General features: G+C 66.0%; 56 protein-coding genes and 2 pseudogenes (1 of these 58 running past the window's edge). 33 read left to right on the plus strand and 25 right to left on the minus strand.

Going from position 1 to position 57,671, the window contains the following annotated elements; translation table 11 throughout:
• Positions 1-110 precede the first annotated feature (110 nt).
• Positions 111-1,544: a DEAD/DEAH box helicase gene (locus V9E98_07930; GenBank protein MEI2716912.1), complete on the plus strand. Its 1,434-nt coding sequence runs from the start codon at positions 111-113 to the stop codon at positions 1,542-1,544.
• Positions 1,545-1,829: 285 nt separating this feature from the next.
• A complete protein-coding gene (locus V9E98_07935; GenBank protein MEI2716913.1) occupies positions 1,830-2,822 on the plus strand; it encodes an alpha/beta hydrolase in 993 nt (330 codons plus the stop codon).
• Positions 2,823-2,826: 4 nt separating this feature from the next.
• On the opposite strand, the gene V9E98_07940 is transcribed toward V9E98_07935, so the two are convergent.
• The 7 genes from V9E98_07940 to V9E98_07970 form a co-directional block, all read right to left on the minus strand.
• Entirely contained in the window at positions 2,827-3,084 is a 258-nt protein-coding gene (locus V9E98_07940; protein ID MEI2716914.1) for a hypothetical protein, read from the minus strand.
• Between the two features lie 13 nt (positions 3,085-3,097).
• Positions 3,098-4,138 (minus strand): NAD(P)-dependent oxidoreductase, encoded by a 1,041-nt coding sequence (locus V9E98_07945; protein MEI2716915.1) that lies wholly within the window; start codon positions 4,136-4,138, stop codon positions 3,098-3,100.
• Positions 4,135-6,807 carry a penicillin acylase family protein gene (locus V9E98_07950; protein ID MEI2716916.1) on the minus strand — a complete coding sequence of 891 codons (2,673 nt, stop codon included), beginning with the start codon at positions 6,805-6,807 and terminating at the stop codon, positions 4,135-4,137. The genes V9E98_07945 and V9E98_07950 overlap by 4 nt, the downstream gene beginning before the upstream one ends.
• Positions 6,808-6,821: 14 nt before the next feature.
• Complete coding sequence (locus tag V9E98_07955; protein MEI2716917.1) at positions 6,822-8,051, minus strand: phage tail tip lysozyme; 1,230 nt, start codon at positions 8,049-8,051, stop codon at positions 6,822-6,824.
• A gap of 69 nt (positions 8,052-8,120) precedes the next feature.
• The gene (locus V9E98_07960) at positions 8,121-9,497 is read right to left on the minus strand and encodes a tryptophanase (GenBank protein ID MEI2716918.1); all 1,377 of its coding nucleotides are present in this window, start codon (positions 9,495-9,497) and stop codon (positions 8,121-8,123) included.
• A gap of 17 nt (positions 9,498-9,514) precedes the next feature.
• Positions 9,515-10,882 carry a flavin monoamine oxidase family protein gene (locus V9E98_07965; GenBank protein MEI2716919.1) on the minus strand — a complete coding sequence of 456 codons (1,368 nt, stop codon included), beginning with the start codon at positions 10,880-10,882 and terminating at the stop codon, positions 9,515-9,517.
• Entirely contained in the window at positions 10,879-11,163 is a 285-nt protein-coding gene (locus V9E98_07970) for a hypothetical protein (GenBank protein MEI2716920.1), read from the minus strand. The genes V9E98_07965 and V9E98_07970 overlap by 4 nt, the downstream gene beginning before the upstream one ends.
• Positions 11,164-11,323: 160 nt before the next feature.
• On the opposite strand from V9E98_07970, the gene V9E98_07975 reads away from it, so the two are divergent.
• From V9E98_07975 to V9E98_07985, 3 genes are read left to right on the plus strand one after another with little or no spacing between them, the layout of a single operon-like run.
• Positions 11,324-12,019 (plus strand): uracil-DNA glycosylase, encoded by a 696-nt coding sequence (locus V9E98_07975; protein ID MEI2716921.1) that lies wholly within the window; start codon positions 11,324-11,326, stop codon positions 12,017-12,019.
• A complete protein-coding gene (locus tag V9E98_07980) occupies positions 12,016-12,465 on the plus strand; it encodes a cytochrome P450 (GenBank protein ID MEI2716922.1) in 450 nt (149 codons plus the stop codon). The genes V9E98_07975 and V9E98_07980 overlap by 4 nt, the downstream gene beginning before the upstream one ends.
• Positions 12,402-13,307 carry a cytochrome P450 gene (locus V9E98_07985; GenBank protein ID MEI2716923.1) on the plus strand — a complete coding sequence of 302 codons (906 nt, stop codon included), beginning with the start codon at positions 12,402-12,404 and terminating at the stop codon, positions 13,305-13,307. Before V9E98_07980 ends, V9E98_07985 begins: the two co-directional genes overlap by 64 nt.
• A 2-nt stretch (positions 13,308-13,309) precedes the next feature.
• Here V9E98_07985 and V9E98_07990 read toward each other — a convergent pair whose 3' ends face one another.
• Genes V9E98_07990 through V9E98_08010 form a run of 5 tightly spaced genes read right to left on the minus strand, consistent with a single transcriptional unit; the run spans position 13,310 to position 18,633 of the window.
• The gene (locus tag V9E98_07990; GenBank protein ID MEI2716924.1) at positions 13,310-13,747 is read right to left on the minus strand and encodes a CBS domain-containing protein; all 438 of its coding nucleotides are present in this window, start codon (positions 13,745-13,747) and stop codon (positions 13,310-13,312) included.
• A 33-nt stretch (positions 13,748-13,780) separates the two neighbouring features.
• Positions 13,781-14,578, minus strand: coding sequence for a histidinol-phosphatase (gene hisN / locus V9E98_07995; GenBank protein MEI2716925.1), 798 nt, complete (start codon positions 14,576-14,578; stop codon positions 13,781-13,783).
• Positions 14,575-16,104 (minus strand): M20/M25/M40 family metallo-hydrolase, encoded by a 1,530-nt coding sequence (locus V9E98_08000; protein MEI2716926.1) that lies wholly within the window; start codon positions 16,102-16,104, stop codon positions 14,575-14,577. The genes hisN and V9E98_08000 overlap by 4 nt, the downstream gene beginning before the upstream one ends.
• Before the next feature lie 49 nt (positions 16,105-16,153).
• The gene (aroA, locus tag V9E98_08005) at positions 16,154-18,445 is read right to left on the minus strand and encodes a 3-phosphoshikimate 1-carboxyvinyltransferase (protein ID MEI2716927.1); all 2,292 of its coding nucleotides are present in this window, start codon (positions 18,443-18,445) and stop codon (positions 16,154-16,156) included.
• A complete protein-coding gene (locus tag V9E98_08010) occupies positions 18,442-18,633 on the minus strand; it encodes a hypothetical protein (GenBank protein ID MEI2716928.1) in 192 nt (63 codons plus the stop codon). The genes aroA and V9E98_08010 overlap by 4 nt, the downstream gene beginning before the upstream one ends.
• A 212-nt stretch (positions 18,634-18,845) precedes the next feature.
• On the opposite strand from V9E98_08010, the gene V9E98_08015 reads away from it, so the two are divergent.
• The 8 genes and pseudogenes from V9E98_08015 (at position 18,846) to V9E98_08050 (ending at position 22,523) form a co-directional block, all read left to right on the plus strand.
• A complete protein-coding gene (locus tag V9E98_08015) occupies positions 18,846-19,118 on the plus strand; it encodes a hypothetical protein (protein MEI2716929.1) in 273 nt (90 codons plus the stop codon).
• A gap of 43 nt (positions 19,119-19,161) precedes the next feature.
• On the plus strand, positions 19,162-19,350 hold the full coding sequence (locus tag V9E98_08020) for a hypothetical protein (GenBank protein MEI2716930.1): 189 nt from the start codon (positions 19,162-19,164) through the stop codon (positions 19,348-19,350).
• Positions 19,298-19,645, plus strand: a pseudogene (locus V9E98_08025) (hypothetical protein). Before V9E98_08020 ends, V9E98_08025 begins: the two are co-directional and overlap by 53 nt.
• Complete coding sequence (locus V9E98_08030) at positions 19,642-19,773, plus strand: phosphoenolpyruvate carboxykinase domain-containing protein (GenBank protein ID MEI2716931.1); 132 nt, start codon at positions 19,642-19,644, stop codon at positions 19,771-19,773. The pseudogene V9E98_08025 and the gene V9E98_08030 overlap by 4 nt, the downstream one beginning before the upstream one ends.
• Complete coding sequence (locus tag V9E98_08035) at positions 19,712-19,870, plus strand: phosphoenolpyruvate carboxykinase domain-containing protein (protein ID MEI2716932.1); 159 nt, start codon at positions 19,712-19,714, stop codon at positions 19,868-19,870. The genes V9E98_08030 and V9E98_08035 overlap by 62 nt, the downstream gene beginning before the upstream one ends.
• Positions 19,871-20,327: 457 nt before the next feature.
• Positions 20,328-20,693, plus strand: a complete 366-nt coding sequence (locus V9E98_08040; GenBank protein MEI2716933.1) for a phosphoenolpyruvate carboxykinase domain-containing protein — start codon at positions 20,328-20,330, stop codon at positions 20,691-20,693.
• 3 nt (positions 20,694-20,696) lie between these two features.
• Positions 20,697-22,001 carry a hypothetical protein gene (locus V9E98_08045; protein MEI2716934.1) on the plus strand — a complete coding sequence of 435 codons (1,305 nt, stop codon included), beginning with the start codon at positions 20,697-20,699 and terminating at the stop codon, positions 21,999-22,001.
• A gap of 210 nt (positions 22,002-22,211) precedes the next feature.
• Positions 22,212-22,523: a DUF2516 family protein gene (locus V9E98_08050; protein ID MEI2716935.1), complete on the plus strand. Its 312-nt coding sequence runs from the start codon at positions 22,212-22,214 to the stop codon at positions 22,521-22,523.
• Positions 22,524-22,572: 49 nt separating this feature from the next.
• Here V9E98_08050 and V9E98_08055 read toward each other — a convergent pair whose 3' ends face one another.
• The 6 genes from V9E98_08055 to V9E98_08080 form a co-directional block, all read right to left on the minus strand.
• Positions 22,573-24,195, minus strand: a complete 1,623-nt coding sequence (locus V9E98_08055) for an amidohydrolase (GenBank protein MEI2716936.1) — start codon at positions 24,193-24,195, stop codon at positions 22,573-22,575.
• 28 nt (positions 24,196-24,223) lie between these two features.
• Positions 24,224-24,598 (minus strand): hypothetical protein, encoded by a 375-nt coding sequence (locus V9E98_08060; GenBank protein ID MEI2716937.1) that lies wholly within the window; start codon positions 24,596-24,598, stop codon positions 24,224-24,226.
• Positions 24,599-24,661: 63 nt separating this feature from the next.
• Positions 24,662-24,949 carry an SHOCT domain-containing protein gene (locus V9E98_08065; GenBank protein MEI2716938.1) on the minus strand — a complete coding sequence of 96 codons (288 nt, stop codon included), beginning with the start codon at positions 24,947-24,949 and terminating at the stop codon, positions 24,662-24,664.
• Positions 24,950-25,280: 331 nt separating this feature from the next.
• The gene (locus V9E98_08070; protein MEI2716939.1) at positions 25,281-27,056 is read right to left on the minus strand and encodes an ABC transporter ATP-binding protein; all 1,776 of its coding nucleotides are present in this window, start codon (positions 27,054-27,056) and stop codon (positions 25,281-25,283) included.
• Positions 27,057-27,203: 147 nt separating this feature from the next.
• Positions 27,204-28,211 carry an ornithine carbamoyltransferase gene (gene argF, locus V9E98_08075; GenBank protein MEI2716940.1) on the minus strand — a complete coding sequence of 336 codons (1,008 nt, stop codon included), beginning with the start codon at positions 28,209-28,211 and terminating at the stop codon, positions 27,204-27,206.
• Between the two features lie 181 nt (positions 28,212-28,392).
• Complete coding sequence (locus V9E98_08080) at positions 28,393-29,625, minus strand: arginine deiminase (protein MEI2716941.1); 1,233 nt, start codon at positions 29,623-29,625, stop codon at positions 28,393-28,395.
• A 228-nt stretch (positions 29,626-29,853) separates the two neighbouring features.
• Here V9E98_08080 and V9E98_08085 point away from each other — a divergent pair, with 228 nt between their 5' ends.
• Together V9E98_08085 and V9E98_08090 are read left to right on the plus strand one after the other, a co-directional pair.
• Positions 29,854-31,602, plus strand: coding sequence for a hypothetical protein (locus tag V9E98_08085; protein ID MEI2716942.1), 1,749 nt, complete (start codon positions 29,854-29,856; stop codon positions 31,600-31,602).
• A gap of 249 nt (positions 31,603-31,851) precedes the next feature.
• Positions 31,852-32,223 carry a WhiB family transcriptional regulator gene (locus tag V9E98_08090; GenBank protein ID MEI2716943.1) on the plus strand — a complete coding sequence of 124 codons (372 nt, stop codon included), beginning with the start codon at positions 31,852-31,854 and terminating at the stop codon, positions 32,221-32,223.
• Between the two features lie 95 nt (positions 32,224-32,318).
• Here the strand turns inward: V9E98_08090 and trxA are convergent, their stop codons facing one another.
• Entirely contained in the window at positions 32,319-32,690 is a 372-nt protein-coding gene (gene trxA, locus V9E98_08095) for a thioredoxin (protein MEI2716944.1), read from the minus strand.
• Positions 32,691-32,922: 232 nt separating this feature from the next.
• Here trxA and V9E98_08100 point away from each other — a divergent pair, with 232 nt between their 5' ends.
• The 3 genes from V9E98_08100 (at position 32,923) to V9E98_08110 (ending at position 34,591) form a co-directional block, all read left to right on the plus strand.
• Positions 32,923-33,432, plus strand: a complete 510-nt coding sequence (locus tag V9E98_08100; GenBank protein ID MEI2716945.1) for a YqgE/AlgH family protein — start codon at positions 32,923-32,925, stop codon at positions 33,430-33,432.
• 33 nt (positions 33,433-33,465) lie between these two features.
• On the plus strand, positions 33,466-33,738 hold the full coding sequence (locus V9E98_08105) for a DUF3039 domain-containing protein (protein ID MEI2716946.1): 273 nt from the start codon (positions 33,466-33,468) through the stop codon (positions 33,736-33,738).
• A gap of 208 nt (positions 33,739-33,946) precedes the next feature.
• A complete protein-coding gene (locus V9E98_08110) occupies positions 33,947-34,591 on the plus strand; it encodes a helix-turn-helix domain-containing protein (protein ID MEI2716947.1) in 645 nt (214 codons plus the stop codon).
• A 64-nt stretch (positions 34,592-34,655) separates the two neighbouring features.
• Here V9E98_08110 and dacB read toward each other — a convergent pair whose 3' ends face one another.
• Positions 34,656-35,999, minus strand: a complete 1,344-nt coding sequence (gene dacB, locus V9E98_08115) for a D-alanyl-D-alanine carboxypeptidase/D-alanyl-D-alanine-endopeptidase (protein ID MEI2716948.1) — start codon at positions 35,997-35,999, stop codon at positions 34,656-34,658.
• Positions 36,000-36,369: 370 nt separating this feature from the next.
• Between dacB and V9E98_08120 the strand changes: the two genes are divergently transcribed.
• The 10 genes and pseudogenes from V9E98_08120 (at position 36,370) to V9E98_08165 (ending at position 44,478) form a co-directional block, all read left to right on the plus strand.
• Complete coding sequence (locus V9E98_08120; protein ID MEI2716949.1) at positions 36,370-37,638, plus strand: glycosyl hydrolase family 18 protein; 1,269 nt, start codon at positions 36,370-36,372, stop codon at positions 37,636-37,638.
• 75 nt (positions 37,639-37,713) lie between these two features.
• The gene (gene clpS, locus V9E98_08125) at positions 37,714-37,998 is read left to right on the plus strand and encodes an ATP-dependent Clp protease adapter ClpS (protein ID MEI2716950.1); all 285 of its coding nucleotides are present in this window, start codon (positions 37,714-37,716) and stop codon (positions 37,996-37,998) included.
• A gap of 238 nt (positions 37,999-38,236) precedes the next feature.
• On the plus strand, positions 38,237-38,653 hold the full coding sequence (locus V9E98_08130; GenBank protein ID MEI2716951.1) for a DUF2017 domain-containing protein: 417 nt from the start codon (positions 38,237-38,239) through the stop codon (positions 38,651-38,653).
• A pseudogene (locus tag V9E98_08135) lies at positions 38,653-38,916 on the plus strand (M67 family metallopeptidase). The gene V9E98_08130 and the pseudogene V9E98_08135 overlap by 1 nt, the downstream one beginning before the upstream one ends.
• A gap of 241 nt (positions 38,917-39,157) precedes the next feature.
• Positions 39,158-40,105 (plus strand): cysteine synthase, encoded by a 948-nt coding sequence (locus tag V9E98_08140; protein ID MEI2716952.1) that lies wholly within the window; start codon positions 39,158-39,160, stop codon positions 40,103-40,105.
• 2 nt (positions 40,106-40,107) lie between these two features.
• The gene (gene murI / locus V9E98_08145) at positions 40,108-40,932 is read left to right on the plus strand and encodes a glutamate racemase (protein MEI2716953.1); all 825 of its coding nucleotides are present in this window, start codon (positions 40,108-40,110) and stop codon (positions 40,930-40,932) included.
• Between the two features lie 4 nt (positions 40,933-40,936).
• On the plus strand, positions 40,937-41,677 hold the full coding sequence (locus tag V9E98_08150; protein MEI2716954.1) for an MBL fold metallo-hydrolase: 741 nt from the start codon (positions 40,937-40,939) through the stop codon (positions 41,675-41,677).
• Between the two features lie 30 nt (positions 41,678-41,707).
• The gene (rph, locus tag V9E98_08155; protein MEI2716955.1) at positions 41,708-42,436 is read left to right on the plus strand and encodes a ribonuclease PH; all 729 of its coding nucleotides are present in this window, start codon (positions 41,708-41,710) and stop codon (positions 42,434-42,436) included.
• On the plus strand, positions 42,429-43,067 hold the full coding sequence (gene rdgB / locus V9E98_08160; GenBank protein ID MEI2716956.1) for an RdgB/HAM1 family non-canonical purine NTP pyrophosphatase: 639 nt from the start codon (positions 42,429-42,431) through the stop codon (positions 43,065-43,067). Before rph ends, rdgB begins: the two co-directional genes overlap by 8 nt.
• Before the next feature lie 10 nt (positions 43,068-43,077).
• On the plus strand, positions 43,078-44,478 hold the full coding sequence (locus V9E98_08165; protein MEI2716957.1) for a peptidoglycan-binding domain-containing protein: 1,401 nt from the start codon (positions 43,078-43,080) through the stop codon (positions 44,476-44,478).
• Between the two features lie 176 nt (positions 44,479-44,654).
• On the opposite strand, the gene V9E98_08170 is transcribed toward V9E98_08165, so the two are convergent.
• Entirely contained in the window at positions 44,655-45,458 is an 804-nt protein-coding gene (locus tag V9E98_08170; GenBank protein MEI2716958.1) for a universal stress protein, read from the minus strand.
• A 94-nt stretch (positions 45,459-45,552) separates the two neighbouring features.
• Positions 45,553-47,226: an alpha/beta hydrolase gene (locus V9E98_08175; protein ID MEI2716959.1), complete on the minus strand. Its 1,674-nt coding sequence runs from the start codon at positions 47,224-47,226 to the stop codon at positions 45,553-45,555.
• 144 nt (positions 47,227-47,370) lie between these two features.
• Between V9E98_08175 and V9E98_08180 the strand changes: the two genes are divergently transcribed.
• The 5 genes from V9E98_08180 (at position 47,371) to V9E98_08200 (ending at position 52,952) form a co-directional block, all read left to right on the plus strand.
• Positions 47,371-49,278, plus strand: a complete 1,908-nt coding sequence (locus tag V9E98_08180; GenBank protein MEI2716960.1) for a DUF222 domain-containing protein — start codon at positions 47,371-47,373, stop codon at positions 49,276-49,278.
• Positions 49,279-49,432: 154 nt separating this feature from the next.
• Positions 49,433-50,287, plus strand: a complete 855-nt coding sequence (locus V9E98_08185) for a hypothetical protein (protein ID MEI2716961.1) — start codon at positions 49,433-49,435, stop codon at positions 50,285-50,287.
• A 40-nt stretch (positions 50,288-50,327) separates the two neighbouring features.
• The gene (locus V9E98_08190; GenBank protein ID MEI2716962.1) at positions 50,328-50,726 is read left to right on the plus strand and encodes a VOC family protein; all 399 of its coding nucleotides are present in this window, start codon (positions 50,328-50,330) and stop codon (positions 50,724-50,726) included.
• Between the two features lie 234 nt (positions 50,727-50,960).
• Complete coding sequence (locus V9E98_08195; protein MEI2716963.1) at positions 50,961-52,259, plus strand: potassium transporter TrkG; 1,299 nt, start codon at positions 50,961-50,963, stop codon at positions 52,257-52,259.
• 24 nt (positions 52,260-52,283) lie between these two features.
• The gene (locus V9E98_08200) at positions 52,284-52,952 is read left to right on the plus strand and encodes a TrkA family potassium uptake protein (protein MEI2716964.1); all 669 of its coding nucleotides are present in this window, start codon (positions 52,284-52,286) and stop codon (positions 52,950-52,952) included.
• A gap of 242 nt (positions 52,953-53,194) precedes the next feature.
• Here the strand turns inward: V9E98_08200 and V9E98_08205 are convergent, their stop codons facing one another.
• From V9E98_08205 to V9E98_08215, 3 genes are all read right to left on the minus strand, one after another.
• Complete coding sequence (locus V9E98_08205; GenBank protein ID MEI2716965.1) at positions 53,195-54,205, minus strand: linear amide C-N hydrolase; 1,011 nt, start codon at positions 54,203-54,205, stop codon at positions 53,195-53,197.
• Positions 54,206-54,411: 206 nt separating this feature from the next.
• Entirely contained in the window at positions 54,412-55,653 is a 1,242-nt protein-coding gene (locus V9E98_08210; GenBank protein ID MEI2716966.1) for a hypothetical protein, read from the minus strand.
• A gap of 317 nt (positions 55,654-55,970) precedes the next feature.
• Positions 55,971-57,671 carry the 3' portion of an amino acid permease gene (locus V9E98_08215; GenBank protein ID MEI2716967.1) on the minus strand. The gene runs 174 nt beyond the window's last position, so only the last 1,701 of its 1,875 coding nucleotides appear in the window; its start codon lies beyond the right edge, outside the window; the stop codon is at positions 55,971-55,973.

A 57,671-nucleotide genomic window follows, 5' to 3' on the forward strand; every position in this document is an offset into this window, starting at 1 on the left:
CTTCACGTTCTGGTGCGCCGTCGCGCGCCCGCAATTCCCGTCCGACCCGCCGTCGCGGTCGAACCAGCTCCGCCGTTGCGAGGCGCGCTCCCTCGCCCTTGGAGACCGCCTTGGACGAATCGTCGCGCAGCAACTTCAGCGCCGTGGGCTTCGCCGACCTCGGCGTCCCCGCCCCGATGGTCTCCAGGTTGGCCGGGCAGGGGATCACGCAGCCCACAGAGGTCCAGTGCCGCACGTTGCCGGATGCTCTGGCAGGCCGCGACCTCCTGGGTCGTGCCCAGACAGGTTCCGGCAAGACCCTGGCTTTCGGTCTCCCCATCGTCGCCGAGTTGGCTCGCGACGACCGCCGGGCCGCGCCGGGTCATCCGCAAGCCCTGGTCCTGGCTCCGACTCGGGAGCTAGCGCAGCAGGTGGCCGACTCCATCGAAGGGATCGCGCGCGCTTACCGAATGTCGGTGCTTCCGATCTACGGAGGTGCATCCATGGACCGACAACTGAAGGCACTGCGACGAGGCGCCGACATCGTCGTCGCGACGCCTGGCCGCCTCGAGGATCACATGAAGCGGGGCACCTGTTCGCTGTCCAAGGTGCGTGTCTTCACCATCGATGAGGCCGACCACATGGCGGACCTCGGATTCTTGCCCGCAGTCACGCGCATCCTTCGGGCCATCCCGCACTCGGCCCAACGTCTTCTGTTCTCGGCCACCCTGGACCGAGGCATCGAGCAGTTGGCGACCCAATACCTGCGCGACCCTGCAGTGCACGCAGCTGCGATCGACACGGATGCTGCCGGCACGATGGAACACCGCGCCTTCACCGTGGCCAAGGAAGACAAGATCGACGTCGCCGCCACAGTTGCCCGGCGCCACGGCCGCACCCTGTTCTTCGTCCGCACCAAGCACGGCGCCGATCGCCTCGCCAAGCAACTGCACCAACGTGGCATCGAGTCGGGGTCGATCCACGGCAACCGCAGCCAGTCCCAGCGCCGGCGTGCCCTCGATGACTTCGCCAGCGGGCGTCGACCGGTCTTGGTGGCGACTGACGTTGCCGCTCGCGGCATCCATGTCGACGGAGTCGATCTGGTTGTCCACTTCGACCCACCAGGCGATCACAAGGACTATCTGCATCGCAGTGGCCGCACGGCCAGAGCTGGACGGGACGGACTCGTGTTGTCGCTCGTGCTGCCCCACGAACAGGCAGACCACGCTCGGATGCACCGCCAGACGATGTCGGACCACGAAGTGGTGCCGGTCGACCCCACCCATCCTCATGTGAGAGAACTCGCCACGGGCGGGACACCTGTGAAGTCGAAAAGTGCTCTCGTGCCTGACGGTCCAGCCCTTGAAGCCCACGCCCAAGGAGCCCGGGCCCAAGAAGCCCGGGCCTATGAGGCGAAGGCCCCAGTGGCTGGTGGCGGTGCCCGTCGCCCCAGAAGAGGTGGCCGCACCAGGGGGCGGAACCCATCGAACGCTCGTCCGAGCAGCACATCGTCGAGACCGGCACGGCACGGCAATAGCTCTCCCCGCCCGGCTCCTCGCTCCTGACACCGCGGCACCAGTGCCCCAGAAGGCGCGACGAGGTGCTCGCGGCGACACTACGATGAGGGCGGCCAGCCCACCCGACGAGGGAGCCGGTGAACTGCGCATGACCGACCTGTCCTATGGGGAGGAGTCCTCCCATCGTGAGGCGTCCTCCCCCGTCGACGCGTCCTCGCATCTCGACCCCTCGTGGTATCGCGCCGCTGCTGTTCGTGGCGGGGCCGTCCATCAGCGCGGGGGACACTCACCCACGTTCCAGGTAGCAGAGGCCACGTGTGTGGGGTGCCAGTCGTGATCGGCGCGCGCACCATTGCACTGGTCGCGACTGCGGTGCTCATCGCTGGATGCTCGTCAGGAGTCCCCGCGGCCCAGCGGGAATCCGGGCAGACAGTAGCCACTCTGGATCCTGCGGCATTGCGACTGGATGTCCAGCGCACCGACATCGGGACCGGCACCATGGCTTGGGCCGAAGTCGGCAGCGGTGAGCCCCTGATCCTGCTCAACGGCACGGCATCCCCAATGGCGGAATGGGACCCGGCGTTCCTGGCGGCACTCGCGGCCCGACACCGCGTGCTCGTGCTGGACTATCCCGGCCTGGGCGGATCCACGAGATTGCCCGGACGTTTGACCTTCGACAAGCTGGCGGACGCGATGGTGCGGTGGATGGCGGCCATCGACCTCGACCGGGCGACAGTCTTGGGGTGGTCCATGGGGACATTCGTCGCGCAGCGCATGGCGGTGCGATATCCCGAAGCAGTTGCTCGCCTGATCCTCGTGGGCGGGAACCCCGGCGGTGATCGCACAGTACTGGGACCTCCGTGGGTGCAGCGAGCCGACAGCGACCCCAACTACACGATCGAGACCTATCTGCGCACCAACTACCCGCACACCCGCTGCGCTCAGCGCGCCGGCAAGGCGTTCCTCGCCCGCCAGGAGGCCGCGGTCGAGTCGGGCCGCTACCCCCCGGACCGGGTCCCGACCCGCACCTATGACGCGATGGTGGCAGCGGAGGACCCGTGGTTGCGGTCGAACCGGAACCTGCGGCAACTGTCGCAACTCGATGTTCCGTCGCTCGTGATGGTCGGTGCGGGGGACGTCATCACGCCGCCGGCCAATAGCCGTGTCCTTGCAGGGGCACTCGAAGGGTCGGTCGACCGTGACATCACCGGCGCCGGCCACTCCGTCCTGTTCCAAGAACCGGAACTCAGCGCATCACTGATCGGTGGATTCATGGTCGGCGGGTTGGACCCCGGCCGCACCCGCGTCTCAGGGAAGTGCGGCTGATCGTTCAGGCGAGTCGACGCGAGCGGCGCCTGCGTACGACCACGACAGTCACGACGACGGCAGCTGTCACCGCGAGTCCGATTCCGATCGCGGGGGCGAACCGGCGCGCCGCCGCGTCGGCCTTCTCAGCGGCGAGCAGCAGATTGTCGGTGCCCGCGAGGAGCGAGTCCGCCTTGTCGAGCCCGGCGCGGGCGCTGGCCAGATCGGCCCTCAGTTGTTCGACCTCTTCGCGGCCGATCTGCAGTTCCTGCGTCAACTTCATGTGCGTCCTCCGGTCACAGATCTGCTGCGGCGAGTTCCGCCGCCACAAACCCATGATCGCGTACCGGCCGCAGAATCCGATCCTCGAGGAGCGGATCCGGCGCGTTGAGCCCAGCCGCCAAGCGGCCCGAGCGGACCTCGACGATCCCCGCGATCGCCAATGCCAGCGACGGGTCGATGTAGCGCAGTCGTGTGGGTTCGGGAAGAGCGAAGTTCAAAGGCTTCTTCGCGTTCAGAACGCGGCCTTCGGCAACCCTCTCACCAAACTCATCGGCAACGCCCATGTTGGCGAGCAAGGCATCGCCTTCGTTCAGCTCGGTGGCGTACTCGGACATCACCCCCGGTACACCGGTGGCAGTGACCACGCACCATGCGGCGGCGAGACTTGCTCGGACTGCCGAGCGATCCTCCCGGTCGATCCAGCCGAACGTGGAGTCACTGCCTGACACGCTGTCGACGATGGTCGCGATGGCGCCGCTCTGGTGCACGCGGTGGGCGATCCCGCGACCCACCTTGCCGCCTCCGATGATCACGATGCTGCGATCACGCAGGTCCGCGAAGCCGGCCGCGGCCATGGCGCGCACGAATCCGTCACCGGTGCCCAGGGAGTTCTCGATCAGCTTGATCCGACCGGCATCGACCAGGAACACGGGTTGGGGACATCGCCGGTACGGCTCGACACCGGACTGGGTGAGTTCCACGTAGCCGTAGGTGCTCGAGACATCGGCGTGGATGCCCGCGCAGTCGAGAACGACGTCGAAGGGACGCCCCTGGGGATCGGGCTTGACGACAGGGACCCCGAGCTCGGGCAGCTCGGCGACGACTTCCGGGTCGTGGGGGACGCGCGGGTCCGGGCTCACGACCAAGTCCGCGCCGGCACTCTGCATGGCCCACATCTGGGGCAGAACGTTGGTCCACACCGGAAAGCCGCTCAGCACCCGCACGCCGGTCAGTGGTCGGTCGCGCTCACCTGCCTCGATGAGCGCCCACAGAGCCGGGAACTCTCGCGGGTCGTAGGACGCCAGCACCGCGCGGCCCAGGGGGCCGGGCCTCATTTGCTCAGGTCCCGCTCCACACTGACGACTTGCTGGAACGTCGGACGGTTCTGGAACGGGAACGCACCGGGACGACTGATCGCGCTGGTCACCCGCGGCCGGTTCTTGTCGAAGCAGGACGGCTGCGGATCACTCGTGCAGGCACCCACTGCATACATCTCCTGTGGCGTGACGGTGAGCGCCGTACGCAGTGAATCGCGCAGATCCTGGCGGCACGCGGAACGGTCGCCGTCGCCGCAGAACACCTTGGGCCACGTGCCGGTCACACTGCCCGAGTCGGTCAACTTGCGCAGGTCATTCGAGACAAAGCCCCACCAGCCATCGGAGAAGCCGGGGGCGGCTGGTCGCTCGCGCGGGACAGCGCCCAGACCGATCACGGATTGGATCGCCTCGTAGGCCTCGGTTCCCAACTCGGTCTCGAAGATGCTCTGGACAAGTCGGGGCCACCAGGCATCCATGATCTCGATCGCCCGGTTGTGTTCGTAGCTGCCGTCCTGGTCCAGGTCACGGCGATGTCCGCCCGCGTCGCGCCACTGACGCAGCTGTGTGATGGCGTCCTGCAGCGCCGGGTCACCGGGGGAGCCGATCCGCTCCAGCAACAGGGGGAGCAAGGCGATGGCCCGGATGTCCTCGGTGGCTGGTTCGGACATGGACTGCACCAGGTCGGCCTTGGTCATCTTGCCTTTGTCGAGGTCCGCGTTGATCCGGCGTGAGATCAACTGCGAGCGGTAGATCGGCCCGTAGCCCCACTGCTCATCGGCCGCGGACCACCCGGGTGCCGGCTTGTTGTTCCACGACACCAGGACATCTGGGTTGATCGCCTTCGGATGCCGATCGAACTCCAAGGGGGTGAACGCCCCGGTCTTGGGGTCGAATCCCTTCCAGTCGTACTGACCGGTCCCGAGAACCGGGAAGTCCGGCGAGGTGCCGTTGGCTCGCTTCGGATAGGCCCCGGACAGGAAGTAGGCCGTGTCATCGGTGTCGGTGTATGCCCAGTTGAAAGTGAACTGGACGCCGGAAGCGGCGCGCTGGAAGCTCTTCGCGTCCTTGACCTTGTTCGGGTTGTTGAGATCGGAGAACCCGACGACCGAGTCGACCTCGCGGCCGTAGGTGCTTCGCGCGAGAACGAATGCCACTCGTTTGGTCTTGCCGTTGACCTTCACTTTGCCGTAGGCATCCACGATGCCGTGCACCGTGCGCCAGGAGGTCAGTTCCGCAGACCCCGCCGGAGTCTTGTCGATGACATTCGGGGTCCAGGAGTTGCGCCGGACCAACTTCTCCATGGGGCGACATTCGCCCTTGTACTTGTAGTGGTGCTTGTCGCCACCGCACAGGACTTCGGCGAAGGTGTCGACGTTGTCGGACCCCGCGGAGGTGGCGCTCCAGGCGTAGTCCCGACCGTGGCCCATCTGGACGAACAGGTTGACCCCGGCGAACGCGACGCCGCGGGCGTCGATACCCGGTCCGTGCAGTTCTTGTTCGACGAGGATCTGGGGCAGCCAGTACCCCACCTGTGGACCCATGACCGCCAGTGGATTACCCGTGCGGGAGTTCTTCGCCGACACCAACTCCCAGTTGGACATGTGGGGACGGGCACCGTTGTCGCCGCTGTCGAAGAGTGTCGGTTCGGCTCCGAGGTCCTGCATCTGGGCCGAGACCTCGGTCGAGACGATCTCGGCGTCCTCGACTGAGCCGGCGATCGGCAGCGCCAATCCCTTCTTCGCGAAGGAGTCCTCGGTCATGTAGGGGAACCGCTTCTTGATGGTCGTGGGTGCCCCGGGATCGTTCTTGGTGCGGAACCCTTTCCAGAGTTTCCGGCCCTGATCTTTGCCGAACCGCTTCTCCAGCGCACGCAACACGAGTGAGGAGTCCAGCGACCCGCCGCCCCCGCGGCCGAAGATGCCCCCGACAAGCGATGTTGTCGCGACGACATCTGTGGCGTCCCAATCGCGGAGCTCCTGTCCGATGAGGCTGTACTCGACCGGCATCAGGTCGGGGTTCTGGCGGGCTTCGGCGATGTAGGCGTTGATGCCGGCGACGAAGCTGTCGAGTTCCTTCATCGCGGACTTACCGAGGTCCTTCTTGGCTTGCTTGAGCTGGTTGTTCAGGTCCGTCTGTGAGTACGGGGCGAAACGCCATTGCTCGATGTCGGAGTTCAGGTTGCCGCCGCCGAGAAACGATGACAGGTCAGCGCGTCCGGTGTGCCGCAGGACATCCATCAAGAACAGGCGATCGGCGGCCCCCGCGTATCCAGCGCCGAACATGGTGTCGCGCCGGGTGGAGCCGTAGATGCGGGGCACCGCGTACTCGCGGTCGCGAACGATCGTGACGCCGTCGCGCGGGGTGATGGTGCTCAGCCGGTCGTCCGGACGAACGCCGAAGGTGGCGTCCTTGAAGAAGTCCGGGATCTGGCTGTCGGTCAGGGTGGGGGAGGCGTAGAGGAGGTTCTCGTACAGCGACTGCTGGTTGGCCCAGTACGGGGGAAGGGTGCCGTCCGTCAGGTACTGCTGGAACTCGGCCGCGGTGTCGACTCCGTCCGAACCGGGAGGCAGGACATTACGGAATCCGCCGGCGTCGTTTCGGCCGTAGCCCTCGGGGTCCGCTGCCAGGGCGGTTCCGGGTAGGGCCACCAGGGCGGCCGTGACAAGGGCGATGAGTCGTCGGTGCACGGCGATCCTTTCGGTCAGCTGAGCCGCTGGTACCACTGCAGGGCAAAGGAGCCCCGGACTTGACGAACGAAGTCAGCGCTGTCGGCAGAGCCTTCGTAGATGTCATGGAAGTACACGGTGGCCGCCAGGATATCGGTCATGTCCTTGTACATCTCGATATCGAACGTCGTGAGTACGGTCTCCATCTCGAAGACCATGAATTCGACCTGCGTCCGTGCGTCCCACGGGTCGAGACCACGAGCCGATGCGAAAGCAATCAGGCTGTTGCCCCCGTTGTCCCAGCGTCCTCCCTGGGACCACTGCGCCAGCCCGCGACCCGGGCCTCCGGACTGGACGGCAGTGGGGTCGACGCCGGACTCCTGTTGCAGGTTCCCGAGGATGCCGGCGATCGACTCCTCCGAGAACCCGTCCGCCTTGAGCATCTTCCAGACCACGTCCGCCGCGGGGCCGGTCGAGATCGGGGGACCTCCCGCGAGCGAGTCGGCCAAGGCGACCTTGTAGACGTCCTGGGCCTCGTCGTAGTCATCGTCGAGACGAACCAGTGCGGCCTCACCGATCCTCACGTCCCGCCGGGCGGCGGTCATGAAGTCCTCCGCTTCGGCGACGGACCGGCGAGCAGCCACCAGATCGTCGTGGGCGGCTTCGTACTCGGTCTGGGCGGCGTCGTACCCGGCGCGGGCTTCGTCGGCCACTCCGGTGGCGTCCTGTGCGAGGCGGACGGTGCGTTGGGCGTCGACGATTCCGGCATCGCTGAGGTTGTCGTACGTCATGTCGCGGCGGGCCATCTCGTGCAGGGCGGCAGGGCCGTCGGCGGCGAAGGTGGCGAATAGTTCGAGGTCGGTGTCCGACAACGCGTTGATGTAGGCGTTGCGGGCCATGCGGCGTAGTGCGCTTTCCGCAGCGAGAGCCGATTCGCGAGCCTTCGTCTCGGCCGCGGTGGCCGTGTGCGCGTCATCGGCGGCCTCCTCCGCGCGCTTCTTCGTCGCCCGGTCCACGGCCAGCGCGGCAGTGACCGCATTCTGTGCGTCGGTGAGTTGCCGAGTGGCGTCGCCGACGCGGGCCTCGGCGGCTGCGATCTCGGCTTCAGCAGCGCGATGCTGGGCTCGGATGTCGGCCAGTTGCTGCGCTGCGATGGACATCGGAACAGGGTCGGGGTCACTGCCGGCTGCCTGCGGAACTCCGGAGCCCAGAGTCAGACTCACCACGACTGCCCCCGCGGCGGCGCAGCGTGACAGTAGGCCCATGTTCCCATCATCGGCACACTTGAGGGCCCGCGACAGCCGAGTTGCGAATACCGGGTGGCAATTCCCGGATCAACCGGACATCTGAGCGAATGTCGCAGTGAAGTGCCGCAGGACCGGGGGCTCTTCGACGATGCGGTAGCCCGGCAGGTCGTGGGCCCTTGCCGCCACCTGCTCGCAGACCTCGATGACGTAGTCGATGTGGCTTTGGGTGTAGGTCCGCCGCGGAATTGCGAGCCGCACCAGGTCCAGTGCGGCGGGTTGTTCGCTGCCGTCGGGCCGGCGACCGAACATGACGGTGCCGATCTCGCAGCCGCGGACACCGCCGGCCTCGTAGAGTGCCACCGCGAGTGCTTGTCCGGGGTATTGCAGCGGGTCCAGGTGCGGCAGGAGTTCGCGAGCGTCGAGGTAGACCGCGTGCCCCCCGATGGGTTGGACGACCGGGATGCCTCGTTGCGCCAGCGCGTCACCGAGGTAGGCGGTGGATCGGATCCGGTAGCGCAGATAGTCGTGGTCGACAGCTTCGCGCAGGCCGACGGCGAGCGCTTCGAGGTCGCGTCCTGCCAGACCGCCGTACGTCGGGAATCCCTCCGTGAGGATGAGTAGGGCGCGACACTGCTGGGCCAGGGCGTCGTCGTTGACGGCCAGCCATCCGCCGATATTCCCCATCGGGTCCTTCTTGGCGCTCATGGTCATCCCGTCGGCGAGTCCGGCGATCTCGCGGACGATGTCGGACACCTCCCGATCACTTTGGCCCGGTTCCCGCTCCCGGATGAACCACGCATTCTCGGCGAAGCGGCATGCATCGAGGAACAGCGGCTTTCCGTGCCGGTGCGCCACCTCGCTCGTTTCCCGGATGTTCGCCAGGCTGACGGGCTGTCCGCCGCCTGAGTTGTTCGTGATGGTCAGCATCACGCACGGCACCGAGTCGCCCTGTTCGGACAGCAGCGCATCCAGTGCACTGACATCCATGTTGCCCTTGAAGGGATGGCGGGAGGCTGGGTCACGGCCCTGGGGAATGACCAGATCGACCGCGGCGGCTCCCGTGTACTCGACGTTTGCCCGCGTGGTGTCGAAGTGGGTGTTGTTCGGGATGATCCGACCGGGACCACCGAGCACGCCGAACAGGATCTTCTCGGCGGCCCGACCTTGATGGGTGGGGATGACGTGCTCGAAGGGGAACAGTTCTCGCACCCCGTCGCGGAACAACTCGAATGACGGCGACCCCGCGTACGACTCGTCGCCGTGCTGGATCGCCGCCCATTGGTCCCGGCTCATCGCTCCCGTCCCAGAGTCGGTCAGCAGGTCGATGATGACGTCTCGCGCGGGCAGATTGAACAGGTTGTAGCCCGCGGCCCGGATGGCCTCGGCGCGCTGCTCGGGCGTGGTCAGATGCAGCGGTTCGACCGAATGGATGCGGAAGGGTTCGATGATGGTTCGGAACTCCATGTCCGGACCGTACTGGTTCAGTGCCGCAGTTGCCCCCGGACCTCGGCTGCGGCGCGCAGACCCGACAGGATCGCTCCCTCGATGTAGCCGACCCAGCGGTCCGCTGTCTCCGTGCCGGCCCAGTGAATGGCCCCGACGGGCGTGCGCAGTGCTGGGCCGAACTGGGTCCACGCGCCGGGTGGCAGATGTGCGCCGTAGCAGCCCCGCGTGTGCGGTTCCGCGTTCCAGTCCCTGTCGACGTAGTCGAGCATGTCTGCCGCCCGGGGGCCGAAGTACCGCTGCAGTTCCGCCGTCACCAGCTCCCGGCGCACCGACACGTCGAATCGTGAGGCGGTGACGGCCTCGCTGCCCTCGAAGAAGCCCACGATCATCCCCGGGTACCCGGTGGGCGGCGTGTTGTCGAACACCACCTTGACGGGGCCCTGGTCGCTGGCTGCCTCCCCGGACAATCCATCGGCGCGCCAGAACGGCTGTTCGTAGATGGCGTGGAACTTGATGACCGACCCATGCGGCATGCGCTGCAGGAGTTGGGCTCGGTCAGCTGGAAGGACGGGGTCGTAGGTGATGCTGCCGGCGGTGGCTGGGGCCACCGTGACGATCACCGCGCTCGCGTCGATCGTGCGGGAGTCTGTCTCGACGAGTACCCCATGGTCGCGACGCTGGATGCTGCGGGCGGGATCGGAGAGCAGGACGCGGTCGCCCAGCCCTGCGGCAAGCCCGTCTGCCAACTGCATCATCCCGCCCACGACGCGATCCTGCTGGGCGCCGCCCCCGCTTGAGATCAGGGTCTCCAGGTTGGTGCCGGCGCGCGCGTAGAACAGCGCATGCAGTAACGAGATATTGGCCGCTTCGGTGGCGAAGACCGCTTCGGCTGCGACTCGGAAGAAGTCCCGACCCGCAGCGGTGCGAGCCGTGCGCACGATCCAGGTCTCGAAGGTCTGGCCGTCGAGTTCACTCGCCCGCGGGGTTCGCCACGGGTGGGTCGGATCGACCCGGGCTGCCAGTCGGTCGAACCGCCACTGCGCCTGCCCAACATCCGCCAGGGCGACGGCCGGCAGGCGTGGGACCCGACCGGCGTAGCGGGCGGATCGACCGCGGAACAGTAGCAACTTGTCCCCGACCACGTTCGTGGGCATCGTCGTGAGTCCCAGGCGATCGAGCAGGGCGTATGCCAGGTCCTGACCGGGGCCCAGCCACTGCCCACCGTGGTCGACCCAGGCGTCCGGGTAGCCGGAGAGCGGCTCGGTCTGCACGCGGCCACCCACACGATCTCGGGCTTCCACCACCAAGCACTCGATCCCCTCTGCCCGCAGCGCGTCAGCCGCGGTCAGACCCGAGATTCCCGCGCCGACCACCACCACCCCGGTGTCGAGATGTCGTGTCATGACGGGGGTCGCTCGGGCTGCTCCTGGGCGGCGACGGTGTCGCGCAACTCCTTGCGCTTGTGCACGAACCGGGACCGCAGACCGACGACCATGAACGGCAAGTAGGCGCCGATGAAGATCATGACCAGACCGAAGATGGTCCAGAAGTTGGTGAAGTCGGTGCCCGGTTCGTAGCGGTCGATCGCCACATTGAGCATCGACAACCACCATCCGCCGATGATGAGCACCGCACCGGCGAGGAAACCTCCGGCGCCGTACAGGAATGAGCCGAACTTCTCCATGGACTCACAGTAGGGGACTCAGACTAGGCGGAAAGGTGTCTGCAACCTCGCGGCATCGAACACCTACGCTGTCAGTCATGGCTCCCATCAAGGCCCCCGGCGAGGCCCTCCTGAAGGCCCTGGTCAAGGTCCCCGGCAAGGCTTCGGACGACTCCCGTCGATGACGCGTCCAACACAGGAAGCACCGCGACCGCTGTCCGATCTGGTGCACCCGGGTTGGCTGCCCATCCTCGATCCGGTCGCCGAACGCATCGCCGCCATGGGCGACTTCCTGCGGGCCGAACTGGCCGCGGGACGCGGCTACCTGCCGGCGGGAGCCAATGTTCTGCGCGCATTCACCCGGGACCCGGCGGAGGTCTCGGTCCTGCTGATCGGTCAGGACCCGTACCCGACTCCGGGACACGCGGTCGGGTTGTCGTTCTCGGTCGCCGCCGAGGTACGCCCACTGCCGCGCAGTCTGGTCAACATCTTCCGCGAGTACTGCTCTGATCTCGACGTCCCCTCTCCTACCACCGGGGATCTGAGCCCGTGGTTCGAGCGAGGGGTGCTGTTGCTCAACAGGGTGCTGACCGTTCGGCCGGGAGCACCTGGGTCACACCGTGGCAAGGGATGGGAGGACGTCACGGCGGCGGCCATCAGCGGCCTGGCTGCCCGGGACACGCCACTCGTTGCGATCCTCTGGGGGCGTGATGCGCAAAGCGCCCAACGTTTCCTCGGTGAGGTTCCGGTCATCGCCTCCGCGCACCCGAGCCCCTTGTCCGCCGATCGTGGCTTCTTCGGGTCTCGTCCGTTCAGTCGGGCCAACGATCTACTGGTGACTGCAGGCGGCTCGGCTGTCGACTGGCGTCTGCCATGACCCGTAGTTTCCTCGGAACACCGGCAACCGCTCCCGGTCCGCTGGGGCCCCAGATGCTGCGGTCCACCATGATGATCCGACGGGACCCGCTGGCGTTCCTTGCGCAGATGCGTGACGACTACGGCGATGTGGTGCAGTTCCCCATCCCGCGTCCGGCGACGTACCTGGTGGCGTCTGCGTCTGCGACCCAGCAGGTGCTCGTGGGGCGCCCTGGCGGATACGACAAGGACACCATCCAGTACCGCTCGTTATCGCTCGTCACGGGCGATGGGCTGCTCACCGCGACCAATGACCACTGGCGCGGCCAGCGGCCCGTGGTGCAGCCCGCGTTCCATCATTCCTTCCTCCCGGCGGTCGGCGAGGTCGTCGCGCAGGAGACCGGATGGCTCATCGACCGTTGGGGGGACTACCGGCCGGCGCTGTCGTCGATGTCGAGCTGGCCATGATGGATCTGGCGCTTCGGGTCGTCGGCCGGTGCCTGTTCGCCGACGATCTCCGCGGCTCGACTGCGGCGTTGGCTCACGCGACGCTGGAGGCGCTCGACGTCGTGATCAAGCGCTCCCGGGTGCCGATCGCCATCCCGGCTGCGTGGCCGACTCCGGCCAACCGACGGCTGGACCGCAGCATGCGGGCTCTCGAATCGGCCGTCGAACGCCTGATGACGCAACGGAACCCCGAGCCAGGGAGCACGCTGCTCCTCGACTTGATCCTCAGTCAACCGGACTGGAGCAGACGGCAGATGCGCGACCAGATCGTCACGTTCCTGGTTGCCGGCCACGAGACCGCCGCCAGCGCAATGACCTGGGCCCTGTGGCTCCTCGCCCGTGACCCCGACCGACAGGTTCCTCCGTCAGGAGTGTCAGCGGCGAACTACGCCCGCGCATGTGCCGAGGAGGCCCTGCGACTGTTCCCACCGGCATGGGTCATCAGTCGCAACGCCGTGTTGGCCGATGAGATCGAGGGGATCGAGATCCCGGCCGGGGCGCTGGTGATCACCAGCCCCTTCCTGCTGCACCGGGACAGTCGTTACTGGCCGGATCCGGATCGGTTCGACCCCGGTCGGTTCGCCGACCGACTGGCAGCAGCCCAGCGGGCGGCCTACCTGCCCTTCGGCGCGGGGCCGAGACTATGCATCGGACGCGACTTCGCCCGCTGGGAAATGACCCAGGTCATCGAGCAGTTGCTGGCTGCGTTCGAGTGGTCCGTGGTGACGCCGCAGCCGCCGATGTTGCCGTCTGTCACCTTGCGTCCAGTCGGTGGACTGCAGCTGGCGATCAGTCGTCGGTGAACTCACCGTCCGACGTTGACGTACTCGACCAGAGCGTTGCGCTCCTCTTCGAGTTCGCCGAGTCGGCTCTTGACGACGTCGCCGATGCTCACGATCCCGATGATGTGTTCGTCGCTGTCCAGCACTGGGACGTGGCGTACCCGTGAGGTGGTCATGAGTCCCATGAGATCGGCGGTCGTGGCCGATGGGGGCGCGCAGGTGACGGTCGGCGTCATGATGCTGGAAACCGGCTGTTCGAGGATCGCAGCCCCACCCGTCGCGAGGTGGCGTACGACATCGCGTTCGGAGACGATGCCGACGACCGTCTGGCCGTCGTCGGACACCACCAGGGCGCCGATGTTGAACTGAGCGAGTTTCGCCAACAGTTCCGTGACGGTGGCGCTGGGTCGGACAGTCTCCACGGCATTGCCCTTTGACTGCAGGACATGTTCGAGTTTCATGGGTCCGGCCTTTCGTGGGTCGATGGGCGCAGGTTACTCAGTGGGGACGTCGGTGCGCAGCACCCGGAGGACTTCTTCATGCAAATGTCCGTTGGTCGTAACAGCGCAGCCCCCGGTGATGGCGTCGCCACCGTCGTAGGCGGTCATGCGGCCACCGCTCTCGGTCACGATCGGCACGAGTGCGGCCATGTCCCACGGAGCCAGAAACGGTTCCGCCGCGATGTCGACAGCCCCCTCGGCCACGAGGGCATGCGACAGGAAGTCGCCGTAGCCCCGGGTGCGCCAACACGTGTCGATCAGGGCCCGCAGACCCGGCCAGGAACCGCGCTCCCGCCAGCCCAGCTCGTCCGAATAGGAGAACGAGGCATCGCTCAACTGACTCACCGCGCTGCACGTCAGGGAGCGCACAGTGTCATCGACATCGCGGGTGTGCGCACCTGATCCGGCGGCGGCCCACCACCGTCGGCCGAGCGCCGGCGCCGAAGCGACACCGACAACAGGTTCGCCTGCCTCGACGAGCGCCAGCAGCGTGCACCAGACAGGCACTCCGCGCAGGTAGTTCTTGGTGCCGTCGATCGGGTCGATGATCCACTGCCGCGATGTGTCGCCGGCGGATCCGAACTCCTCGCCGAGGATGCTGTCATCCGGCCGGTGGGTGCTCAGCATGGTCCGAATGGTCTGCTCGGCGCGTTGGTCGGCTTCGGTCACCGGCGACATGTCCGGCTTGGTCTCCACGTGCAGGTCGCCAGCGAGATAGCGCGACATCGTCACCTCGTCGGCAGCGTCCGCGATCCGCAGCGCGAGTGTGAGGTCGTCGTCCCATCGGTTCACGATGTGGATCCGTTCTCGTGGGTGGGGGATCCGTGCTCGTGGGTGGGGGATCCGTGCTCGTGGGTGGGGGATCCGTGCTCGTGGGTGGGGGATCCGTGCTCGTGGGTGGGGGATCCGTGCTCGTGGGTGGGGGATCCGTGCTCGTGGGTGAGGGATCCGTGCTCGTGGGTGAGGGATCCGTATTCGGCGAGGAAGAGCGCCTGGGCGCGGATCGAGCGTTCGAGTTCGGTCAGGTCGACACTCTCGTTCGGGGCGTGGATCCGGGCCAGGGGGTCCTGGGCGCCGGTCCCGACGACTTCGAGGTCGGGGAACTCGTCGATCAGGTTGGCGAGGAACGGGACCGCACCGCCGACGCCCTGCTCGGTCGGTTCGGTGCCGTAGGCGGCTCGCATGGCGCGGGCATAGGCCTGGTAGGCGCGACCGCCCGTCGCGACGAGTGTCCCGGGCGCGGGGGCGTCGTGCTCGAACTGGATGGCCAGGCCCCACGGGGCGTGGCTGCGCAGATGCTGCTCGAGCGCTGCCATCGCGTCGTTGGGATCCACCCCGGCGGGAATCCGGACACTCACCTTCGCCCGGGCCATCGGGACCAGGGCGTTGGGGGCGGTGTCGACAGGGGGAGCGTCCAACCCGACCACGTTGACGGAGGGTCGGGAGAACAGCCGGGAGGCGATCGAACCGGAGCCGATGAGCGGGACGTCGGGCAGGACTCCGGCCACCGCCCGGTAGGCCTGCTCCGGATAGTCGGCGCCGGGCCAGTCACTGCCCGGAATACCGTCGATCGCGCAATCACCGTTGTCGTCCACGAGTGTGCTGAGCAGTGTGATGAGCGCCATGAGCGCGTCGGGCGCCGGGCCGCCGCACATGCCGCTATGCCGGGGCTCGGCGAGAGTTCGCACGGTGACCACGCCGTCGACGATGCCGCGCAGGGCGGTCGTGAACGTGGGGAGTCCCAACTCGACAGGTCCCATGTCGTTGATCACGGCGGCGTCGATACCCGCGAACTGGTCGGGGTGCGTGCGTGGCCATTCCTCGAAAGCGCCCCCGAACTCCTCGGCCCCTTCGAGCAGGATCCGCAGTGTCACCGGTGGGGTCGCGCCGAATGCCCGCACGCAGGCGATGTGCGTCACGACACCGGACTTGTCGTCAGCGGCGCCGCGCCCGTAGAGGCGGCCGGCCCGCTCGGTGGGATCGAACGGTGGGGAGTCCCACTTGGTGTCGTCCCCCCCGGGTTGAACGTCGTAGTGGGAGTAGAGCAGAACGGTGGGGGCTCCGGGGGGGCCGGGCAGGTCGGCGCGAACCGTGGGAGCGTCCTCGGGGCCGCCGATCACTTCGACATCGGCCCCAGCTGCGCGCAGGAGTTCCGCGCACGCGTCGGCGCACTCGCGGACCGGGGCGGGATCGTAGCCCGGGCCGTTGATCGAGGGGATGCGCACGAGTCGTTCCAGGTCCGCTCGAACCTGGGGCATCAGCGAAGAGATGCGGTCGAACAACTCATGGGAATCTGTGCTGGAAGAGTTTGAGGCCATGGTCGCCACGCTAATGAGCGGTCCGTCGGGTCGCCAGTGAGCCGGCCGGTCAAGTTGCCAGGGAGCGCAGCATCCGCCGCACCGAGTCGAGTCGGGCGACGCCGTCCGGGCCCGCGTTGCCCCCTGCCACCCAGGCATCGAGACCGCAGTGCGGCGGTTCGTGGTCGCAGCCGCGCGGGCAGTCGATCTCGCCGGCGGCGAGTTCGCCGAACGCTGCGACCACGTCCTCCGGATCCACATGGCCCAGCCCGAAGCTGCGCAGACCCGGGGTGTCGATGATCCAACCGCCACCCGGCAGCCGCAGTCCCACCGCGGACGTCGACGTATGTCGTCCGCGACCGGTGACCGCGTTGACCGATCCGATGTCCCGGTCGGCGTCGGGGACCAGACGGTTCACGAGGGTGGACTTGCCGACCCCCGATTGTCCGATGAGCACCGTGACGTGTCCGGCGAGCCGCTGCGCCAACTCGTCAGCAGGCTGTGCGCGGGTTGTCGCGATTGCCGCGAGGCCGAGTGGAGCATAGGCATCGGCCAGAGCGGAGGCCGGACTCAGGTCTGTTTTCGTGACGATCAGCAGCGGGGTGAGCCCGGCCGTGTAGGCGGCCACCAGGCAGCGGTCGATGAAGCCTTCGCGCGGCTCCGGCTCGGCGGCGGCGACGACGATTCCCAGGGTGTCCGCGTTGGCCACGACGACACGTTCGACCGGGTCAGTGTCGTCAGGTGTGCGCCGCAGGGCGGTGCGTCGGGGTTCCAGCCGAACGATGCGGGCGAGGGTCCCCGGTTCCCCTGTCAGGTCGCCCACGAGTGCCACGCGGTCACCCACCACGACCGACCTCCGGCCGAGTTCACGTGCGCGCACCGCCGTGACCACTGCCGATCCGGCTCCCAGGTCGACGGTGAGTCGACCCCGATCGACTGCGACGACGAGTCCGACCGTGGCGTCGTCATGAGCTGGTCGTTCCTTGGAACGGGGTCGGGAGCTGCGCCCAGGACGGACCCGGACGTCGTCTTCGCTGTACTCGTGAGACGCGTTGCGGGACCGGGACACTAGTTGCCGGGCTCCGGTTACGGCGTGTGCCCACGCAGTGGAGAATCCTGGGAACGTCTTGGCGGTGGTCGCAACGTCTTCGATCAGGACCCCCGGTACGCGAGCTCCGAGGATCGCGCCGCACGTGGCCATCCGGTGGTCGCTGTAGGTCGACCAGAGGCCCCCGTGCAGGCGCGCGGGACGGATGGTCAGTCCGTCGCTGTCGGCATGCACGTCGCCTCCGAGGGCGTTGAGTTGACCGGCGATCGCCCGGAGCCGATCGGTCTCGTGCCCCGCGATGTGACCGATCCCGGACAACCGTGACGGGGAGTCGGCGAGCGCGGCCACCGCGGCGATCGTGGGGACGAGTTCGCCCAGGTCGCGTAGGTCGGCGTCGACTCCGCTGATCGCTCCCGTCCCGGTGATCGACATACCGTCGGGACCGGAGTCGAAGCGAGCACCCATGTCGATGAACACCTCCCGCAACTGCCGGTCAGGTTGCAGGCTGTCGCTCGGCCAGTCGGGGACCTCGATGCGTCCATGGGTGATCAGGGCGAGTGCCGCGAACGGCGCGGCATTGGACAGATCGGGTTCGACGGTCCGATCGAGGGCGCGGATCGGACCCGCCGTCACCGACCAGTCTGCGTTCGTGCGGTCCGATGCGTGCGCGTCGGTGGCCACCCCGTGCTGATTGAGCATGCGCATCGTCATGGCGATGTGGGGCAGCGAGGGAATCGGCGCGCCCCGATGGCGCACAGTCACGCCCCGATCGAACCTCGCGCCGGACAGGAGCAGCGCGCTGACCACCTGGCTGGTGGTCGAGGCATCGACATCGACGACGCCACCGGGCACATGACCGATGCCGTGCACCGTGAAGGGAAGCCGGGTGGCATCGGCAGCGATGCGGATGCCCAGGCTCCGAAGCGCTGCCAGAAGCGCTGCCATCGGGCGCTCCCGGGCCCGGGGATCGCCGTCGAAGTGGACATCCGCACTCGTCAGGGCTGCCACGGGGGGGACGAAACGCATGACGGTCCCGGCCAGTCCACACTCCACCGACACCGCGCTCGTCGCAGTGCCGGGCGTTACGGTGACCGAGGTCTCGGGGGATCCCGCCACCTCGGCCCCGAGGGCTCGCAGCGCTGTGAGCATCAGGTCGAGATCGCGGGACCCGGCGGGAAGCCCCGCGACGGATGATGTCCCGTCGGACAGCGCCGCCAGCAGCAACGCCCGGTTGGCAACGGACTTCGAACCGGGCACCGTGACCCGCGCGTCCACCGGCCCGTTGGCCGTGGGAGCGGGCCAAGGATCTGTCACCACTTGCCTAACTCCGCGGAGACGTTGCCTAACTCCGCGGAGACGTTGCCTAACTCCGCGGAGACGTTGCCTAACTCCGCGGAGACGGTGCCAAGCTCCGGGGTGAGAGTGCCGGATTCCGGAGTGATGGCGGCGGGCTTGATCACGGCACCGAACAGCGTCATCCGCAGGCGTTCGTCCTCCACCACGGGGGTGAGCCTATCCGGGCCGAACCCCATCGCGAGGGTGCTCGCGAAGGCCGGAATCGGCTGGTGAGGTTAACCTTTGTTGAACCCCCGACCCCGGAGCGGCTTCCGGCCCGGTGATCGGGCAGGATAGAAGCACGGCGTTTGCGATCACGGATCGATGCCGCTACGGGTGCACGCCGCGCCTGCATGCATCGTGTGGAGACGGAGTAGAAATGACCATTCCCGGTTTGGAGAACCCGCCGACCAAGAACAAGAAGTTGCTCGAGTGGGTCGAAGAGGCCGCCGAACTCACGCAGCCGGACCGCGTCGTGTGGTGCGACGGCTCGCGATGCCGAGTGGAACCGACTGACCGCAGGAGATGGTCGAGTCGGGCACCTTCATCCGTCTCAACCCCGAGAAGCGCCCCAACTCGTTCCTCGCGCGTTCGCAACCCGTCCGACGTCGCCCGCGTCGAGGACCGCACCTTCATCTGCTCGCTGCGATGAAGAGGATGCCGGCCCGACCAACAACTGGATGGATCCCGCCGAGATGCGGGCGACCCTCAAGCGGCTGTTCGCCGGCTGCATGCGCGGGCGCACGATGTACGTGATCCCCTTCTCGATGGGTCCGCTTGGGGTCGCGCATCTCCCAGCTGGGCGTCGAGATCACGGACTCGCCCTACGTCGTGGTCAACATGCGGATCATGACTCGCATGGGCCAGGCCGGCCCTCGACGTGATCGGCGAGGACGGCGACTTCGTGCCGGCGCTGCACTCGTGTCGGCTACCCGCTGATCGATGCCGAGGGCAACCGCCGCGACGACGTCGCTTGGCCGTGCAACGACGACCAAGTACATCGTCCACTTCCCGGAGACCCGCGAGATCTGGTCTTACGGCTCCGGTTACGGCGGCAACGCCCTGCTGGGCAAGAAGTGCTTCGCGCTGCGTATCGCATCGGCCATGGCCCGCGACGAGGGCTGGATGGCCGAGCACATGCTCGATCCTCAAGCTCACCGCGCCCGGACGGCGACGTGAAGTACCTGACGGCGGCCTTCCCGTCGGCTTGCGGCAAGACCAACCTGGCCATGCTCGAGCCGACGTGTGCCGGGCTGGAAGGTCGAGACCGTCGGCGACGACATCGCCTGGATGCGGTACGGCGATGATGGTCGGCTGTACGCCATCAACCCCGAAGCCGGCTTCTTCGGCGTCGCGCCGGGCACGGGCATGCATACGAACGCCAACGCGATCCGCTCCCTGTGAGGGCAACTGCATCTTCACCAACGTCGCGCTGACCGACGACGGCGACGTGTGGTGGGAGGGCATGACGGAGGACGCACCGAGCGCACCTCATCGACTGGAAGGGCAACGACTGGACACCGGAGTCCGATGCCCCCTCCAGCCACCCGAACGCCCGGTTCACCGCGCCGGCCTGCGCAGTGCCCGTCCATCGCGCCCAACTGGGAGGATCCCGCCGGGTGTCCCGATCTCGGCGATCCTGTTCGGGGGCCGACGCGCTACCAACGTGCCGCTGGTCACCGAGGCGCTGCGACTGGGATCACGGCGTGTTCCTGGGTGCGACGATCGCCTCGGAGCAGACCGCGGCGGCGGAGGGCACAGTCGGCGGCCCTGCGTCGCGACCCCTTCGCCATGCTGCCGTTCTGCGGCTACAACATGGCCGACTACTGGGGTCACTGGCTGAAGATCGGCGAGATGACCGATGCCGACAAGCTGCCCAAGGTCTACCAGGTCAACTGGTTCCGCAAGGACGACGACGGCAAGTTCCTGTGGCCGGGCTTCGGCGACAACTCACGCGTGCTCGTCGTGGATCATCGAGCGGGTCGAGGGCGGCACCGAAGCCGAGCAGACGGCGATCGGTGGCCGACCGAAGGATGGCGACCTCTACCTCGAGGGTCTCGACCTCACCGATGAGCAGGTTGCCGAGCTGTTCGCGGTCGATCCGAAGTCCTGGCTGGCCGAAGCCGACCTCACCGAGGAGTACTTCGCGAAGTTCGGCGACAAGGTTCCGGCGAAGTTGCAGGAGGAACTCACCGCCCTGCGGGAGCGCCTCCGCGCCTCTGAGTGACCTGTGCCCCGGCTGATCGCCCTGGGTGGCTCCGTCACCGTCGCGGCGCTGCTCTTGACGACTGCCGGAGCCCAGGCGGGCGGGTCGTGGGGTCGGGCCAAGGTGCTCGACCGCGAACGGGTCGGTCCTCCCTCTGTCGCCACCGCCGAGAAGAAGGGCGCCGCCAGCGCGAGCTGGATCGATGACAGGGGCCAGGCTTTCGTCGTCAGATTCCGCAACAGCAAGTGGGAGGCCCCGGAACGGTTCGGCGAGCGTGGCAAGGTGGCCGACTTGAACGTCCTCGAGTCCGACGACGGGTCCCGCGCGTTGGCGGTCTGGGCCCGGGTGCGCCCCAACGGAAAACTGCGTGCTGTCATGGCGGCCGGGCGCACCGGAACCCGGTGGGGTCGTGCCGAAGTAGTGATGTCGGGCGCGAACTACCGCGGTATCGACGTATCCCTCTCCAGCGATGGTGAGCGGGCGGTCGCGGTGGTGGAGGCCGGCGTCGCCGGTGACCCGCGGCAGTCGGCGTTGTACTCGGCGACCATGCGCGGGTCTCAGTGGGCGAAGCCTCACCTGATCACCCAGCAGGGCGAGATCTCCGATGTTCACCTCGTGATGGACCCGTCAGCGGCCCGCAGTGTCTTGGCGTATCAGGTGGCTCCACCACAAGGTGGTGGTGAGCGGATCGTCGTCCGGGACGGTTCTCCGGCCAAGTGGTCTGCGGAGCAGACCGTGGCGACGGGCAGTCGCGAGTACGACAGTCTTTTCCTCGCGGACGCTGCGCTGGGCGGTGACACCGTCATGGTGGGCTGGGGGAGGACTGACGACGAGGCCGACCGCCAAGCGAGCGTGTCCGTTCGCACAGCCGGTAACTGGAGTGTTCAGTCGCTGAGCCCGCAACCGGTCAACCAGATCTCCGTCGGGGTCGCGAACAACGGCACCTCTGGACTCGCGGTGTTCCAGGAACGGGACCCGCTCGGAACCATGGCTGCCCGAGCGCAGAGTTGGACATCGGGTACCTGGGGCGCGCCGGTCACAATCGGGTCCGATACCGCCGGACTCGGGGTCTCGGACACCCGGCTGGTGATGAGCCGTTCCGGAGCCCACGCGACCGCCACATGGCTGGCCGTGGACGAATGCTGTGGCCGGGTGCTTCACTCCGCCGACTACCGGGTGGGCAGTGGCTGGACCGGCGACCAGAGGGTCTCCCAGAGGTCGGTGCGCTCCTACGCCGTGGCGTCCGCGCGCCAAGGTCGGCGGGTGGTGGCGGTCTTCGATCACCCCGCCGACAAGCCGACTATCGAAGCGGTCGTCAAGGCAGGCTGATCCGCGCTGATCCGCGGCGGTCGGCGACCGCTCGGCCAACCCCGAATCCACCGATCCTTCGGCTACTGCGCGCCACCATCGGGGCGCCCTGGCGGCGTTGCAGCCGCTCACCAGTGGCCCACACTGCCGTCGCGAGTGCGCCTTGCCATCGCACCCCGCTGGTGACCCTCGCTACTCCGAGAATCGGTAGATCCGGGCTAGCCTAACGTCGTGGGTACCTTTACCACCGCTCTTCAGGTGGTCCTGGCATACGGTTCTCTGATCGTCTTGATCTGGGCATTCGTCGATGCCCTGCGTTTCTCGAAGACCGACTACAAGATTGCCGACCGCATGCCCCGGATGGCCTGGCTGATCATCCTCGGATTCTGCTTCGCGATGCTGCTGTGGCTGGGGGGATGGCGCCCCGATGAACCGTTCGGGCCGCGCAGCATCATGTGGTTCGCGAGCATGTTGGTCGTCGCTGTGTACTTCTACGACATGCGCCCCAAACTCATGAACGCTCGCATCGAGCGCAACCGCTGATCTGATCCGGGCTGAACCCGGATTCACCGACCTGGCCGTCCGAGCACCTTCAGCTGCCGAACACCGCCCGCCCCGCCACGAAAGTCATCTCGACAGTCGCGTCGGAGGGATGGGTCGGGTCGAGCGTGATGTCGTGGTCGAGCACTGCGAGATCAGCTCGCTTACCGACGTCGAGGGTGCCGGACCGGCTCTCGTCCCCGTTGACGAAGGCAGAACCCGACGTGAACGCAGCCACTGCAGTGGACAACGGAACCCGCTCCTCCGGAAGGAATGGTGCGCTGTCGCGGTCATCGGGATTGACGCGGGTCACCATTACCTCTATCTCCTCAAGGGGATCGGGGGTGGTCACCGGCCAGTCGCTCCCGCCGGCGAGCACAGTGCCAAGTGCCGCGAGTCGGGCGAAGGGGTACTGCAGGTCGGAGCGCTCCCGGCCGATGAACGGAATCGTCAGTTCCTCCATCTGCGGTTCGGTCTGGGCCCAGAACGGCTGGCAGTTGGCTGCGACCCCCAACTCGGCGAAGCGAGGGAGATCCTCGGGCTGAATGATTTGGACGTGGGCGATGTGGTGACGTTGCCCAGCACCGTTGGCGGCGCGTGCCGCCGCCACGGCATCCAGGCTGTGCCGCACGGCGCGATCCCCGATCGCGTGCATGTGCACCTGGAATCCGGCCGCGTCCAACTGCGTGACAGCGGCTGCCAGCAGTTCGCGGTCGACGTAGTCGAGGCCGTGGTTGTCGGTATGGCCGCCGCACCCGTCGCAGTACGGCTCGAGTAGGGAGCCGGTGCGATTCTCGAGGATGCCGTCGGTCATGATCTTCACGGTCGTTGCCTGGTAGGCACCAGAGCCGCCGGCTTCGCGCAGCGTCAAGAACTCGTCGATCTGGTCCAGACCCCGATGACGGTCCCACCACAGAGCACCGACCACGCGTGCGTCCAGTTCGCCTTGAGCCGCCAGCCGAGCGTAGGCGGCGTGAGTCGCCGGGGTCACCCAGGCGTCCTGCCAGGCTGTGATTCCCAGGGAGTGCAGGTACCCCTGTGCGTGCTGGATGGCGGCCATCCAACCTTCGGTGTCGGGTTGCGGGACAACGCGCGTGTGGAACGAGTAGGCGGCGCCTTCGTGCAGCATGCCGGTGGGCTCCCCGGTGTGGGGGTCACGCTCGATCATGCCGTCAGCGGGGTCCGGAGTTGCGGCCGTCACGTCGCCCACTTCGAGTGCGTGCGAGTTGACCCAGGCGCCGTGCAGGTCCCGGTTGAACAGGAACACGGGGCGGTCCGGGACGATCGCGTCGAGGTCCTCACGGCGAGGACCTCCAGCGGGGAAGAACTCCAGCGCCCAACCGCTTCCTGTGATCCACCGGTCGTTCGGGTGGGCGACAGCGTATTCGGCGATGGCGGTGAGGTAATCCCGCCTGCCGTGTCGGTCGTTGAGATACACGTGCCGCATGCTGTTGCCGCCCACCGGAGCGTGGATGTGCGCATCCTGGAACCCAGGCAGGATCAGCCGTCCTGGAAGCGAGACCACTTCGGTGCCCGGGCCTTGATGCGCGCGCAACTCGTCATGGTCGGCTGTGATGGCGGCGATGTCGCCGTTGGCGATCGCAAGGTGTTGAGACCGCGCCACACCGTCGCGATACAACAGCGCATCGGTGATGATCGTGTCGGCGTGTCTCATCGATGAGATCCGAGCAAGTGAGATCGGGTCAGGGGATGAACGACAGGATCGGGGAGCCCTTCATGAACCGAACCTGTCGTTCGGCGCTGCCACCGGTCGGGTAGTTGCCCTGCCATTTGATGCGGGCGCGATAGATGTCGTACTTACCCGTCGGCTCCAATGCCCTGGAGCGGCAGGTCCAGGAGCCACCCGTCTTGCGCACGCAGAACTTGACAGTGCCGAAGTCGACGAATGACGACAGGTCGAATCGCACGAGTTGTCCCTTGCGCTGAATGCCATAGGCGACGTCGCCTGTGGGACTGGCGTACGAGTCCACGGTCTGCCACCCACCGGCGAGGGCCGGGGCGGGGGCCAGCGGGATCAGCAGGGATGCTGCCGCCAAGACGGCTGTTCGAGTTCTCATGGTGACCTCCGGTTCGACTCTACGCCCGCGCGCCGAATGGCCGCAGTACAAGATTCGACGCGGTCAGGGCTCCAGCAGTTTCGCCTTGGCGGCTGCGAACTCGGCATCACTGAGCGCCCCGGATACGTGCAGCCGAGTGAGACGTTCCAAAGCGTCAACCGTGTCGTTGTGCGTGTCGTTGTGATCGACCGACTCGGAGGAGCGGCTGTCGGGGTCAAGCGGATGTGGGATGCCAAAGGCGCGGAACACGGGAATCTGATCCGTCGCCGCTCCGTCGGGCATGCCCACGACAAATGTGCTGGGATCTGCGGCCAGGTACCAGGCCGGCCACACATCCCCCACGCGAGGCATCTGTGTCTGTGGGATGAGGATTCTTTTTCGACCCTTGGAACGGTTCGGCGCCCGACAGTGGCTCCAACTGGAACGTGAGGTTGCACTGGATGTTGATGTTGTTGACGACCATGCCGGTCGGGTCGATGCGCAGGAGTCGCGCGCGGGCCTTCTGCCCGTACTGAATGACTTGTTGCGCCTGCTCCCGCTTCGCAGCTGACATGCCGAACATCCCGCTACGACGGAGCGCGAACAAGACGCCCACGATGATCACGATGGTGATCGCAAGGGACAACAGGAGCGGTGACGTCATGGAGTCATGCTGTCACCGTGATCGCGGCCAGGCTGCTCGTCAACTGAGGAATCCCCCGGACTGGTGCGACCACAGCACCGAATAGGGCCCACCCGCACTTCGCAGTGACTCGTGACTTCCGTCTTCGACGATGTGGCCCGAGTCCAAGACCACGATTCGATCCATCAACTGAACGGTGGACAGTCGATGGGCGATGACGATCGTCGTCCGCCCGCTCATCGCTTCGGCGAGCGCTGCCTGGATGTGGACTTCGCTCTCGCTGTCCAATGCGCTGGTGGCCTCGTCCAACAACAGGATGGGAGCATCCTTCAATATGGTCCTCGCGATCGCGATGCGTTGCCGCTGACCACCCGACAGTTTTACGCCGCGCTCACCTACCTGGGTGGCCAGGCCATCCGGCAAGGCATCGATGAAATCCAGCGCGTACGCCTTGGCGGCGGCTTCCCGCACCTGCGTCTCAGTGGCATCGGGTCTTCCGTAGGCGATGTTCTCGAACAGCGACCGATGGAACAGCAGAGGTTCCTGAGGAACGTAGGAGATCGCTCGTCTCAAGCTGACTTGGGTCACGCTCGCGATGTCCTGGCCGTCGATCAGGATTCTCCCGGACTGGACATCGGCGAACCTGAGCAGCAGCCGGATCAGGGTGGACTTGCCACTGCCGGAATGGCCCACCAATCCCACCCGCTGACCGGCCGGAACGGACAGCGAGAAGTCGGTGAACAGGGGATCTTCGTGTTCGTCCAGGTGTCCGAAGGTGATCGACTCGATGTCGATGCGACCTGGACCTGGATGCAGCGAATGGTCGGTGCGATCGGCCACTCCGGTCGGCATGTTGAGGATCTGAACCATCTCGCGGGTGTCACCCATGACGCGGTTGTAGTCCCGCATGACCTGATTGATCTCCCACAGCTGAGTCGTCACCGTCATCGTGTATGTGACAGCGAGGTAGACAGCGGGAATAGACACCGAGTCCGTGGTGGAAGCCGCCACTGCGGCCACCACGGCGGAGACGTTGATGAGCGTCATGACGGCCGCGTATCCGGTGCTGTAACGCAGGAAGGGATACATGACCCCGAAGGACGTGTGGCGCCACTTCTCGGCCACGACCGCCGCTGACCTCTGTTCGCGATCTTCCGCCCCGTAGGCTTTGACGGCGCCGATGTTCGTCGTCACATCGGCCAGGAACCCCGTCATCGCGTTGCTGGCCGCGGCTTCGGACACGTTGAGGGGTTCCATCTTCCGTGCGGTTGCGACGACCAACCACACGAAGATCACACACAGCACAGCCAGCACGACCGCGTACTGCCAGATCACGAAAGACAAGATCGCCACCGCGGCGACGATCGTCGTGGTGATGGGCAGCACGATCCACACCACGTCATCCCAGAACATCTCGAACGCAGCAGTCAGTTTGCTCGTCGCGGACACCAGGGAACCGCTGAAACGGTCCGCGTGGAACGCCGTGCTCTGGGCCGTCAGGCTCGCGAAGACGCGCTCGAACAGGCTCTGGATCCCGGGGACCTCAAACGACCACATGGCCCACAGCACCAGGCGCCAGCCGACGATCTCGCCCGCCACCTGAGTGAGTGCGTAGGCGGCGATCAGGGGCCAGGCCGATTGCCAGGTGACCGAGTCCGACTGAATCTGCTCCAGCAGCAAGGAGATGACGAACGGTCCCGCGAAACTGCCGATCAGAACCGTTGCGACCGGCGCGATCAGGGACGTTGTCAGCAATGCGGGGTGCTGCGCTGCGGTCGTCCAGAACAGCCGCAACGTGTCGCGCGCCCCAACCGGGGGAGTCAGTTCTGATGTCACCGTGCCGCCTTGCCGCGACGAGTCAAGCAGACAGGGACTCGTCCCTCAACCCACGATGGCCCCCCGTCCAGGACGGCGAACCATCGATTGTTCAGTTGTCCTCATGGCGACGCGAGGATGGCGGCGTCGGTCGCCGCTTCGCTCCGCTCAGTCGCCGATCGTCGCCACCATGATGGCTTTGATCGTGTGCAACCGGTTCTCCGCCTGATCGAACGCAATGTTCGTCGTCGACTCGAAGACGTCGTTGGTGACTTCGAGGCCGTTCTTCATGCCCGTCGACTCCGCGACGTCCTGGCCCACTTTGGTATTGGTGTCGTGGAACGCGGGTAGGCAGTGCATGAACTTGACGTTGGGGTTGCCGGTCTTCTTCAGGGCCGCCGCGTTCACCTGGTACTTCTTCAGCTGCTTCACGCGCTGGGCCCAGACCTCCTTGGGTTCACCCATCGAGACCCACACATCCGTGTGGACGAAGTCCGCCCCCGGCAGCGCCTTGGCCGGGTCATCAGTCAGCAGGATGCGGGCGCCGCTCTCCTTGGCCCGCTCTTTCGCCAGCGCCTGGACCTCCTTGGACGGCCAGAGAGCCTTCGGGGAACAGATACGGACATCGGCACCCATGATCGCGCCCATGATGAGAAGCGAGTTGCCCATGTTGGAGCGAGCATCGCCCATGTAGGTGTACGTGATGTCGGAGATCGGCTTGCCGCGGCTGTGTTCACTCATGGTCAGGAAGTCGGCGAGCATCTGCGTCGGATGCCACTCGTCGGTCAGTCCATTCCACACGGGGACGTCGCTGTACTTCGCCAGATCCTCGACGTTCTGCTGCCCTGACCCGCGGTACTCGATTCCGTCGTAGAAGCGTGACAGCACCCGAGCGGTGTCGGCGATCGATTCCTTGTGGCCGATCTGCGAACCCGAGGGATCCAGGTAGGTCACGCCGGCGCCCTGATCGTAGGCGCCGACCTCGAATGCGCACCGGGTCCGCGTCGATGTCTTCTCGAAGATGAGAGCGACGTTCTTGCCCTTCATTCGCTGGCGTTCGTTTCCGGTGTACTTGGCGCGTTTGAGGTCGCGGGCCAGATCCAGCAGGAACTGCAGTTCTTGGCGCGTGAAGTCGATTTCCTTGAGGAAGTCACGGTTACGGAGATTGAACGGCATGGTGCCTTTCCTGTTCTTCTTGGTGGTGGGTCAGTTCGATTGGTGAGGTCGGTGAGGTTGGTGAGGTTGGTGAGGTTGGTGAGTCGGTCTTACGTGTCGATGGCCGGTGGGCCGCAGAGGTGACCAAATGGGTGGCAGGGGTCGACAACCCCCGCCACTCATTTGGTCACTCATCGCTCTGTCATTCGTCAGCAGAGCCACGCTCCATCGGGCAGGACATGCACCGCGGGCCACCTCGGCCCCGGCCCAGTTCGTTGCCCACGATTCCGACGATCTCGATTCCGTGCTTGCGCAGGAACGTGTTCGTCGTCTCGTTGCGGTCGTAGCCGAAGATGACTCCGGGAGCCACGGTGAGGAAGTTGTTGCCGTCGTTCCATTGCTCTCGGGCGGCGCCCAACTCGTCGATCGGGGTGAACAGCGGAATCATCTTCTCGACACCGACGGCGTCGGCGAGCACCGGCCACAACTCGTCGTTCTCCTCGATGTGGTAGGCACCGCTGTCGTCGGCCTTGGTCAACGTGAACGTGCGCAGATCCTCGGGCAACTCCGAGTACACCGAGAACTTGTCCTTGTCGATCATCGTCATCGCCGTATCGAGGTGCATCAGGCTTCGTGTCTTGGGCAACTCCACGACGATCACTTTGGTGATCTGCTGGTCAGGGGCACTGAAGTAGGCCTGGGCCAGCATTCCGATTCCCTGTGGGGTCGTGCGCTCACCCATGCCGATCATAACGGCGCCGTTACCCACGACCAGAACGTCGCCACCTTCGACCGTGGCGGGCTGGTGGTGCTCGTCGTCATTGCCGTAGTAGAAGTGCGGGATCTCGTCCTTGAAATCCGGATGGAAGTTCCAGATGATCCGGCTGTGGATCGTCTCGCGCTGGCGCGCGGGCTTGGCCATGGGGTGCACGGACACGCCCGCGTAAGCGAATGCCGAGTTGTCCCGCTGGAACAGATGGTTCGGCAGGGGGGTCAGCACGAAGTCGTAGTCCTCGAGGTAGGTCCACAGGAGGTTCGCGTACTTGGGCAACTGCAGATCCTTCTTCAGGATTCCGCCGATCATGAAGGTCGCCAGATCCGAGCCGCTGATGCCCTCGGCCAGTTCGCGCAGGGGCTCCACCAACTGCGGTCCGACCGACTCGGGGCGGGCCACCCGTTCGAGCAGGAAGTCGCGCGCCTCAGGAATCTCGAGGGCCTCTCCCAATTTGTCGCGGAACAAGTGGACCTTGACCCCGCGCTGCTCCAAACCGTCGGCGAACGCGCGGTGCTCCTCCCGTGCCTTGCGGGCCCACATGACGTCGTCGAACAGCAACTCATCACAGTTCTGCGGGGTCAACCGGTCCAGCTCGAGGCCCGGTTCATGAAGCATGACCTGCTTGAGCTGGCCGACTTCTGAGTCGACATGAAGGGTCATCGATGGTCCTTTCTCAGCACTTCGACGGGTGAACCTCCGTCTGGCACGATCCTTGCCGCCGCGGTGACTTGTTGCCACTCGGAGGCGTTAACGGCAGGTGAATGCCCGGGAAGGACACGGGTTCCGCCGGTTGGTCAGCGGACGAATGGCGCTTTCGAGTCACATCGTCGGTGGGAATCCGCTATGAACCGAAGTAGGTGTCAGTTCTCGCGTTCGAACGGAGTCGACATGGCCACGGACACTCCCGCTCCTGAGGCGCCGCCTGCCGAGGAGAAGAAGGGCTTCAAGTTCCCCACAGCGTTCACTGTGTTGTTCTTCGTCCTGTTGCTGGTGTGGGCGTTGAGCTTCGTGATCAAGCCTGGGGCGTACGACTACATCGCGTGCGGCGATGGCAACCCCAAGCCCATTCCGGCGTCTTACCACGAGACCGAAGTGGACGCCACGTTCAAGGACAAGCTCTACGACCTGTGGTTGTCACCCGTCAATGGCTTGTATGGCATCCAGCCCGACCAGGAAGTCGTCGACTCGCCCGAGGTCGCCGGCGCCTTCGATTCGCTGAAGGCGTGCGGATTCCTGCCCTCTGATATTCCGGAGGACGCCACCGCCGATTCGTTGACGCCCGAGCAGGTCAAGGAGTTGGAGGCTGACCTGCAGAAGCGTGTCGAGCTCCCGCCCACTGCCGACGGCGAGGTCGATCCTGACAGCGTCGCGCTCCTCGGACCCAAGCAGCCGATCGGGCCTTACGAGAACGGCAGCCTCTTCGGCGCAGTTCAGGTGTTCTTCTTCGTGCTCGCCATCGGTGCCTTCATCACCGTCACCATGGCGACAGGCGCACTGGACGCCGGTATCGGACGATTGACCCACCGATATCGGAATCAGGGGACAGTTCTCATCGTCATCCTGATGGCCGTGTTCTCGCTCGGTGGCACGACGTACGGAATGGCGGAGGAGACGCTGGGCTTCTACGCCCTGATTGTGCCCATCTTCGTCGCCCTCGGGTACGACCGAATAGTCGGCGCGGTGGTGATCATGCTGGGCGCCGGCATCGGAACATTGGCATCGACGGTGAACCCGTTCGCCACTGGCGTGGCCTCAGCCGGCGCCGACATCGAACTCGGCAACGGCATCGTGCTGCGCGCGATCATGTATGTGGTCCTGACCGTGGTCACGATTTTGTACGTGCTGCGCTACGCGAACAAGGTGAAGAAGGACCCGAGCAAGTCGCTGGCAGCTCCCGTTCCCGAGGACGAGCAGCTGCAGGCCGACGAGGCCGAACCCCCGCCCATGGACGGTCGGCAGAAGTTGGTCATCTGGATCTTCATGCTGACGTTCGCCCTGATGATCTTCTCGGTCATCCCCTGGGCTGACTTCAACGAGAACTGGGACACGTTCACGCTCGGGTGGTACTTCCCCGAACTGGCGGCGTTGTTCCTGGTCGCGGCGATCATCATCGGGCTCATCGGACGGCTCGGCGAAGAAGGCATGGTCAATGCGATCGTGTCCGGCATGGGGGACTTCATGGGCGCCGCGCTGATCATCGCTGTCGCGCGTGGCGTGACGGTGATCATGAACAACGCGGGCATCACCGACACCGTGCTGCACTCGCTCGAAGGTGTGGCCACCAGTGTGTCCGGTCCGTTGTTCGGCGTCGTGATGTTTATCGTGAACATCCCTCTGGCCTTCCTCGTGCCGTCGTCGTCGGGTCACGCGACTCTGGCGATGCCGATCATGGCTCCTCTGGCCGACTTCGCGGGTGTGTCGCGCGCGATCGTCGTCACGGCGTACCAGTCCGCGAGTGGCTGGGTGAATCTGTTCACCCCAACCTCAGCGATCGTCATGGGTGGTTTGACCCTGGCCAAGGTCGGCTACGACCGCTACCTGCGGTTCGTCTGGCCCTTGCTCGTCATCCTTTTCGTGATCGTGTGCGCGTTCCTGGCGTTCGGCTCTGTGTCGAGTTTGGGTGGTTCCCTGTCGTAGGGCGAGCGCCGGTACCCCCTTCAGTGGGTGCCGACTTCTCGTGGTGGCTGTGCGAGGACCGTGGGAGATACCGGGCGAATGTGACCGGGACCTTCGTCCTCTTACCACCTATGTCGGGCGAATCGGACACCGAATTTTGGGCCCTTAGGGTGAAACGGCACCAGGGGTCACGCGGACGTCACACAATGTGGTGAAAGTCTCAACACGGGTTTTCAACCCAACAGACAGCAGCCGCACGGGAGGTCGCAAATGCCCCAGCAGCCCTTGGCCCAGGTCCCCAAAGACGCCACCTGGCAGTGGCAGGACCATGGGGCTTGCCGGGAGGTGGACGACTCCTTGTTCTTCCACCCCCCGAATGAGCGAGGGCTGGCTCGGATCCGGCGGGACCGCGCGGCGAAGGCCGTGTGCGCGCGCTGTCCGGTGCGGGTCGAATGCGCTGACTACTCGATCAGATCCCGTGAGCCGTACGGCGTGTGGGGCGGTCTGACGGAAGAGGATCGTGAACGCATCTACGCGCGCATCGCCATCGCGGACTACCCCCGAGCACGGGGCGAGGGCGCGGTCATGTGCGCCGACGAGATCGCCTCGGCCGTTTCGGCGATCAGTCTCGGGATCGCCTGATCAGTCTCAGGATCAGGCGGGCTCCAGCGTGAGTCGCACGTCGGCGATGATCACCAGCCAGCGCAACAGTCACATGTGACAGTCGCCAGCGCCCATTAGGACGGTTTTGCTTGTTCCTCGGCGATCTTCGCGTGGACCTCGGTCATGTCGATGTCCTGGACCGCCGAGACAAGTTTGCGTAGTTCCGGCTCGGGCAGGGCTCCCGCCTGATTGAACAGCACCACCCCGTCGCGAATGACCATGAGCGTGGGGATGGACGAGATGTTGAAGGCTTGCCCCAGCCCTTGCTGGGCCTCGGTGTCGACCTTGGCGAAAACGATCTCGGGGAAGTCCTCGCTGACCTTCTCGTAGACCGGCCCGAACATGCGGCACGGACCGCACCATTCCGCCCAGAAGTCGATCAGGACCATGTCGTTGTTCTGGACGGTGTCGGCGAATGTCGCTTCGTCGAGGGCCACGGTGCTCACAGTGCACTCCTTCGTCTGTTGTCTCGTGCGTCTGTCATCCTGGTGGTGCTGTACCCCAGGGGGTATGAGGGCAAACGCACTGGGCTGCGTCATTGTTCCCCGAGCCCCGCATCGACGCACCACGGCTCTGCGTTCTGCAGCCTGCGGTGGGGGCGCATTATCGTGAGGTATGGACTGGTTGCCGGAACTCCACCGGCCCCCCCGGAGATCGCCTCAGCCCGGTGACCTATTGGTGTCGAGTCCCGCGCTGAGCGACCCCCGCTTCCGCCGCACCATTGTCTACCTGCTGCAGCATGACGACGAAGGGTCGGCGGGCGTCGTCATCAACCGCCGCTTCGAACGCTCCTTGGCTGGCCTCGACCTCCCCGCATGGGTGATCGACTCCGCCGCCGTGCGCGAAGGTGGCCCGGTATCCGACGATTCCCTGCTCGCCCTCGCGAGCACCGAGACCGCACCCAGCCATCTGCGTCGAGCGGTGGGGCCCCAGGTGTGTGTCGTCGACTTGGACGAGATCACCGACGAGGAGCAGTTCCAACCGCTTCAGCTTTTCGTGGGGTACGCGGGCTGGTCCGGGGGTCAGCTCGCAGGGGAGATCAGTCGTGACGACTGGCTGGTCGTGTCGGCGGATCCCTACGACGTGTTGACCACCGACCCCGACCGCGTCTGGGATCGGGTCCTGCGCCGGCAGAAGGGGAATATCCGGCTGTGGGCGACACTGCCGGAGTCGGTGTCCGCCAACTGAGTCAGGACGCGATCGGGCACTACAGTGGGCGCCATGAGTATCGGACCCACCGACACCCCAGGCCTGGGCGACACGCTGCTCGCCGAGCCCGAGACCCGCACGACTGACGGCGGCGACCATGACCGCTTCGCCCACTACGTGCCCAAGGACAAGATCGTCGAGAGCGCGGTCACCGGCGAGCCAGTGCGGGCACTGTGCGGCAAGATCTGGACCCCAGGACGCGATCCCTCGAAGTACCCGGTTTGCCCCGACTGCCAGCGCATCTACGAAGGGCTGCCTCCCGGCGGTGACGACTCGGACTCATAGGTCGCGGGACTCATAGGTCAGGACTCATCGGCGCGACTCCGGATGCGGTCATGTTGAGCCGTCTCGTCGGGCGATTCATCAGTGTTGTGTCGCATTCCTCCTCCGATTCCGAACCAATCGCCGAATCGGCGTGCCAGGTGCTTTCCTGAGGCCCCCCGATCTGTGCAAGGTGGGACAGGGAAGTCCGCGATCGTGAAGGGTGGTATCGATGCCTGCCGAGACCAGCCAGACGCTGGACCGCGGCCTGCGCGTCCTCGAGGTGCTATCCGACAATCCGGCCGGCATGACAGTGACGGAGTTGGCGAACGCCTTGGGCGTGTCGCGCACGATCGTCTACCGGCTCGTCGTCACGCTCGAGTTGCACGGGTTCCTGCGTCGCGCCCATGACGGACGTTGTCGGCTGGGCGTTGCGGCGCTGTCGCTCGCGCGTCAGATCCAACCGATGGTCCGCGATGCCGCCGTGCCATCGCTGCGGCGACTGGCCGAGCAGGTCAACGCCACCGCTCACCTCACCCTGGTCGACGGCTCCGAGGCGCTGGCCGTTGCAGTCGTCGAGCCAGCTCGTTCGGATTTGCACGGCACTTTCCGGGTCGGCGCGCGCACTCCACTCGACCGAGGTGTCGCTGGTCGTGCCGCGATCGCCACGCGTGCCTCAGGGCGCCCGCTGGAACCCGGCTGGGTGATTTCGGGTGGCGATCCCGCGCACGGTGGCTACGCGGTGGCTGCCCCCTTGATCGGCGTGGTCGGCTTCGAGGCCTCGGTCGGAGTCGTGTCCATGACGGAACTCGACACCGCGGTCGTCGGTCCGAAGGTGGTCGCAGCGTCCAACGACATCGCCCGCGCCTTGCGCTGATCCCTGGGTTGACCCCGTGGGGCGTCCGCGAGCTGCAGGAGCATCTCGAAGTCCCGATGGGCTGTCAGCGGCAACCTGTGATGGCAGTGGCGATCCGGTCCACGCCGGCCCTGGTGGCATCGATCGACGCCCATGAGGGCTTGTTGTTCACCACGATGGCGAAGGCCCTCAGTTTGCCGTCAGTGGAACTGGTGATCCCGGACAGTGCCACCACGTCGCTCAGGGTTCCGGTCTTGGCCATGATCCGACCTGCCGCACATGACGTTGCGCGGTCTCGGAACCGGCTTCCCAGCGTGCCGGTCTTGCCGGCGATCGGATATGACGAAGTGCGAAATCCCGTGGCGAGCCGTGGATCTCTCGGGTCGACCGCGGCGCGGGTGATGCTCACCAGCGTCTTGGTGGTCACTCGATCGGCTCGTGACAGCCCGCTGCCGTCAGCGGGCGAGAAGGAACGCATGGCGATGTCCAGCTCCGCGAGTTCGTCCCGGACGGCCTGGGCCGCCGCTCCCGCAGTGGTGGCGGAACCCCGCGCCAATGCCACATGACGGATGACGTTCTCGGCGATCGAGTTGTCGGAGTAGGTGAGCATGGGGGAGAGAACTTCGGCCATCGTGTGTCCGGCGAAGCGGGCGATCTCCGTGGACCCTTGTCCGGCCGAACCACGTGAGGCGCCGGGGTCGACCGGGACGCCTTTGCTCTTGAGTCGTTTGCGGAAGAACTTGGCGGCGTCGGCCGAGGGATCCGCCACCGGTGCCAGGTCGCGCGTGAGCGCCGTGGGGCGCGAGGCGTAGGCCGTGTAGTAACTGGGCATCCACCCGCGAGGAGACTGCGGGGCAGCGAACAACGAATCGTCGTAAGTGACGTCGTACTTCTGGTCCCGGTCGCCCGACAATCGCTCGGCGACCCTTTGGGCGAGTTCGTCGAGATTCGCCGAACTCAACAGTGCGTCGCCGCCCCCGACCACAGTGATGGTGCCTTCGTCCTCGTTGAGGCGCACGACCGTCGGCATCAAATGGTCAGGTCCGACCGCGGAAAGCGCTGCCAACGCGGTCGCTGTCTTCTGTGTCGAAGCGGGGATCATCCCGACGTTGGAACGGTGTGCGAACTCCACCGTTCCGGACGCCAGGTCTTCCACGCGGACCGAGACATTCGAACCCAATGCGTCCAGCCCGAGTCGGCGGTTGAGCCGCTTGCGCATGGTCGCCAGGTAGTCCTCGCTGGTGGTCGTGGCCGGCGCCTGAATGGAGGTCGGGATCGCGCCCGTGACCCCAGTGGGCCACGGTGGGACTCGCGTCGAGGTGGCGTTCGCTCCGGGCGTCGGCAGGGTCAGGACGAGGCCCACGGCCAGTGCCGTGACAGCCCCTTTCAGCGTTCGAGTGGTCGTCATCTTCTGCGGGTGTGAGATCACGGTGGGAACCTACCCCTGGGTCGCCGGGCGTCTGGGCCAGAGTTGCATACGTTTCGTTAATCGGAGGAATTGGCTCGGTATCCGGAGGCCTTGGCTCGGTATCCGGAGGCCTTGGCTCGGTATCCGGAGGCCTTGGCTCGGTATCCGGAGGCCTTGGCTCGGTATCCGGAGGGATCCGGCACCGTGTGCGGAACGTCTGACAGGCAGGTGAACGGCGAACTGGGGGAGAGAAGGCGGCCGGAAGGCGCCGGAAGGCGCCGGAAGGCGGCGAGATGGTGGGAAATGGTGCCATTTGTCCTGGTAACGGACATTTTGGATGTGCTGCGAGCCGATGAGACACGCGGCCACGCAGGTGAGTGAGGATAGACGGATGCAGCGAACTAAGAGTCGACGGCGCCACGTCGCCGCCCTGGTCCTGGCCACTGCTGTCGCCTTGGTCACGGGCATGACCGGGTCCGTCGCCGGCGCCGCAGAGAAGTCCCGCGCCGTCAGCGGCTGGTTCGGCTACTGGACTTCGCCTCAGGACATGATCGAGATCGCCCAGGGCAGCAACGGTGTGCTCGGCGAGGTCAACATCTTCTGGTGGAGCTACCACGGCAGCGACAACCCCGTGTGCACCACAACACTCTCCTGCCCGTCCCCGTCCGCGACACCGTGGGCCTCTCAGGCGCTGCTCAAGTCGGCTCGTGGTCTGCAGGCCCAAGGCATCGAGGTCTACGCCACCCACACCGATCTCGACGGCGCGCGCGCGGGCAGTCTGTCGGGTTACCTGGCCAAGAAGGCCAACCGGCGCGCCATCGCGGACAAGCTCACGGATTGGGCGGTCAAGTCCGGCGTCGACGGCGTCGACCTCGACTGGGAGAACTTCGCGTTCAACGACGGCAGCAGCTCCTGGGCCACGACGCGACCTCGGCTGACCAACGCCGTGAAAATCCTCGGCAAGCGCCTGCATGCGCAGGGCTTGAAACTCTCCGTCACCGTGCCCGGTGGCTACAAACCGTTCCTCAGCGACGGCAGTCCCAACCCGGGCGGCGGTTACACCGTGTACGACTGGGCTGCCCTGGCCCCTCACGTCGACCGATTGCGGCTGATGACCTACGACTACTCGTGGGATCGCCCTGGCCCCATCGGTCCGCACGGTTGGACTCGCGATGTGGCTCGGAGCGCCGTTGCCCAGGTCGGCCAGGAGAACGCCGCCAAGATCTACATCGGACTGCACCAGTACGGCAAGGCCTGGTACGACCGCGACGACAGTGACGACTACATCACCATTGGCCAGTGTGACCCCCGGTGGCAGCCGGATGGGCAGGATGGGGTCTCGCTGACTCCCGACGAAGCGATCGAGTTGGCGCAGGACAAGGGCGTCACCCGGCGCTTCGACAAGCCGTCGAAGGAATGGACCTTCACGTACACGAAGACCGAGGCCGGTCATTGGACCAACGACAAGGGCAAGCGGCGCACCGCTGAGTGTGAGGTCCAAAAGGTCGTCTGGTACGGCGGCACGCGCACCGGAGTCGGCCGGATGAAGATCGTGCGGCAGACCAAGATCGGTGGCATCGCGATCTGGAATCTCGCCAGCCTCGACGCTGGATTCTTCCCGGCGCTGAAACCCTTCGTGTCGGCGCAGAACAAGCGCTAGCCCTCAGGGGGCCCAGTCAACCCCCCCGGCATCCAGTCAGCGTCGCGTTGCGAACGCTCATGGCACCATTGGGCCGTGACCGCTGTCCCGGAAGTTGTCGAGCAGGCCGACACCGAAGTCGTGCCCGACCGACCGTGGGTGACAGTCGTGTGGAACGACCCCGTCAACCTCATGGAATACGTCACTCACGTGTTCATGTCCTACTTCGGCTATGACCGGGACAAGGCAACCGCGCTGATGCTCGATGTCCACAACGAGGGCCGGGCCGCGGTGAGCAATGGTTCGCGCGAAGAGATGGAGCGAGACGTCGAGGCCATGCATGGGTACGGACTGTGGGCCACCCTGGTCAAAGACGACTAGGGGCGTCAGCGAGCTCGGCGCACGAACGATGCGAGACGCGACAAACGACACGCGACAAAGAGACAGGCGCGAAAGGAAGACATGGTGTTCGGCACCCGGCGGGGATTCGTGTCCGGAAGACGCGGTCTGCAACTGAGACTGGAGGGAAACGAGGCAGCAGTGCTGGCTGAGTTGCTGACCCAGTTGGAGGCGATGGTCGAACCGGTCGAGCCCGACGGATCCCACCCCCTAGAGGAGCTTGCTGCGCACTTCGGAACCACAGCGACCGGACGACCCAGCCCTGCTCAGGCTGTTCCCCGACGGCTACCTGGACGACCCGGAGGCAGCCGGTGAGTTTCGACGCTTCACCGAGCGGGGCCTGCGAGAGCAAAAGCACGGACGGCTCACGACTGCCACTGAACTGTTGAGCACCATCCCCAGCGGTGACCAAGTGCACGATGTTGCGGTCTCCCCCGACCAGGCGGAGGCATTCCTGGGGGTCCTCAACGATCTACGACTGGTGTTGGGGGTACGGCTCGGGATCGTGTCCGACGACCAGGATGTGACCGAAGACTGGGCTGACGACGATCCCCGGGTCGCGACCTTCGCGGCGTACCAGTGGCTTACCTGGCTGCAGGCCAGTTTGCTCGATGTCATGGCCACAGGCAGGCGCTGATGCTTCGTATCGATCAGGAGATCGCCGACCGGATCATCGCCCACGCCCGAGCCGACCATCCGGACGAGGCGTGCGGAGTGGTGGCCGGCCCGGTGGGAAGTGACCGACCCGAGCGTTTCGTTCCCATGCTCAACGCCGCCCGGTCACCCACGTTCTACGAGTTCGACTCGATGGACTTGCTGCGTCTTTACCGGGACATGGACGACCGCGGTGAGGAACCAGTGGTCATCTACCACTCGCATACGGCCACCGAAGCCTTTCCGTCACGCACCGACATCTCCTACGCCTCGGAACCCCATGCACACTACGTCCTGGTCTCGACCCGTGAGACGGGATCGGAGGCCGGGTCCGGCGGAGTTCCGTTCGTTTCGGATCATCGACGGGAACGTCACGGAGGAGCCTGTCGAGTTCATCTGACCGAAGGCCAGGGAATCCGTCGGACCGACCCACTGTTGGAGCCGACGACAAGGAAGCGAGACGTACATGCGGTTGGCGGGCTGAGCATTGCGCTACGACTCTCTGCTCGACTCTGTGGGGCACACCCCCTTGGTCGGGTTACCGAGGCTGTCTCCGAGTGCCGATGTGCGCTTGTGGGCCAAGCTCGAGGACCGCAATCCGACGGGGTCGGTCAAGGATCGGCCGGCCCTGGCGATGATCGAGGACGCCGAGGCGCGCGGTGTCCTGAGCCCCGGTGCCACGATCCTGGAACCCACCAGCGGAAATACCGGCATCTCCTTGGCCATGGCGGCGCGCACGAAGGGCTACCGGCTCATCGTGGTCATGCCCCGCAACACGTCACGTGAGCGAACCGAGTTACTCAAAATGTGGGGCGCCGAGATCATCTACTCCGACCCCGTCGGAGGATCGAACGAGGCAGTCCGGGTCGCGAAGGAACTGGCCGCACAGCGCCCTGACCACGTCATGCTGTACCAGTACGGCAACGAGGCAAACGCAGCGGCGCACTACCGCACGACCGGTCCCGAACTCCTCGCCGACCTTCCCGAGATCACCCACTTCGTCGCCGGGCTGGGTACCTCGGGGACGTTGATGGGCGTCGGCCGGTACTTGCGCGAAGAGCGACCGGATATCGCGATCGTCGCAGCGGAACCGCGCTACGGGGAGTTGGTCTACGGGCTACGCAACCTCGAAGAAGGGTTCGTCCCGGAACTCTACGATCCGCAGGTCCTGACCTCGCGGGTTTCCGTGGGCCCGCGCGACGCTGTCCAGCGGACGCGGGAACTGATGGACCGCGAGGGGATCTGGGCAGGGATCTCCACCGGGGCGATTCTGCACGCCGCACTGGCTGTGGGAGCGCGTGCGGTCCGCGACGGGGTCCAAGCCGACATCGCGTTCATCGTGTGTGATGGCGGCTGGAAGTACCTGTCGACCGGGGCCTATGTCGGTCCCCTCGACGATGCCCAGCGGGCCCTCGACGATCAGATCTGGGCGTGAGAATGGACGCACCGATCGGCATCTTCGACTCCGGCGTGGGCGGTCTCACCGTGGCTCGGTCGGTGCTGGACCAGTTGCCACACGAGCCCATCGTGTATGTGGGTGACACCGCTCGGGGTCCCTATGGCCCCCGGCCGCTCGCCCAGGTGCGTGAGTACGCGCTCGAGGTCATGGACCATCTGGTGGACGAGGGCGTCAAGATTCTGGTCATCGCCTGTAACTCCGCGTCCGCGGCGGTGCTGCGCGACGCCCGGGAGCGGTACCGGGTGCCGGTCGTCGAAGTGATCCAACCCGCCGTACGTCGGGCGGTCAGCGCCACCCGCAATCAGCGGGTGGGCGTCATCGGCACAACAGCAACGGTGACATCACAGGCCTATGACGATGCCTTCGCGGCAGCGACGCATCTGCAGTTGTACTCCCAGGCGTGCCCATTGTTCGTCGAGTACGTCGAGGCGGGTGTGACCGGCGGCTCGGAGTTGCTCGATGTCACGCGGCAGTACCTGCAGCCTTTGCAGGAAGCAGACGTCGACACGCTGGTGCTCGGATGCACCCACTACCCGTTGCTCACCGGTGTGGTGTCGTACGTCATGGGCGACGCAGTGACCTTGGTCAGCAGCGCCGAGGAAACCGCGAAGGATGTCTACCGGGTACTCGCCGCCAACGACCTGCTGCGAGCCGATTCGGAACCCGCTCCGGTGCACAGGTTCTTGGCGACCGGGGACCCGGAACCCTTCGAACGGCTCGGCCGTCGATTCCTCGGCCCGGAGATCGGTGACGTAGGTCATGCGCCCGTGGAAATGGAAGGCTCCCCGGCGCAGTTAGGGTGATCTTGTGCACCTTACTGTCGTTGGATCCGCCGGGTCTTTCCCCGGTCCGGAATCTCCGGCGTCGTGCTATCTCGTGGAACACGAGGGCACCACGATCGTCCTCGACATGGGCAATGGATCGCTCGGCCACCTGCAACGTTTCACCGACATCTACGACATAGACGCGGTGGTCCTGAGCCATCTGCACGTCGACCATTTCATCGACGTCTGCTCGTATCACGTGGCACTGAGGTACCGCCCCGACGGCATCTCGCGGCGGATCCCGATATGGGGTCCGGCCGACACTCATCAGCGCCTGGTGGCTGCCTACGGTCTCAGGGATGGGGCCGACATGTCGGGGGAGTTGGACGTGCGCGCCATCCAACCTGAGTTCAGTGTGGGGCCGTTCACGATCACGACCCAGCGCATGACCCATCCCGTCGAGGCGTACGCCATCCGCGTGGACGCGGGCGGTCGTTCACTGACGTACTCCGGCGACACCGGGCCCAACGATCGGCTGCGCACGCTGGCGCGCGACACCGACTTGGCCCTCTTCGAGTCGTCCTTCGTCAGCGGCCCGGCCAACCCGCCCGACCTGCACATGACCGGCGCCGAAGCCGCCGAGATCGCCGACCGTGCCGGAGCGGCTGGACTGCTCGTGACCCATCTTGTGCCCTGGCATCCCCCCGAGCGGATCCACGCAGAGGCGGCCGCTGTGCGCCCGGATGCCCAGCTCGCGCACCCCGGACTCGTGGTGGGGATCTGAGCCCTGCTCACTGTCGCCTACAGTGACCGGATGAGTAGATCTGACGGTAGGGCCGATGACGAGTTGCGGCCTGTGACATTCCAGAGGTCCTGGTTGGACCACGCCGAGGGGTCAGCCCTGGTGTCCTTCGGTCGTACCCGGGTGCTGTGCGCGGCCAGCTTCGAACCCGGAGTGCCGCGCTGGCGCCGTGATTCCGGCGAAGGCTGGGTGACCGCCGAATACGCGATGCTGCCCCGCGCGACGAACACCCGAGGTGCCCGCGAATCCGTCCGCGGCAAGATCGGTGGACGCACCCACGAGATCTCCCGACTCATCGGGCGCTCGCTGCGGGCAGTCATCGACTACCGCGCTCTGGGTGAGAACACCGTTCACATCGACTGCGACGTTCTCCAGGCTGATGGCGGCACACGGACCGCGGCGATCACCGGTGCCTACGTGGCCCTTGCAGACGCCATCACGTGGGCCAAGAGCGAGGGGATCATCGTCCCCGGCGCGCAGGTACTGACCGATTCGGTCGCAGCGGTCTCGGTCGGGATCGTCGGCGGTACTCCCCGGCTGGATCTTCACTACGACGATGACGTCAATGCGGACACGGACATGAACGTGGTGATCACGGGCGGAGGCAAGTTCGTGGAGGTGCAGGGAACGGCGGAGAAGGAGCCGTTCGACCGTGCGCTGCTGGACGAACTGCTGAACCTCGCCACCATCGGATGCGCTCAACTCACGAAGCGACAGGCCCAGGCACTGGCCGATGTCTGAACGTCCACGCATCGTCCTGGCCTCCCGCAATCCGGGCAAGATCGCCGAACTGCAGCGGATCCTGGCGTCCGCTGATCTCGACGTGGAGGTTGTGGGATCAGAGGCTTTCGCGGACCTGCCCGACATCCGGGAAACTGGCCAGACGTTCGCCGACAACGCCGCCCTCAAGGCAGAGACTGTCGGACGACATACAGGACTGATCGCCATCGCCGACGACTCGGGCCTTACTGTCGATGCGCTGAACGGAATGCCCGGAATCCTCTCAGCCAGGTGGAGCGGCCGCGATCGAGATGATGATGCCAACGTGGACCTGGTTCTGGATCAGATGAGCGACGTCCCCGATGACCTCCGCACCGCTGCCTTCCGCTGTGCGGCCGCCGCGTTCCGCCCTGGAACCGAACCCCGCCTCGAGGTGCGCGAGGCGGAAGTCCGGGGAGTGCTGCTGCGCCAGCGCCGCGGAATCGGTGGCTTCGGATACGACCCGGTGTTCCTGCCCGATGGCCACGCGCTGACGACCGCAGAGATGGAACCGGCCGAGAAGGACGCGATCAGTCATCGGGGACGCGCCCTGCGCGACCTCATTTCGGTCATCCGTCCCTGGTTCGGCCGACCTGGGGGCCGTGGTTGGTAGCGTCGCGACCATGGGCCAACGGCTGGGTCGAACTGCGGTCTTTCCCGTCATGGGTTCCGCCTGCCTGGTGGCGGTGACACTGTTCGCTCCGGCGGCCCAGGCAGCGTCGGAGCCACGCCCGCCGGGTCACGGTGGTACATCTCGCCTGTGGTCGTTCCAGTCGGAATCCGCACCGCCGTCGGCACGGCAGCAGGCCCGTCGTGATCTTCTGCGGGGACCGCTCACCGGAGGGCTGCGACCCGGGGGCCGCCAGAGCAACGAACCGTACGTGCCCCAGCAGGGCTGTTACGCCGGGGAACTGCCGGGAGTCGCGGCATTTCGGGAGCTGCTGTTGGCGACTTATCCGCGGCCTGAGGAGTCGCTGCACGTCTACAACATCACGCGCGGCTGCAACGTCGACGGGATCAGCGAGCATGAGGAGGGGCGGGCGCTGGACTTCGAGGCTCACACCAACCGTCCCCGAGAGGACGCCCAGGCGCGGCATCTGCTGCGGTGGCTGACCAAGAACGGCGGCTATCACGCCAAGCGGTTCGGCCTGATGTACATCATCTACGACCGACACGTCTGGGGTGTCTACAACCAGAGTTGGCGGCGCATGTCCAACCGCGGCAGTGTCACGGACAACCATCGGGATCATGTGCACTTCTCATTCACCTGGAACGGGGCGCTGCGGCGTACCGCGTATTGGACCGGCCGGACGCCACCGACCGACTTCGGTCCCTGCCCGAAGTGGCGAGGACACTTCGCCCCGGTAGCTCCCGAGCGGCTGCAGGGCAACCCCCGGCATCATCCGTGCGGCTCGCCGCGGCCGATTCCGGATCGCTGGCGGTTCGGTCCGTCCGTCATGTACTGGCAGTCGGGCAAGCCGGTGCGATGGGTCCAGCAGTTCCTGACCGAAGAGGGGCAGTACACCGGACTCGTCAATGGCGAGTTCGGGTCGCTGACGTTCCAGGCGGTGCAGCGCTACCAGTGGGCGGTGGGCCTGCCGGGCACTGGGGTGTGGGATCCGGCCACCCAGAACAAGTCGAAACGAGCCGTCGGGGTCCGCACGCCGAGCGACATCGTGGTGGACCCACTGCCCACCACTGTTGCCCCGGATCAGGAGTTGGCGATCGCGGCCAGTGTCGGTGGTCGGTGGCCCGAACGACCGCGCTCCGTCAGGCTCGAACGGTTGGCCCAGTCAGGCCAGGTTGACCAGCCAGGTCAATCGGGGGAGTGGGAGATCGTCTCCACTGCCCTCAGCGAGCCAGGTGGCGCGGTGCTGTTCACAACTGCCGTTCCGGTGGGGGAGTGGTCGTACCGCGTGGTCGCCGAGCAGACCAGTTACGCCAAGCGGGTCGTGTCAGAGCCCCAGCAAGTGTCGGTTGTCCCCGACTCGGTCACGCCCATTGACCCGTCGTCCACCCCCTGACACCCGACACCCGACACCCGACACCTGACACCTGACACCCGACACCCGACACCTGACACCTGACACCTGACACCTGACACCTGACACCTGACGCAGCGCGCAGATCACCCGGGCGCTCGTCGCGCGCTGATGCGATTGTTGTCCCGGCGCTGCTCATCCGTGAGCACGTGAGCATCTCAACGGGGTGCGGAGGGATCCCGGGCGATCAGCGTGGAGCAACGGGAGTAGTGCGCGACGGCGCTGGCTGTCGACCCCAGCAGCAGTCGTTGGATGCCTCCTTGCCCCCGTGTTCCGAGGGCGACCAGATCAGGGCCTTCGTCCGCGATGATGTCCAGCAGTACGGACTTCACGTTCATGGTCAGAGTGCCCCGCAGCGCCGCTGCTTCCTGAAGTGAAACGGTTGCTCCCGTATCGGCGAAAGCCGCCTGAGCCATGGAACACCCCTCCTCGGGGTGAGAGATCCCGTCGGAGACACCGAGGATCGTCACGCTGCAGGTCCCGATCCATGGCAGTCCCGCCAACACGTCGGCTGCACGTTGCGCGTCAGGTGAGCCGTCCACGCAGAGCAGCACCTTGCGAGTGGGACGTGCGGAGCGAATGATCACAATCGGTGCTATCGGCCGGTGAGATGACAGCAGCCACTCAGTGGTGCTGCCGATGTGCAATGCCTTCAAAGTTCCCGAGCCCCGGGGTCCGACCACGATCAAGCCGGCATCGCTGCACGAGTCGAGCATGATGCGTGGATCGGTGTTGGCCCGCAGATGCTCCAGTGTCGTGCCTTCGGCCGGTTCGAAGAGAACGCGAGGAGCGGCTGGACTCCATGGCTGCAGGGTGGTTTCCGGGGAGTCCAGCTCGCGCTGAGCCGTGGCAACAGTGATGCGCCATTGGGGCCATTGATGGTTGTTCACCCACAACCAGGCCACGTCCGCGGATGCGGATCCATCGTCTCCGAAAACGAGCTGTGGTTGTTCCTGACTCATGACTTCCTCCTGCCGTCGGTCTGTGACATCTGACCGTTACGTTCGTGTCAGAGGCGACCGGTGATCGGGTGAGTGCCCCGACGGCGACGTCCGATTATCTCATTCGTCGTTGTGGCCACCTGTGCGCTGCATTGGGACACGACATGTCGTGTGCCGGCAGTGACCGGGTGACGAGATAGCGATTCACCCGCCGGTCCACACAACGAGACTGGGACAAGAGGTAGTCACCGTGCTGCCCGCCCACGTAGGTCACAACCCTGCTCCGTGGGAATGCTCGGGCCATCGCGGCGGTCCACGCGTAGGGGGTCCGTGCATCCCGTGTCGAACCGAGAAGGAGCAGTCGCGCCGACTGGTCGGTACCGAAATCGATGGGAACTGGGTCGATAGGAACAGTCAAGCCCTCACACTGGGTGGCCATCATGAGCCCGTTCTTCCACCCGGAGATCGGCGCCTGGATCCTGGTTGTCCGGGCAATCGCATCTTGCTCAGCCGCCGTGGGTCGGTCCGCATAGTCGATGCAGTCGATCACTGCGGTGGCACCGCCCAGACCTTCGGTCGTAGTTCCGGGTCGCAACCGGTCCAAGGCCTTCCGGGCGTTGCTGGCCTCGGGGCCTGCGCCCCCCAAGGCGATCGTGATGCGGTCGAGCCACCGCGCAGCGGAGACCCAGCTCGCTGAACCAACCCGTTCGAAGCCCGCCGATTCCTCCAACAGGTTTCGCAGGTTCCAGCGAGTGAACGAGCGTCCGGAAGGCAGTCGCAGCGGTTGCTCGGACAGTGTTCGGTGCGCGCGCCGGTATTGCTCAGAGGTGCCGGCGAAGACCTGGAACATCATGTCGAGTGCGGAGTCGGCCGCAGTGCCGTAACCCAGGCTGAGATCGGTGATGGATCCGTTGGGGTCGATGCTTCCGTCCAGCACCAGAGCTCGGACCCGGTCGGGAAACGTCAGTGCGTAGGTGTATCCGATCCGCGTGCCGTAACTCATCCCCCAGTAGGTCAGGCTTCGATCACCGACTGCTGCGCGCATCGCATCGAGGTCCCGCACAACCATGTTCGTGCCCATGTGGTCGATGATTCGTGGGTGGTTGCGCTGACATCGGGCGTTCGCCTCGGCTGTGGCGGCGCGGTAGTCGGCAGTGATCGTCAGCCAGGACACAGGTCCGGTGGCAGGAAGGCCGATCTCTCCTGGTTCGCAGTCGTCGATCCCTGCGGAGCGTCCGACTCCGCGCGGGTCCCAGGTGACGAAGTCGAACCTGTCAGTGACAGTTCGCGGCAACATCTCGTAGATCATCGGTGCGGTGAGCAGACCCGAACCGCCGGGCCCACCAGGGTTGAAGAAGAGTGACCCGATGCGCCCGCGGGGTGAGCCTGTGCTGCGAGCCCGGAGCATCGCAATGGGGGTCGTGCCTTGCTCGGGCCGGTCCCAATCGAGCGCCGCAGTCAACGTGGCGCACTGGAAGTTGCGCAGCTCGGCACCACGGCACCGGCGCCATCGCAGAGTTCCGGCGGACTCTCCGCTCGCGCTGGTGACGGTCGGCACGGAGCTGGTGGCGCCCGGCGCGGGGGCTCCGGTCGGGTAGGGCGCGGGGGCTCCGGTCGGGTAGATGGTGATGCTCGGCACGGAGGTGCCGGCCGGGTGGGTGGTCATGCCCGGCGCGCTGGCGGAAGCGGAGGCGGGGTCCGCGCCGGCCGATGACGTGACCGTTGCGGCGACAAGCAAGCAAAAGGCTGCGGCGGCGGTCACCAAACTCAGGGAAGTGATTCGGGCCATGGCTCCTCCCAGCGCAGGTGTTGCCGACGCACAAACCGATGTCCCGGAACCAGCCTATGCCTGAGATGGAGTCCGTGCCTGTAGTGGTCCCGCTGGTCGTGCGGTCTCCATCATGAGTGTCGGACCCCTGTGATCACATGAGTCATGGTCGTTCCGTACTTCGAACTTGATCCCTACCTCGGTGGAGAATCAGTCACTCCCGCGTCGGCCACGGCCTTGTGCGCCCTCCCGGGCATGGCGATGCCAAAGGGGGCGGCGGAACGCGCATTCGCGCAGTCGGTTTGGCGGGCCGCTCGTCCGGCGTGGACACAGGACGGATGGTGGGGCGCGGATCTCCGGCCCGAGGTGCGGGCTCTCATGTTGATGCGGGTGGGTCCTGATCTGCAGCGGCACCTGACTTACCTGGCAGCTGCAGATCGAGCGGGCGGTCACCAGCGGGGCGAGTGCCCGGTGACTCATCCCGCGGCGAGTGCGATCGAGCGCCTGGGTACTCCCGGGAGCCCCTGCGCGTGCCAAGTCGTGATTGTCGCGGCGTGGGCCGCGGTGGCCTCCTGGGTCTCAGCTCAAGCGGACGAAGCCGTACTGGCTGCGGCCGGAGACAAGGCAGTCGAGGAGTTCGTGGCGCCCGATCGACCCCATCTCGGCACCGTCGTCGATGCGAGCATCGAGGAGCTTGGCCCCGCTTTGCGCGTGTCACCCGGAAGTGCCCGCTACCGCCTCGGCGGAATGCGGCGTGTCGCCGCCCTGCCCCAGTTACAGGCGGCCGTTACCACGGGGCTGATGATCGGGTGGCATGCCCACATGCTTGCCACCGATCTACGTCACCTGTCCGATGACGACCGGGCCACTGTGGTCAACACACTGTTGGCTCGTCTTCGGAGTCGTCGCGCGACGGGGTTTCGTGAGTGGACGGTGACCGATCTGCGGGCACAGGCCAAACGCATCGCCGCCGGCCTCGACCTCGACCTGGCCACCCGGCGCAAGGAATGCCACCGTGACCGGGGAGTTCGGCTGCGGCTCCATGGTCAGGGTGCAGCCACACTGAGTGCTGACTTGGCCGACGATGTCGCCGCGCGAATCTTCCGTCGACTCACTGCGATCGCCCACGGACTCGATACCTCCTGCCATGGGGAGGGGACGTCCTGCGATGGGGAGGGGACCTCCTGCGATGGAGAGGGGTCCGATTCCTCCTATGACGGTGAGGAGGGCGCGAGAACCCTGGACCAGCGCCGTGCAGACGTGTTCACCGATCTGTTGCTGGCTTCTCCCGGGTCGCCAGGCCTCGACCGCGGAACTGGTACCGGGGCGCGGGATACTGCGGCTCTTGCGGATGTCAGGGCTCCCGGTGGTACTGCGGGTCCCACGAATGCTGCGGCCACCGGGGATACCACTGCTGCCACCGGGGATACCACTGCTGCCACCGGGGATACCACTGCTGCCACCGGGGAGACCACTGCTGCCACCGGGGATACCACTGCTGCCACCGGGGATACCACTGCTGCCACCGATGCCGTTGCCCCCGCATCCAACGCCACCCTGGCAGGTTCGGAGGTTGCGGTGATCATCGACATCGCGACGCTGCTGCGGTTGGCCGACCAACCGGGCGAGGTCGTTGGCAGTGGGCCGGTCCCCGCCGAGATCGCCCGTCAGTTGGCTGCTGATGCGCGGTGGCGGGCCTGGATCACCCGTGCGACCGCGACGGGAACCCAGGTGATCGCCACTAGCCCGGGCACCTATCGTCCAACCGCCGCTGTCGCCCGGTTGGTCCGGGCGCGGGAGCCGGAGTGTCGCATGCCCGGCTGCCGCAGCACGATCACCGACTTGGACCATGTGGTGCCCTTCCCTGACGGCCCGACAATCCCGTCGAACCTCGGGCCCTTGTGTCGCCGGCATCATCGCTTGAAGACCCACACGCGCTGGCGACAGCGGGCCCATTCCGGTAGTGGCCCGGATCCCGGGCCCGCGGACTCGCCGGACGAGGCCATCGGCTGGACCTGGACCACGCCCAGCGGTATCTCCCACACAGATGAACCCGAGCCACCGTTCGTCTGACCCGAGTCTCCGCTCATCTGATCCCGAGTCTCCGCTCACCTGATCCCGAGTCTCGCTGTTCCGCACGGTCCGCAGCTGGCCCTCGTGCGTGGTTGGAGTTCCCGCGAGTGTCGTTCGCTGCCTGCGGGCGAGCTTGGCTGAATAGCCTGTGGCTGTGACCACGAACTCGGAGCCTGGCGCGGCTGAGACTCCATGGCGGGGGATCTTCTTCCGTCATCCCCGCCTCGCCGTGTTCTTGCTGGCGTGGTCGGTCGGTGTGATCGATGCGTCGACGTTCGAACGATTTGGTGTCTTCACGTCGAACCAGGCCGGCAACCTGGTGATCATCACGACGACGTTGTTCTCGGATCCCGCAACCGCGCAGCTTCCGGCGCTGTCCCTGGCGGGGGCAGGCGTAGGGGCCGTGCTCGGCGCGTGGCTGGGAACCCGATTCGATCCGGATCAGGGACTGCGAGTGGTGGCGCCGATGACCTTGGCCACCGCGCTGCTGGTCGCGTCGTTCGGGCTGGACCTGCTGGAACTCAACACGGCCCTCATCCCGGTCATCAGCGCTGGACTGGCGTGTCTGGCGTCTGCGCTTCTCCTGTTGCCTGTGGTGGGAATGTGGATCACTGCGAACACAGGCCAGTTCCTGACCACCGTCTCGGGGCTCCTCGGCCCGCGCAAGAGGGGCGGATTCTGGCGGGGACTGCCGCCGAAGACGGTCAACGCCGCGACTCTGATCTCGGGCTTCATCCTGGGGGCTCTGTTCGTCGGAGCCCATCTGATGCCCACGCGGGCGATCCTGCCCGCGCTGGTACCGGCGTTCGTGGCCATCGGACTGGGCTACGCCGCAGTCTTCAAGCGCGCTCGGGCAAGCAGTCACAGTCACAGAGCCATTCCCAGTGGAGGAGACGATCGCAACCCAACGCAGGCGGCTGCCTCGCCGCCAGAGGCAGCTCAGCCAGGTTCTGCGTTCGAGTCCGGATCGCCTGAGCGGGGAGACGAGCAAGGAGACATGGACTCCTGACCAGAGCATCATCGGGCTGAACCCGGGTACTTTCGCTGTCATGGTCCACGATCCAGCCGTTCATCACATCACGTTGACTGTCACCGACCTCGATGCCAGTGAGGCTTGGTACCACGATGCCCTCGGTCAGGCAACGGCGATCCGGCGGACCGGCGACGGATGGGAGCGAGTCAGGATGCAGTGGTCGAACGGACTCGTGATCGGGTTGACCCAGCACCACGACGGAGATCCCGGGGATCGGTTCGACCATCGCCGAGTCGGACTGGATCACATAGGTATCCGTTGCTCGGACCAGCACGCAGTAAGGGCGAAGGCCACTGAACTCGATGGTCTGGGTATCGAGCACGGTCCCGTTGAGTCGGCACCGTACGGGTGGGCCGTGACCGCGAGGGACCCCGACGGCATCGCGGTCGAGTTCTTCGCCTCCTTGGACGATTGACCGGTCCGCGCTCAAGGGACCGGTCCGCTCTCAAGGGACCGGTCCGCTCTCAAGGGACCGGTCCGCTCTCAAGGGACCGGTCCGCTCTCAAGGGACCGGTCCGCTGTCAGGGGATCTGCCGGCCGGTAGCCTGCCCACGTGCCACGCAGACGATCACGCGACGACGCGGCGTCGACGAGTGCCAGCGGACGGCCTCGGCCCAGGCGCATCCGAGCGCTTCGCCCGGGAGCCTTCGTGGCGCTGGCTTTCGCTGCGACCATCTGGGTTGGCACAGGGCTGCTGTTGCTTCCGGTCATGACCCCGGGAGAACAACGCGCAACCTTCATGGAGGCCTTCTTCACGGCGACGAGTGCTGTGACAGTCACCGGCCTGGTGACGGTCGACACTGCGGTTGCCTGGACGGGCTGGGGGCAGGCGGTGATCCTCGGACTGATCCAGATCGGCGGGCTGGGCATGATCGTGACCGGAACACTGCTTGTGCTGATCATCGGTCGGCGGCTGGGATTGCGCTCGCGAGTATTGGCGCAAGCGGAGACGCCCGGCTTGAGTGTTGGCGACGTGAGGCGCATGGTGCGCTTCATCGTGGTGGTCACGTTGCTGGTCGAGGCCACTGGTGCCGTGGCCCTGACCTTGCGATGGTGGGTCGCGTACCACCAGCCGCTGTCCGAGGCCGCGTGGAATGGGCTCTTCCATTCGGTCAGCGCATTCAACAACGCCGGGTTCTCCACCTACTCCGACAACTTGATCGGCTTCAACGCGGATCCTGTCGTGTTGGGGGTCATCATGATCCTGATCATCGTGGGTGGCCTGGGGTTCCCCGTCTGGTACCAGACCCGAGGGCGGCTGACCCGACCGAGGCGCTGGTCGTTACATGTGCGGCTCACGGTTGCGACGACCCTTGCGCTGATCGTCGTCGGTGCAGTTCTGATGACGTGGTTCGAGTGGACCCACGCAGAGACCCTGGGTCAGTCGTCGTCGGGCACGACGATCCTGAACGGACTGTTCGCGTCGGTCACCGCCCGTACTGCGGGATTCAATGCCATCAACTACGCAGACGCCACCGAGGAGACGCTGCTGACGACGGTAATCCTGATGTTCATCGGCGGGGGTTCCGCATCCACGGCGGGCGGCATCAAGGTGACCACTTTCGTGGTGTTGGTGCTGATGGTCGTGGCCGAAGCCCGCGGGGACCGAGACGTCAACAGTGGCGATCGCAGGATCGCTGAGAAGACCCAGCGCAGTGCGGTGGCCATCGGCACTATCTATATCCTGCTGGCCACCATCGGATTGATGATCTTGACCGCGGTCACCGAGTTCCCGCTGCAGGACCTCGTCCTGGAGACTGTGTCCGCGATCGCTACGGTCGGCCTGTCCACCGGCATCACGTATGACATGCCGGTCGGGGGGCAAGCCGTTCTGATCGTGTTGATGTTCGTCGGTCGGCTCGGCGCCATGACGCTGGCGACAGCGCTCGCCCTGCGCCACCGGACATTGTCATATCGTCTGCCCGAGGGTCGACCCATCGTCGGCTGACCAGCGCGTGACCAGGAGGTAGCCATGGGCACCAGAGCTGATGCGGAGACCGTCGCAGTCATCGGCCTTGGCCGATTCGGCGAGGCGGTGGCGCGCAAACTCGCTGTCGCGGGGCGAGAGGTCGTGGTCATCGACCCCGATCCTGATCTCATCGCGGAAATCGCTCCGGCGGTCACGCTGGCCGCCCAAGCCGACGGTACGTCGACCCAGGTGCTTCGGGACCTGAGCGTCGATGAGTGTCAGTGCGCTGTCGTGGCGATCGGCGAGGACTTGGAGGCCTCGATCCTGGCCACCGCCGCATTGGCCGACCTCGGAGTGCCCGAGATCTGGGCCCGGGCAACAACTGAGGCACACGGCCGGATCCTGGAGCGGGTGGGCGCGCATTGGGTGGTGTACCCCGAGCAGGAGATGGGTGCGCGGGTGGGCCAGTTGATCTTCACCGGGATGGAAGAGTACGTCAGCTTCCCCAACGGATATGCGCTGGCGATCATGGACCCCCCGGCATGGTCGATCGGCCAAACTGTCGAGCAGGTCGGCATCAAGGGCAAGAATGGTGTGGCCGTCATCGGGTTGCAGTCAGCGGGGGGCGCGGTGGAGTTCCCCGACCCCGAGCGTCGGATCCGCCGCGACGAGAGGTTGGCAGTGGCAGGTCCCACCGACGCCGTGGACGCCTTCCCTCTGGCGAAGTCGTGACACGCGCGGGTACTCGTCGTAGGCGACGGCTGGTGGGTTTCCGGCGACGGTCTCGACGCCAAGACGCCCGACGAGGTCAACACGGAGTCCTTCACGGAATGTTCGGCGCAGCGCAGGTGAGCTCCGTCGGTGGCTACTGCGGACTTCAACCGATTGCCACGTAGCGCCGGGCACGGATTGACGTATGACCCCCCGGTCGGAGTGCCCTCACGTGCCGCAGATCCGTGTTGGCCGGTTGCCCCTCAGGGCATGGGCAGGGTGCTGCGCGGACCCGGTCTGTCAATGCCCAGGTCGGCCAGGTCGTGCACGCCTGTGGTCCAGGAGTCGTAGGTGCGTGTGTACAGGATCTTGTTGTCGTGGTCCCGGGCCACGGACCACTGGGTGTAGTCACCACTGGCCGCCAGTCCCCGCGGAACGCTGACGAGGTCCAGCGAGTGGAACGCCTGGTTCACCGCAGCCGACGAGTCCTTCGCCTCATGGAACACCTGCGTGAGGACAACCGCGCGCACGAAGCGCGACGGCGGCGTGACGTCGCCCGGCAGCCCCACGAGACCGGTCCCGTTGCCGGTCGGCTCCACGGGCATCCCCATGAGGTTGAAAGGCTGGTCTTCGACATTTGTCAGTCCGACGTAGTTGCGCAGGTTGGTGGTGTGCCACTCGAAGCGCGGCGAGTTGGTGAGCACCCCGGTGAGGTTGTCGTGCAGGTACATCCGCTGGTCCAGGAACTCGACCACCAGGTCGTTGCCATGGGCGTCGTGGATCGCCAGGTGCTCGGTGATCGCATAGTCCATCAGTGCCTTCGCCTGATCCGGCACAGGTTTGCCCGCAGGCCACAGCAGCCGGGCGGGGGCGTTCCACACCCGGACGCCGAGTAGCGCCTCCTTGACCTCGGCCACGCTGGAACACGTCCCCAGCAGCCACCCGGCGATGTTGACGAAGTCGATGGCCGGCTTGCCCGCTGACTGTGGCGGCTGGTGGGGCAGGTCGGTCTCGGGCAGGAACAATGTGCCCACCGACAGTCCGGCCTCATTGAGCCCGTCAGCGAAATACGAGTCGAACCCGAACCCGTCTAGGGCTACGAACCCGAGGCTGTTCTCCCACGCCGGCGTCGGCGCGTCGGTCTTGGTGGTGACCGCCGACCACTGTTGACCCCGCGGGACCACCTGGATGCGTGAACCAGTTTCGTAGGCGAAGTCCAAGGTCCGAGCCGAGACCGTTTGATCCAACTTCAGCAGTCGCAGATCAGTGCACATCCATCCTCCACGGGTTGTGGGTGCATCCTGACACGACGGGCGTCATCGGACTCGGAGTAGGCGCGCCGGGGCTGTGGCAGTCACCGCACATTGATCACTCGAGGGCGGTCACCCCATGCCCGGTCGGCGGTGACGACGTCGCGGTCCAGTCTCCTGCCCTCTATGTGGGCAATGCCCGTGCGGCTCAGGGCGGGCTGAGTACGGTCCTATCGCATGATCCCCAGTTCGGACAGCAGCAGCAGGATGGAGGCCAGGGCCGCATAGCGGGGGAAGGGCTCATGCAGTTCTCGTGAGCCCGCTGTTTCGTACCAGGGCCAGGGGTCGTAGGAGAGATCCCAATGGGTGGCATGGAACATCGCCGCATGCACCGAGTTACGCGTCGGCGGCGTGGCCTCGGCTTGGGTCAGTTGCATGTCGTTGTTCACGTCGTACTTGTCGAGTTCCAGTTCGCCTTCAAGGTTGAAGTACGTGACTTCCCGGGCGGTCGTGGCACCGGTGAAGTAGATGGTCGGGATCGCCAACTCGTCCAGGGCGGCCGTGTTGGCTTCGTTCCACTCGTCTCGGCCCCCGGTGCTCAGTGAGTACAGCGCGCCTTTCACGTCGTACTCGTCGAGCCGCCGGTCGATGCGCTTGACGTCGGCGAAGGGCAGCATGCGGCGAACGAGTTCGGCGGCGTTCGCGGCGCGATGCTTGACCATCTCCGAATCGGGGACCTTCTTGAACCTGTTGTACAGGTCGTTGGCCAGGTAAGAGCCGCCGTGGGCGCCGGCCCAACTGATGATTGCCTTCACCCGATGCGCGAGATCAGGGCGCGCGACAAGGAAAGTGTTGATGTCCGGGCCACCCTTCGAGTAGCCGAGCATCACCACGTCTCCGGGGGGAACGGGGTCGTCGGTCGATGTCAGCAGCGTCGCGTGCAGGTCGGGCGCGTTGCCGATGCCGTTGACCATCGCATTGGTGAGGTCAGCGACGTTGGCCTCACAGGAGCGCACCGGGTGGGAGTCCGCCGAGAGGATATTCACCCCGAACCGCTCGGTCATCTTCGGGATTTCCTGCTGGAACGCGAGTCCGGGCATGAACCCGGTCAGCAGTCCGGGGCAGATCAGCAACGAGACATCGCTGAAGGCGCCCGACTCAGCGGCCGGCATCTCAGTGTGGACCTCGCCGGCGTCGATGGTGCGGAAGAACCGGTCGGCGATCTTCTGCCGGTCGTCTCGCCGATCCACCCACGACAGCGGCGCGGGCTTCTGGGCCTTCGCCACCACTTCGGCACTCGCACTGGCCTCATCGATGAAGATGTTCCGGAATCGTCGACCGATCCAGTCTCGGATGAACGGGTCGGCCATGGCGGCAGCCGGATTGGTGGACATGGCGTCGCGGACACCGGCGATGACGACGTCGTAGTCGCCGTGCTCCTGCGCGCGGGGGAGCGATGTGAAGTCGACCATCTTGGCCTCCTGATCGACGGTACCAAGATCACCGGTGCGGGTAAGGCGCGGTCTGGCCTACCCGGGTGCTCGAGAAAGCACCTGCTTGTCGTAGCCCTCGTCCTCGGACGTTGCTGCTGCCGTTGCACCGAGTGTGAACCGGACAGCACGCGCGCATGGATCAGCTGCAGCAGGCCAAGGGCGTATCTGAATCGCTTCCGTTCGACATGGCTTCCGCTCGCGCGTATGGCCGGGTGACCGCAGCAGTGCGAGCCGCGGGCCGCTCACCACGCGCCCGTGTCGCCGACGGGGTGTGGCCGAGCAGCCTCCGCGCAGTGCTACCCAGGGCCCGCTGCACGTTCGGCGGTGACGCCGGTCATGACAGTGGTGGTGGGTGAGACAGGCGCAGCCTCCGCCTCGCCCTTCGCGGCGGGACCGGATGCGAACGTCACCGACAGCACGGCCAGCAATCCCGGGATCAGAAGCCACACGGCGATACTCATGATCGCCGAGCGCATCTTGACGGCCGCACCGGTGAACTCACCGGCCTGCACCCCGTCGACGGCGGAGCGGTCGGCCGCCAGACCGCGCACCGCCATGACAATACCGACCACGCAGGCGATCGCGGTGAGGTACCAGGCGATCTGTTGGGCAACATTGATGCCATCTTGCGAGGCACCGAACAGCACCGCGGCCACGGCGGTGATGACCAGCAGCACGATCCCGACGATCGTGCCAACTGACATGCTTCGGGTGCTCAGCTCGACGGCTGCGCGCTCGTCGGCCAGTGGGATCGGGCGTTCGCTCGGCGCGTTGGAGTGCGAACGGCTGTAGAAGATGTAGATCAAGATGCCGACTGCCATCCACGAAAAGAACACGACCCACGTGATCCACGCCAGCGAACTGATCAGGTAGATACACAACACGACCCCGAGGATCGGCATCAGCGGCATCAGCGGAACCTTGAACGTTCGCTCCAGTTCTGGTCGCGCCCGCCACAGCGCGATCACCCCGAAGTTCACGATGGCGAACGCCGCCAGTGTGCCGATACTGGTCGCCTCGGCCAGCTGCCCCAGCGGGATGAACCCCGCCAGAATCGAGATGATCACGGTGACGACGATCGTGTTGGCCACCGGTGTCTGGGTTCGGGGATTCACCTTCTTGAACAGTTTCGGCAGCATGCCGTCGCGACCCATCGCGAACAGAATCCGGGTCTGGCCGTACATCGTCACCAGCACCACGGAGAAGATCGAGATCACCGCACCCAGCGCGATCAGCGTCGGCGCCCAGTTGCTGCCGGTGACGTCACGCGCGATGGTCGCCAGCACCGCCTCCGCGCCGGCGCCCTCGAAGTCCTGCCATGGTCGCGCGCCGATGGCGGCAGCGGTGACCAGGACATACAAGATGGTGACGATGATCAGGGACAAGATGATGGCACGTGGCAGATCCTTCTTCGCGTTCTTCGCTTCCTCACCACACGTCGATGCGGCGTCGAAGCCGATGTAGCTGAAGAACACCTGCCCGGCCGCAGCGCTGATGCCCGCGAAACCCAGCGGGGCGAACGGCATGAAGTTGCCCGGCTCGAACGTCGTGAACGCGACAGCGCAGAAGAACAGCAGGATGCCGATCTTGATGAACACCATGATCGTGTTGATCGTCGCCGACTCGGACGCGCCACGAAGCAGCAGGAACGCGCAGGCCAGGACCACGATGACCGCGGTGATGTTGAACACGCCGCCTCCCTCACCGGGGGGGTTGGCGAACTGGGGCGGGATCTCGATACCCCACACCGACAGGAACTCGTTGAGGTACTGTCCCCAGCCCACGGCGACAGCTGCGACCGACACGCCGTACTCGAGCATCAGACACCAGCCGCAGATCCAGGCGATGATCTCGCCGAGCGTGGCGTAGGCGTAGGAATACGAGGACCCGGACACTGGGATCGACCCGGCCAGTTCCGCGTAGGAGAACGCCGAGAAGGCGCACGTGATCGCCGCGAGGACGAACGACAGCAAGACGGCGGGGCCGGCCTTCGGCAC

It is taken from the genome of Candidatus Nanopelagicales bacterium (assembly GCA_037045355.1).
Lineage (GTDB): Bacteria > Actinomycetota > Actinomycetes > S36-B12.

Bases quoted from the DNA above. Each gene is read 5' to 3' on its own strand.
- V9E98_08180 (MEI2716960.1), top strand. From the start codon at position 47,371: ATGGTCGTTCCGTACTTCGAACTTGATCCCTACCTCGGTGGAGAATCA.
- V9E98_08110 (MEI2716947.1), top strand. From the start codon at position 33,947: ATGCCTGCCGAGACCAGCCAGACGCTGGACCGCGGCCTGCGCGTCCTC.
- V9E98_08105 (MEI2716946.1), top strand. From the start codon at position 33,466: ATGAGTATCGGACCCACCGACACCCCAGGCCTGGGCGACACGCTGCTC.
- V9E98_08020 (MEI2716930.1), top strand. From the start codon at position 19,162: ATGCGGGCGACCCTCAAGCGGCTGTTCGCCGGCTGCATGCGCGGGCGC.
- V9E98_08055 (MEI2716936.1), bottom strand. From the start codon at position 24,195: ATGAGACACGCCGACACGATCATCACCGATGCGCTGTTGTATCGCGAC.
- V9E98_07975 (MEI2716921.1), top strand. From the start codon at position 11,324: ATGACGCGTCCAACACAGGAAGCACCGCGACCGCTGTCCGATCTGGTG.
- V9E98_08000 (MEI2716926.1), bottom strand. From the start codon at position 16,104: ATGGCCTCAAACTCTTCCAGCACAGATTCCCATGAGTTGTTCGACCGC.
- V9E98_08085 (MEI2716942.1), top strand. From the start codon at position 29,854: ATGGCCACGGACACTCCCGCTCCTGAGGCGCCGCCTGCCGAGGAGAAG.
- V9E98_07980 (MEI2716922.1), top strand. From the start codon at position 12,016: ATGACCCGTAGTTTCCTCGGAACACCGGCAACCGCTCCCGGTCCGCTG.
- rdgB (MEI2716956.1), top strand. From the start codon at position 42,429: ATGTCTGAACGTCCACGCATCGTCCTGGCCTCCCGCAATCCGGGCAAG.
- V9E98_07985 (MEI2716923.1), top strand. From the start codon at position 12,402: ATGGCTCATCGACCGTTGGGGGGACTACCGGCCGGCGCTGTCGTCGAT.
- V9E98_08120 (MEI2716949.1), top strand. From the start codon at position 36,370: ATGCAGCGAACTAAGAGTCGACGGCGCCACGTCGCCGCCCTGGTCCTG.
- V9E98_08190 (MEI2716962.1), top strand. From the start codon at position 50,328: ATGGTCCACGATCCAGCCGTTCATCACATCACGTTGACTGTCACCGAC.
- V9E98_08175 (MEI2716959.1), bottom strand. From the start codon at position 47,226: ATGGCCCGAATCACTTCCCTGAGTTTGGTGACCGCCGCCGCAGCCTTT.
- murI (MEI2716953.1), top strand. From the start codon at position 40,108: ATGGACGCACCGATCGGCATCTTCGACTCCGGCGTGGGCGGTCTCACC.
- V9E98_08200 (MEI2716964.1), top strand. From the start codon at position 52,284: ATGGGCACCAGAGCTGATGCGGAGACCGTCGCAGTCATCGGCCTTGGC.
- V9E98_08205 (MEI2716965.1), bottom strand. From the start codon at position 54,205: ATGTGCACTGATCTGCGACTGCTGAAGTTGGATCAAACGGTCTCGGCT.
- V9E98_07965 (MEI2716919.1), bottom strand. From the start codon at position 10,882: ATGACACGACATCTCGACACCGGGGTGGTGGTGGTCGGCGCGGGAATC.
- V9E98_08080 (MEI2716941.1), bottom strand. From the start codon at position 29,625: ATGACCCTTCATGTCGACTCAGAAGTCGGCCAGCTCAAGCAGGTCATG.
- V9E98_07960 (MEI2716918.1), bottom strand. From the start codon at position 9,497: ATGGAGTTCCGAACCATCATCGAACCCTTCCGCATCCATTCGGTCGAA.
- V9E98_08165 (MEI2716957.1), top strand. From the start codon at position 43,078: ATGGGCCAACGGCTGGGTCGAACTGCGGTCTTTCCCGTCATGGGTTCC.
- V9E98_07970 (MEI2716920.1), bottom strand. From the start codon at position 11,163: ATGGAGAAGTTCGGCTCATTCCTGTACGGCGCCGGAGGTTTCCTCGCC.
- V9E98_08170 (MEI2716958.1), bottom strand. From the start codon at position 45,458: ATGAGTCAGGAACAACCACAGCTCGTTTTCGGAGACGATGGATCCGCA.
- V9E98_08210 (MEI2716966.1), bottom strand. From the start codon at position 55,653: ATGGTCGACTTCACATCGCTCCCCCGCGCGCAGGAGCACGGCGACTAC.
- V9E98_08040 (MEI2716933.1), top strand. From the start codon at position 20,328: ATGCCGACAAGCTGCCCAAGGTCTACCAGGTCAACTGGTTCCGCAAGG.
- V9E98_08015 (MEI2716929.1), top strand. From the start codon at position 18,846: ATGACCATTCCCGGTTTGGAGAACCCGCCGACCAAGAACAAGAAGTTG.
- V9E98_07955 (MEI2716917.1), bottom strand. From the start codon at position 8,051: ATGGGCCTACTGTCACGCTGCGCCGCCGCGGGGGCAGTCGTGGTGAGT.
- V9E98_08060 (MEI2716937.1), bottom strand. From the start codon at position 24,598: ATGAGAACTCGAACAGCCGTCTTGGCGGCAGCATCCCTGCTGATCCCG.
- V9E98_08065 (MEI2716938.1), bottom strand. From the start codon at position 24,949: ATGCCTCGCGTGGGGGATGTGTGGCCGGCCTGGTACCTGGCCGCAGAT.
- rph (MEI2716955.1), top strand. From the start codon at position 41,708: ATGAGTAGATCTGACGGTAGGGCCGATGACGAGTTGCGGCCTGTGACA.
- argF (MEI2716940.1), bottom strand. From the start codon at position 28,211: ATGCCGTTCAATCTCCGTAACCGTGACTTCCTCAAGGAAATCGACTTC.
- V9E98_07945 (MEI2716915.1), bottom strand. From the start codon at position 4,138: ATGAGGCCCGGCCCCCTGGGCCGCGCGGTGCTGGCGTCCTACGACCCG.
- V9E98_07940 (MEI2716914.1), bottom strand. From the start codon at position 3,084: ATGAAGTTGACGCAGGAACTGCAGATCGGCCGCGAAGAGGTCGAACAA.
- V9E98_07990 (MEI2716924.1), bottom strand. From the start codon at position 13,747: ATGAAACTCGAACATGTCCTGCAGTCAAAGGGCAATGCCGTGGAGACT.
- V9E98_08090 (MEI2716943.1), top strand. From the start codon at position 31,852: ATGCCCCAGCAGCCCTTGGCCCAGGTCCCCAAAGACGCCACCTGGCAG.